Here is a 56,152-nt window from a genome sequence, read left to right on the forward strand (position 1 = left end):
GCCGCCAGCGCCTCCTGCGGGAACCGCGACTCCTCATCCACCTCCGCCGCGAAAGGAGCGATCTTGGCATCGGCCAGCTCACGCACCGTACGCCGCAACAGCTCATGCTCCTCAGACGGCGCGTACGCGGGAAAGTCGCTCATCGGTCCTCCGCGGTGTCCCCGGCCGTGTCGGCGGCCCATTTACTTTGACGACAAATATTTGGGCGCCAAAATAAGCGAGGTCGCCGGACCGAGTCAAGGCGACGCTGATCACAGATGCCGCAGCAGCTTGGCGAGCACAGGGTTGTCGTTGCTTCGCCGCCACGTCAGGCTCAGCTCCACGGGCGCCGGGTCGGCGAGGTCGAGCGGCCGGAACGTCAGCCCCGCGTAGCGGAGCCGGGCCGCGGCGGCGGGCACGAGCGCGACGCCCCAGCCGGAGTTGACCAGCGCCAGGATGCTGTGCACCTGGCTGAGGTACTGCGCGTACACGGGAGTGACGCCGGCCTGCCGGAACAGGCTGATCAGCAGTTCGTGGAAGTAGCGGGCCTCGACCGGCGAGTACATGATGAACCGCTGCCCGTCGAGATCGGTCAGCCGGACGGGTCCGTCCCCGTCCGCCAGGGGATGGCCGTTGGGGATCGCGGCCAGCAGCGGCTCGCGCTCGGCGCTGCGTTCCTCCAGGTCCGGGTCCGTGACCGGCGGGCGGACCAGGCCGAGGTCCAGGCCCCCCTCCGCCAGCGCCCGCACCTGGTCCCTGGTCACCATCTCCCGCAGGACGATCCCGACGTCGGGCAGCGCCGTCCGCGCGACCTCCAGCAGCCGGCCGAGCGTGGTGTAGGCGCTGGCGGCGGTGAACCCGATCGTGATGCTCCCGGCCTCCCCCGCCGATACCTGCCGTACCGACATCGCGGCATGGTCGGCCTGGTGGAGCAGCCGGCGGGCCTCGATCAGGAACGCGCGTCCCGCCGGGGTGAGGCGCACCGAACGGTTCGTCCGGTCGAACAGCCGCACCTTCAGGTCGTTCTCCAGCAGCTGGATCTGGCGGCTCAGCGGCGGCTGCGTCATCCGCAGCCGCTCGGCGGCCCGGCCGAAGTGCAGCTCCTCGGCGACGGCCACGAAGTTCGCGAGCTGGTTGAGCGTGAACATCGATTCCCTGCGGGTATCAGTGAATGCCTTTTTCGTGTTGGACCTGGATCAATCCGTCATCCTAGCCTCGGGTCATGAAGCAGACCGCGCCCGACGAGATCGCCCGCCGGCTCGGCTCCGGCCTCCTGTCGTTCCCGATCACCCACTTCCGCGAGGACCTGTCCTTCGACGAGCCCGCCTACCGCGAGAACATCGCCGGGCTCGGCCGGGAGGGACTCGCGGGACTGTTCGCGGCGGGCGGGACGGGCGAGTTCTTCTCCCTGACGGCCGACGAGGTCCGGCAGGTCGTCCGCGCGGCGGTGCGGGACGCCCCGGACGGCGTCCCGGTGATCGCGCCCGCCGGGTACGGGACGGCGACGGCCGCCGAGATGGCCCGCGACGCCGAACGCGCCGGCGCGGACGGAGTCCTGCTCTTCCCGCCCTACCTGACCGAGGCGTCGCAGGAGGGCCTGGCCGCCCACGTGCGGGCCGTCTGCGCCGCGACGAGCCTCGGCGTGACGATCTACAGCCGCGCGAACGCCGTCTACCAGGACACGACCGTCGCCGGGATCGCCGACGCGTGCCCCAACCTCGTCGGGTTCAAGGACGGCGTCGGGAACCTGGAACTGATGACGCGGATCCGGGCCCGGCTGGGCGAGCGCCTCGTCTACATAGGCGGGCTGCCCACCGCCGAGACGTTCGCGCAGCCCTACCTGGAGATGGGCGTGACGACGTACTCCTCGGCCATCTTCAACTTCGTCCCGGAGTTCGCCCTCGGGTTCTACGACGCCGTCCGCGCCCGCGACCGGGACGAGGTGCGGCGCCGCCTGGAGGGATTCGTCCTGCCGTACTGCGAGATCCGCAACCGCCGTGCCGGATACGCCGTGAGCATCGTGAAGGCCGGCATGAGGGCCGTCGGGCGCCCGGCCGGCCCCGTCCGCCCGCCGCTGACGGACCTGACCGGCGACGAGTTCGACGCGCTGGCCGAACTCGTGAAGAGGGCGACATGACGGGCGCCGCCGGTGAGGCGACCCTCGACCGCGTCGCCCGGATCGAGCTGTCGTCGGTCACGCTGCCGCTCGCCACGCCGGTCAGCGACGCCAAGGTCCTGACGGGACGGCAGCGCCCGATGACCGAGGTCGTCTTCCTGTTCGCCGAGATCGGCACCGAGGACGGCCACGAGGGCATCGGGTTCGGCTACTCCAAACGCGCCGGCGGCCCCGGCCAGTTCGCCCACGCCGCCGAGGTCGCGCCCGCCCTCATCGGCGAGGACCCGAGCGACATCGGCAGGATCTGGACGAAGCTGGCGTGGGCGGGCGCGTCCGCCGGCCGCGGCGGCCTCGCCACCCAGGCCATCGCCGCCATCGACATCGCGCTGTGGGACCTGAAGGCCAGGCGCGCCGGGCTGCCGCTGGCCAAGCTCCTCGGGGCGCACCGCGACTCGGTCCGCTGCTACAACACCTCGGGCGGATTCCTGAACGCGCCCTTGGAGGAGGTGCTGGAGAACGCCGCCGCGTCCGTGGAGGCGGGGATCGGCGGCATCAAGATCAAGGTGGGGCATCCCGACCACGCCGAGGACATGCGCCGCGTCACCGCCGTCCGCGAGAGTCTGGGCGACGCGTTCCCGCTGATGGTCGACGCGAACCAGCAGTGGGACCGTCCGTCCGCGCTGCGCATGGGCCGTGCCCTGGACGCGTTCGGTCTCACCTGGATCGAGGAACCCCTGGACGCCCACGACGCGGAGGGGCACGCGGCGCTCGCCCGCAGGCTCGACACGCCCGTCGCGACCGGCGAGATGCTGACCAGCGTCGCCGAGCACTGCGAACTGATCGACAAGGACGCCGCCGACATCATCCAGCCGGACGCGCCGCGCATCGGCGGGATCACGAACTTCCTCAAGGTCGCCACGCTCGCCGACCACCGTCATCTGCAACTCTCGCCGCATTTCGCGATGGAGATCCACCTGCATTTGGCCGCCGCGTATCCGAGCGAGCCGTGGGTCGAGCATTTCGACTGGCTCGACCCGCTGTTCAATGAACGGCTGACCATCCGGGACGGTCGCATGCGCGTTCCGTCCCGGCCCGGCCTCGGAATCACGCTCAGCGACCAGGCCCGCGCCTGGACGAAGGAACGGGTCGTCATCGGAAAGAACCGTTGACCGGACAGGGTTCGAACCTGCGACCCGCTGTTCGTAAGACAGCCGCTCTGCCGACTGAGCTACCGGTCATCGCCCGGAGAATTGCTCCGGGACGCGCTGCTGGAGCAGGGCTCGAACCTGCATGACGTGATCCAGAATCACGCATCCTTCCCATTGGATGATCCAGCACGGGTGCCCTCCGGCGGGCGGTGGCGTCCGCCCGCCCGGGCACGGGAGAACCAGCCGGGGGTCGTTACTCCCGCCGGTCCAGTCCAGAGCCGCACCCGGGAATTGAACCCGGTTCTCCTGGGTGGAAGCCAGGCACCTCACCATTTCGGCTTGTGCGGCGTGTATCGCGGAGCCCGCGGGCTCCGCGGCACCTCTGCCAGGACTCGAACCTGGGACTTTCGCATTCGTAGTGCGACGCTCTGTTCCACTGAGCTACAGAGGCTTGCGCGGCCTTCCGGCCATGAAAAACCGCCGGGGACGTGTCTCCCTGGCGGTCTCCGGTGGAGCCTTCCGGCCTATCCAGAGGCGCCCACGGGCACGACGGAACCGCCCTTCGGTCGAACCCCGAAAGGTCGCCGCTGCCGCTGGTCGGAAATCCCGGTCATCGCGCGGCTCCCTTCTCTGCCCGTCGGTCCGATGCGTTACTCATATGGTGCGGCACGAGCCATGCATGCGCAATCGTTTTTACGCCGGCCGGACCGGGGCCCTGCGCGGCTCGGCGCGGGCCCCGGTGCGGCGGTCGATCGCGTCAGACGGCCCGGCGGCGGGAACGCGCCGAGCGGCCACGCGTGGGGGTCAGCAGTCGCTGGAGGACCCTGAACGGCAGGGTCACGACGCTGATGATCGTGCCGATGATGGCGCTGAGCGCTGCGCTGATGCGGCGCATGGGATTCACTCCTTCGAGTCGTCCTATAACGCTCAATACCCGCACATAGCGTTTTACACGGGATTTGCCCCGATGACGACGGTGGCGTGCCACTCCTCGGACGCGGTCGCCCTGGCGGCCAGGCCGCCGTGCTCGACCGCCGCGACCGCGTCCGGGACCTGACGTTCGCTCGTTTCGAACAGCAGGTGGCCACCGGGGACGAGCCACCGCGACGCCTCCGCGGTCACGCGGCGCAGGACGTCGAGGCCGTCCGCGCCGCCGTCGAGCGCCACACGCGGCTCGTGCTCGCGCGCCTCCGGCGGCATCAGCCCGACATCGTCCGTCGGGACGTAGGGCACGTTGGCGAGCAGGACGTCGACGCGCCCTCGCAGCGCGTCCGGGAGCGGTTCGAACAGGTCGCCCTCATGGGCCTGCCCGCCGAACGGCGCGATGTTGCGGCGGGCGCAGCGCACCGCCGCCGGTTCGATGTCGGCGGCGTGCAGGGCGAACTCGTCCAGGCCGTGGCGGCGGCCCGCCACGAGCGCGGCCCCCAGCGCGCCGGAACCGCAGCACAGGTCGACGACGACGGGACGCGGCGGGGTGAGGGCGGCCGCCTCCCGGACGAGGAACTCGGTGCGGCGGCGGGGGACGAAGACCCCGGGCTCCACGACGATCCGCAGGCCGCAGAACTCCGCCCAGCCGAGGACGTGTTCGAGGGGCAGCCCGGCGGCGCGCCGCTCCACCATGGCGGACACGTCGTCCGGTGTGCGGGCCGTGGAGAGGATCAGCCGCGCCTCGTCCTCGGCGAAGACGCAGCCTGCGGCGCGCAGCCTGGAGACGATGGCGGACTCGGTGAGGGGTGCTGACATGGGCGACGGCAACACTATCCCAGGCGCGCCGCGAACCGTCCCGAGCACGGGCGGGAGGGCAGGACAATGGTGTGTCGTCCGGACGGGGGGATCAGGGGTTGCCGGAGAAGCTCGACCTCAGGGCCGACTGCGCGAACTGCTTCGGGCTGTGCTGTGTCGCACTGCCTTTCGCCAAGTCGGCCGATTTCGCGGTGGACAAGGACGCGGGCGAGCCATGCCGCAACCTTCTGGCCGACTTCCGCTGCGGCATCCACGCGAACCTCCGCGAGCGGGGCTTCCAGGGCTGCACGGTCTACGACTGCTTCGGGGCCGGGCAGAAGGTGTCGCAGGGAACCTTCGGCGGTCGGGACTGGCGGCGGGGCCCGGACGTCGCGCGTCAGATGTTCCAAGTGTTCCCGGTCATGCGGCAGCTCCACGAACTGCTCTACTACCTCGATGAGGCGCTCACGCTGCCGCCCGCCGAGCCGGTGCGCGACGGCCTTCACGAGGCACGGGACGAGGTCGTCCGCCTCACCGGGGGCGGCCCCGCGGAACTCGCCGACGTGGACGTCCCGGCGGTGCGGGAGAGGGTGAACGCCCTGCTTCTGCGGGTCAGCGAGCTCGTCCGGGCCGGTGTCCCGGGACGCGGGAAGAACCGGCGGGGAGCCGACCTCATCGGGGCGAGGCTGAAGGGCGCGGACCTCCGGGGAGCGGACCTGCGCGGCGCGTACCTGATCGCCGCCGATCTGCGGGGCGCCGACCTGCGGGCGGCGGACCTGATCGGGGCCGACCTGAGGGACGCCGACCTGCGCGGCGCCGATCTCACCGGGGCCGTCTTCGTGACGCGGTCCCAGCTCGATTCGGCCCGGGGTGATGCGACCACGCGGCCGCCGGAGTCGCTGGGACGGCCCGCGCACTGGTGACACCCCCCGGGGGAACGGTCCTTGATCTTGTTTAGGGCCGTCGCCAGGGGGCATTTCCGCAGCGCACGTCATCGGGGGGCTGCGTGACGCGGGTGAGATGGTGGGGCACGGGCGTCGTGGCGCTCGTGCTGCTGATCCTCTGCGCGGGGCTGCCCCTGGTGAACGAGGCGCTGGGAGACCGCGGCGCGCCGCTGGCGCCCGGGACGGTCCTTTCGGCCGGAACGGAACGCGACGGCGCCCGCCCCGTGACGTTCGTCGTCCCGTCCGCCGGCTGGGTCCTCAGCAAGGCGGACACCTCACTGACGAGCAGCGTCGAGCTGTTCAGCGGTGACGTCGTGTTCAACCTGAACGTGGTCGTCCCGCTGGGCCCGCTGGACGCGCGGAGGCTGTGGGACGGCCTCGGGCGGATCGTCGCGGTCGGCGGGCAGACGCGGCTTGGCGCGGGGCCCGCGCCGATCACGACGGCGCACGGGCTGACCGGCCTGACCGGGAGACTCATGGGGCGGGACCGCGCGGGCATGGCCACCGTGTTCGCCACGGACACGCTCGGGGCCACGGTGACGGCCGCCGGACCGCCGCGCGCGTTCCGCGAGGTGGCCGCGGAGGTCGAGGCGATGGCGCGGAGCGTCCGGATCACGGCTCCGTGGCCATGACACGCCGCCCCGCGTTCTGGCTGTGGGCGGCGGCGTGCCTGCTCGGGGCCTGGATCGCGTGGCGGGGCATGGAGGCGGCGGTCCGGGCGTTCCCGGCCGGATCGATCGCCGGTCTCGCGCTGCTGGCGCCAGCGCTGGCGGCGGGGGTATGGGTGCTGCGGCGGCTGCATCCGGTCCGGTCGCGCCCGTCCGGGTACGCGCTGATCGCGGTGGCGTGGGGCGGGCTGGCGGCGTTCGGGCTGGCGCTGCCCACCAACGCGGCGTTCCAGGCGGTCATCGGGAAGACTGCCGGGACGGGGTTCAACTCCGCGTGGGGCGCGTCGATCGCCGCGCCGGTCGACGAGGAGATCCTGAAGCTGCTCGGTGTCGCGACGCTGGCGCTGATGGCGCCGTCCGCGATCCGCGGCCCGCTGGACGGGTGGGGGTACGGCGCGCTGACCGGGCTGGGCTTCCAGGTGTCCGAGAACTTCCTGTACGTCCTCAACACCATCGTTCTGACGGGGGCGACGCAGGACGTGAACGCGGCGCTGTTCTCGTTCGGCAGCCGGGTGGTCGGCGGCGCGTGGTGGAGCCACTGGGCGATGACGGCGGTCGGCGGCGCGGGTCTCGGGTGCCTGCTCGGCAGGGCGTCCCGGACGAGCGTGACCGTCGCGGCCGGCGGTTTCGTCCTGGCGATGGCGCTGCATTCCTGGTGGGATTCGCCTGTTCTTTTCGGTGTGCTGCTGCTGCCGGTGAAGGGCGCGCCGATCCTGCTGGCGGCGGTCGTCACCTACCGGGTCTCCCGGCGCCGCTACCTCTCGCATTTCCGGCGGACGGCGCACGCCGAGACCGCCAGGGGCGTCCTCGTTCCGGGCGAGGGGCACGTCCTCGCCTACCGCAAGTGGCGCAGGAAGGAGCGGTGGGACGTCCCGGCCGGGGAGCCGCGCCGGCTGCTCGCGCGGCTGCGCGCCACCGAGCTCGACCTGATCGAGGACGGTCTCGGCGGCCTGGAACGCGATCCCCGGTCCGCGGACCGGCTGCGGGCCGACGTCCGGGATCTGCGCCGGCACCTCAACGCGTCCGCCGGGCGACCCCGCGTGGCCTGAGAGGAGGACGGCGGCGAAGACGACGGCGGCGAGGACGTGCCGGCCTGCTCGTTCCGGCCGGCCGGTGAACGGCTCCGCGCGGCGGCGCTCAGGCCCCGCCGCGCCGCCGTTTGCCCCATACCGCCTCGGGTACCGCCCCTGCGGAGATCACGGCTCGGCCGGGGGAGATGCGCGATGGCGGGACGGATGGGCAGGTCGACGGCCGAGGGGCTGGAGAAGGTCGCCTGGGGTGTCAACGACAGGCTCGGTTCGACGCAGTTCCTGCACAAGAACATCGGCAAGGCGTTCCCCAAGCACTGGTCGTTCCTGCTCGGCGAGATCGCGCTCTACTCGTTCATCATCCTGCTGATCACCGGCGTCTACCTGACGCTGTTCTTCAAGCCGAGCGGCGCGCACATCGTCTACGACGGCTCGTACACGTCGTTGAACGGCCTCCAGATGAGCGAGGCGTACGCGTCCACGCTGCACATCTCGTTCGATGTGCGCGGCGGCCTGCTGATGCGGCAGATCCACCACTGGGGGGCGATCGTCTTCCTCGCCGCGATCAGCATCCACCTGATGCGCATCTTCTTCACCGGCGCGTTCCGCAAGCCGCGCGAGATCAACTGGCTGATCGGCGTCACGCTGTTCGTGCTGGCGCTGGCCGAGGGGTTCGCCGGCTACTCGCTCCCCGACGACCTGCTGTCCGGCACCGGCCTGCGGATCATGCAGGGCATCGTGATGTCGATCCCCGTCGTCGGCACCTACCTGAGCCTGTGGGTCTTCGGCGGCGAGTTCCCCGCCAGCGAGAGCTTCATCCCGCGGCTGTTCACCGTGCACATCCTGCTCATCCCCGGGCTGCTGCTCGCGCTCATCACCGCGCACCTGATGATCCTCTGGCACCAGACGCACACCATCTGGCCGGGCAAGGGACGGCGGGAGCGGCTGGTCTCCGGGGAGCCGACGTTTCCGCACTTCGCCGCGCAGAGCGCCGCGTACTTCCTGTTCACGTTCGGGGTCCTGGCCGGGATGGGGGCGTTCCTGCAGATCAACCCCGTGTGGCTCTACGGCCCGTACGAGCCGGACCAAATCTCGATCGGCTCGCAGCCCGACTGGTACGTCGGCTTCCTCGAAGGCTCCCTGCGCATCATGCCGCCCCTGGAGACGACCCTGTTCGGGCACAGCATCTCGTGGAACGTGCTGCTGCCCGCGGTCATCCTGCCGGGGGTCTTCTTCACTCTCATCGCGATGTACCCGTTCGCGGAACGCTGGGCCACGGGAGACGAACGTCTCCATCACCTGCTCGACCGCCCGCGCAACGCCGCGACGAGGACCGCGATCGGCATGGCCGCCGTCGCCTGGTACGGCAACCTGTGGGCGGCGGGCGGCAACGACATCATCGCGTTCGTCTTCGGCATCCCCCTGTACTGGACGACCTGGTTCTTCCGTGTGGGGTTCTTCGCCGCGCCGATCCTGGCGTTCATCGTCACGCGGCGGATCTGCCTCAGCCTCCAGCGCCGGGACCTGCAAGAGCGCGAGGAGGGCGTGGAGAGCGGCCTGATCTCGCTGAGCCCGGAAGGCGGATACAGCGAACGGCACGAGCAGCCGTCGGACGATCAGGAGGCGCTCCTGCGGACCCGGCGGCCGGGGGAACTCGTCGCCCCCTACCCCAACCACCTCATCCCGCTGCCGACGCCGGACCGGGCCCGCACCCAGGTACGGACCCGCGCCAACCGCTTCTACATGAACTACCAGGCCGAGTCGTACGGCGGCGGTCAGGGCGACCTGGACCCCGGCTCGCAGGACGACGGCGACTGAGCCCCGGTCGTCGTCCATCGGGGGCGTCCCGCTGTCGGGTGTCGGCTGTTAGGGCAGGTCGCCGGTCGGTCGGGGCGGGTCCCGCCTACCCCTTGTCCTTGGGCTCGGGGAGGGCCGGCTCGGCCTCCTGCGGCGGTTCCAGGGGCGGGTAGTGCAGGTCGAACGCGGGGCGGACGGAACGGATCCGCGGCATCGCCGTGAAGTTGTGCCGCGGCGGGGGGCACGACGTGGCCCACTCCAGCGAACCGCCGGCGCCCCACGGGTCGTCCTTCCCGACCCGTTCGCCGCGCCGGTGCGTCCGCCAGATGTTCCACAGGAACGCGAACGTCGAGGCGCCGAGGATGAACGAGCCGATCGATGACACGAGGTTCAGCGCGGCGAACTCGTCGGGGTAGTCGGCGTACCGGCGGGGCATGCCCTCGGCGCCGAGCCAGTGCTGGACGAGGAACGTCGTGTGGAAGCCGACGAACAGCGACCAGAAGTGGACCTTCCCCCAGGCCTCGTTCAGCTTCTTGCCGGTCATCTTCGGCCACCAGAAGTAGAAGCCGCCGAACATGGCGAACACGACGGTGCCGAAGACGACGTAGTGGAAGTGGCCGACGACGAAGTAGGAGTCGGTGAGGTGGAAGTCCATGGGCGGGGACGCGAGGATCACCCCGGTCAGGCCGCCGAACAGGAACGTGGCGAGGAACCCGAGCGCGAACAGCATCGGGGCCTCGAACGTCAGGTGCCCCTTCCACAGGGTGCCGACCCAGTTGAAGAACTTGATGCCGGTCGGAACGGCGATCATGAAGGAGGTCAGGGAGAAGAACGGCAGCAGGACCTGGCCGGTGGCGAACATGTGGTGCGCCCAGACCGTCATCGACAGCCCGGTGATCGCGATGGTGGCCCCCACCATGCCGAGGTAGCCGAAGATGGGCTTGCGGGCGAACACCGGGATGATCTCGGTGATGATCCCGAAGAACGGGAGCGCGATGATGTAGACCTCGGGGTGGCCGAAGAACCAGAACAGGTGCTGCCAGATCATCGCGCCGCCGTGCGACGGATCGTAGATGTGCGCGCCGAGCTTGCGGTCGGCCTCCAGGGCCAGCAGCGCGGCGGCGAGGACGGGGAAGGCCAGCAGCACCATCACGCTGGTCAGCAGGATGTTCCACGTGAAGATCGGCATCCGGAACATCACCATGCCGGGGGCGCGCATCGCGATGATCGTGGTGATCAGGTTGACCGAGGTGAAGATCGTCCCGAATCCGGACAGCACCAGGCCCATCACCCACAGGTCGCCGCCGAGGCCGGGCGAGTAGGTCGCCGAGGCCAGCGGGGAGTAGGAGAACCAGCCGAAGGCCGCCGCGCCGCCCGGCACGACGAACCCCGCCAGCACCATGAGCGCGCCGAACAGGAACAGCCAGTAGCTGAGCGTGTTGAGGCGCGGGAACGCCACGTCCGGGGCGCCGATCTGCAGCGGGACGATCACGTTGGCGAACCCGGCGAACAGCGGGGTCGCGAACAGCAGCAGCATGATCGTGCCGTGCATGGTGAACATCTGGTTGTACTGCTGGTTGTCCACCACCTGCAGCCCGGGCTCCAGCAGTTCGGCCCGGATGACCATGGCCATCAGCCCGGCGATCAGGAAGAGCGCGAACGAGGTGCTGAGATACAGGTAGCCGACGACCTTGTGGTCCGTCGTCGCCAGCACGTTCCCGATCTTGGTGCCCCGGCGGTGCCGCCCGAGCGCGTCGGCGACACTGGCGTCGTCCCTTCCCTGGACCGCCGTCATCCGGCCTCCCTCCCTCGTCCGAACCCACCGGGGCACTTGCCGCGCAGCCCCGCTTCAAACGCGGGGAACGGCGCATCGTCCGCCCGTCTCCGGGCACGACGGCACCATGGAGCAGATGACGCTGACGAGCCCCGCGTTCACCGGCGACGGCCCGATCCCGGTGACCCATTCGCACGAGTCGGGGGACGTCTCCCCCGAGCTGAGATGGTCCGGTGTACCCGCCGCCTGCCTCGAGCTCCTGCTGACGTGCGAGGACCCGGACGCCCCCGGCGGCACGTTCGTCCACTGGATGCTGGGCGGGATTCCGCCGGAGCGCGACGGGCTCGGCGCCGGGGAGGACCGTCCCCGCATCGCCAAGGGCCGCAACGACTTCGGCGACAACGGCTACGGAGGCCCGCAACCGCCCGTAGGCGACCCGGCGCACCGCTACGTGTTCACCCTGTACGCGCTGCGCAGGCCGTCCGGCCTGACCTCCGGGTTCTCGGTGGACGACCTGCGCGCCGCACTGAAGGACAACGTGCTCGCCACCGCCACCCTCGTCGGCACCTACGCCCGCTGAACCGGGCGGCCGGCCGCCCGCCGGGTCAGAGGTCCTCGTCGTCCTCGCGGCTCAACTCCTCCTCGACGGGGCTCCGCTCGGAGTGCCGCATGTGCTCGGCGAGGCCGGGTTTCTCGTGCCGCCTGCGCTGGTGGTCCTGCTCGGACGGGCTGCGCCCCGGATCCGGGTCGATCGGCAGCGAGCGCACGACCTCGGCCACGCTGTCGTAGGTGCCGAGCGGCAGCGACGCCAGCGCGCGCTCCGCCTGCGTCTCCGGTCTCCTGCCGTGCGCGTGCTCCACGATCTTCTGCTTGCTCGCCGGGAACGCGAGGTCCCCGAGCAGTTCCTCGATCTGCCGGGTGTCGGCGAGTTTCATGATGGCCCCCTGTCGCCTGGCTGCGCGCGTGGCGCCGTCCTGTCGCGGGACTGCCCGCCGCGCCGCGCCCCAAACGGGGTCAGGGGACGGCGCGCAGGTGCACGTCGCGCAGGGTCACGGGGCTGTGTTCGGGAAAGGTGCCCGGGCGGCGGCCCTCGATGAGGGCGTCCAGGCGGTGCAGGAAGAGGCCCTCGCGGAGCGCCCACGGGCAGATGTCGAGCCGGTCGAGGGCGAGGACGTCCATCACCGCCTCGGCCACGATCGCGCCGGCGAGGATCTGGCGGGCCCGTGACGCCTTCACCCCGCGCAGCTCGGCCCGCTCCGCGTCGGACCGCACCGCCAGCCTCGGGATCCAGCGGTGCAGCTCGCGCCGGTCGAGGTGCCGCTCCCGGTAGGGGCCGGCCTTCGCCTTCGGGGCGCCGCACAGCCGGGCGAGCTGGGTGAACGTCTTGGACGTCGCCACGGCGGTGACCGGCGGCGGCAGCTGCGCGATCCCCCGCGTCGCCTCTTCCAGGACGGACCTGACATGGTCGCGCAGCGCCTTGCGGGTGCGTTTCGGGACGGGACGGCGCGGCGGCAGGTGATGGCGGGTGAGGCGGCCCGCGCCGAGCGGCAGCGACAGCGCGATCTCCGGTTCCAGGCCCGCGCCGCAGGCCAGTTCCATGGAGCCGCCGCCGATGTCGGCCAGCAGCATCGGGCCGGCGGACCAGCCGCGCCACCGCCGGGCCGCGAGGAACGTCAGCCGCGCCTCCTGCTCGCCGGTGAGGAACCCGAGGCCGATGCCCGTGGCGGCGCGGACCTCGGCGGCGACGTCGTCGCGGTTGGCGGCGTCCCGCAGCGCGGACGTCGCGAACGGGATCAGCTCGTCGACGTCGAGCGCGGCCGCGGCGGCGACCGACTCCCGCACCGCGCCGATCAGCCGCCCGACGGCGGGCCGGTGGATGACGCCGTGCTTGTCGGTCGCCTCGGCCAGGCGGACCGCGGTCTTCACCGACCGGACGGGCAGGGGCGCGTGCCCGGGGTCGAGGTCGGCGACCAGCAGGTGAGCCGAGTTGGAGCCGATGTCGAGTACGCCGAGACGCAGGGGTGCGACTTCCATGGGCGTGCTTTACCCCGATGGGACGTTCTCAGTCGGCGCGGCGCCGCCCGGCGGGATCTTCGACGTTTCGCCCTGTTCAACGGGGTAGGGCGCCTGCGACGGTCCCCGCCGCTCGTCGCAGGGCGGCCCCTGTGCTTGAAAGGAATCACGATGAAGGCTGTCACCTGGCATGGCAAGCGCGACGTGCGGGTCGAGAACGTGCCCGACCCGGAGATCAAGGAGCCGGACGACGCGATCATCAGGATCACCTCGTCCGGGATCTGCGGGTCCGACCTGCACCTGTACGAGGTGCTCGGCCCGTTCCTCAGTGAGGGCGACGTTCTTGGGCACGAGCCGATGGGCATCGTCGAGGAGACCGGCCCGGACGTCGCGCACATCAAGGCCGGCGACCGTGTCGTCATCCCGTTCAACATCTCCTGCGGCCGCTGCCACATGTGCGACATGCAGCTGTACGCCCAGTGCGAGACCACGCAGGTCCGCGAGCAGGGCATGGGCGCGGCGCTGTTCGGCTACACCAGGCTGTACGGGCAGGTGCCGGGCGGGCAGGCCGAGTACCTGCGGGTGCCGCAGGCGCACTTCGGGCCGATCAAGGTGCCGGACGGCCCGCCGGACGAGCGCTTCGTGTATCTCTCGGACGTGCTGCCCACCGCGCGGCAGGCCGTGGACTGGGCCGCCATCCCGGAGGGCGGGACGGTCACCGTGCTCGGCCTCGGCCCGATCGGGCAGATGTCCGCCCGGATCGCCCGCCACATGGGGCATCGGGTGATCGCCGTGGACTTCGTGCCCGAGCGCCTGGAGATGGCGCGGCGGCACGGCATCGAGGTGATCGACTCCGATGACGCCGACGACGTCCCTGACGCGGTGCGCCAGATCACCGGGGGCCGCGGCACCGACTCGGTGATCGACGCGGTCGGGATGGAGGCGCACGGCTCGCCGGGCGCCAAGTTCGCGCAGACCCTCACCGGGCTGATGCCGGGCAGCACCGCGGCGCCGCTGATGTCGCGCGTCGGGGTGGACCGGCTCGCCGCGCTCGGCACCGCGATCGAGGTCGTCCGGCGGGGCGGGACGATCGCCCTCATCGGCGTGTACGGGGGGATGACGGACCCGCTGCCGATGATGCGGATGTTCGACAAGGGCGTGACGCTGCGGATGGGCCAGGCGCACGTCCGCAGATGGGTGGACGAGCTGATGCCGTTGGTCACCGACGACTCCGACCCGCTCGGCGTGATGGACCTCGCGACGCACCGCTGGCCGCTGGACAAGGCGCCGCGGGCGTACGAGATGTTCCAGAAGAAGGAGGACGGAGCGATCAAGGTGCTGCTGCAGCCGGCCGGCTGACGCGCGCGATGATCGCGGACGGGACCCGCTCCCAATAGGCTTTCCCGCGCCCCGGTGACGCCCGGGGCCGAATCCGAGCCTGGAGGTGGGCCCGATGCACCCGTTCCGCGCGGCCATTGAGAAGGGCGACATCGGTGCCCTCCCGGCGCTGCTGTCCGAGGACGTCACGTTCCTCAGCCCGGTGGCGTTCGCGCCGTACGAGGGGCGCGCGACGGTGTCGGCGATCCTGCGCGCGGTGACCCGGGTGTTCGCGGACTTCCGGTACGTCAACGAGATCAATGACGGCCGCGACCACGCCCTGGTCTTCAAGGCGCGGGTCGGTGACCGGGAGGTGCACGGCTGCGACTTCCTGCACCAGGACGACGACGGGCTCATCGACGAGTTCTGCGTCATGGTCCGGCCGCTGTCGGGGGCGAAGGCGCTGTCGGACGCGATGGCGGTGGAGTTCGAGGCCGTCAAGCGGGACCTGGGCCTGGACTGAGGTCCGTCAGGGACGGCCGGGGGAGGATGCCCGGTCCGGCCAGGCCCCGTGCGGCTGGACGGCGCGGCCGGGTGCGCCGTGCCAGTACTCGTGGAGCGCGCGGCACAGGCCGTCCCCGCCGAACCAGAGGACGGCGCAGCCGGCGGCGGTGCGGGGCGTGCCGTCGGACGGGTCGTGCAGGACGCACCACCATTCGAGGGATGCCCGCCGTCCCGACACGAGCGGCTCACCGAACCAGATGAGCGGGTCGCGCTGCCGCCCGAGCGTCGCCGTCCAGTGCGCGCGGATGGCGGCTCGTCCGACATGCGGCTCGCCGAACGGGCCTTGCCGGTAGCGGGCGTCCTCGGCGAACAGGCCCGCGATCGCGTCGGCGTCGGAGGCGGTCCAGCCCGCCTCCAGCCGGTCGATCCAGTCGTGCACGTCCATGTTCCTCCAGTCATTCCCGCGGTCATCGGGCCAGCCCGAGCACGATGTAGCTCGCGAAGGTCAGCAGCAGGTACAGGGCCGGCGCGGTGCGCGGCCAGCGCCGGTCCCGTTCGCCGTGCCCGCGCCGGAATCTCCACGCGGCGGCCGCCGGCACGGCCGGCGGGAGCAGCGCGATGAGCGTCCACCCGGCCGGGGCCCGCGACCAGGCCATGAGCAGCCCCGCGGACAGCACCGGGACGGCCAGGGCGAGCACGGCCGTCCCCGTCACGCCGAGGGTCGTCACGTAGGTCCGCTCCCCCGCACGCGGCGCTCGCGTGATCTTGCCTGCCAGCTCGGGGTGCCCGGCCGCGAGCACCGCGATGGCGACCGCGACGGCTCCGGACGCGTCGGCGTGCCGCCCGGCCGCGTCGAGGTAGCCCGCGTACAGGTACAGGTGGAGCAGCACCGGTGCGGGCAGGCTCACCAGCAGGCTCGCGAACAGGTTGTCGGCGGACGGGCGCCGCCACCGCCGGTGAACGGCGATCGCCCCGGCCGCGTACGCGAGCTGGGCGAGCAGGACGCCGGCCCGCCACGGCCACGCCGCGTTCAGCAGACCCAGGACCAGGACGCCCGCACCGTAGAGGACGGCCAGGTCACCGGGCCGCACCGCCCCGGCAGCCAGCGGGCGTCCGGGATTGAACCGGCGGTCGTACTCCACGTCGCGGATGTCGTCCAGTGCCCGCATCAGCAGCAGATCCACGAAGAGGGTCACCGCCGCGACCGCCGTCCCCGCCCCCGGCCGCCACCCGGACGACCCTGGATCGAGTGCGGCGAAGAGCCCGGTGACCCCGTACGCCCAGAGCACCGCGAGCAGCAGGGAAGGCAGCGGCGGGTAGCTCCCCCGGACGAACAGCCCCAGCCGGACGACCCGTCCCCTCATCGGGCCGGCCTCGGGGACCAGGTCACCGGAAGCTCCCAGACGCCGCGTATGAACATCCGGTCCCGCCATTCGAGCCGGCCCGGGTCGACCGCCGGGGACAGGTCGCCGAAACGGCGGAGGAGGGCGGCGAGCGCGACCTGGAGTTCGACGCGGGCGTGCGGCGCGCCGAGGCACATGTGGCGGCCGTGGCCGAAGCCCGCGTGCGGGTTCGGGGCGCGTCCGGGGTCGAACTCGTCCGGGTCGGGGAAGGCGGCGGGGTCGCGGTTGGCGGCGTCGGTGAGGGGGACGACGACCTCGCCCCGCGCCAGCTTCGTCCCGGCGAGTTCGGTGTCGTCGAGGACGACGTGCGGCTGGCCCCCGGTGCCGGCGAACCAGACCCAGCGCAGGAACTCCTCGACGGCGGCCGGGATCAGCGACGGGTCGGCGCGCAGCCGCGCGGCGAGGCCCGGCCGCGCGACCAGTTCCAGGACGCAGGCCGCCAGGAAGTTGGACGTGGTCTCGCCGCCCGCCATCAGCAGCCCGTACCCGAAGACGATGATCTCGTCGTCGGACAGCCCGGAGGAGGCCATGAGCGCGCTCAGCAGGTCGGTCCCGGGTTTCGCGCGGCGTTCGGCGAGCCGGTCGGCGAAGTACCCGTGCATGCCCTCGTGGGCGGCGCCGACCTCGCCGGCGGGGAACCGTCCGGCCGACATCATCGCGTTCACCCACGGCAGCAGCAGGCCGAGGTCATGGGTGGGGACGCCCAGCATGTCGCAGATGACCGCGTACGGGAACGGGGTGGCGAACCGGGCGATCAGGTCGGCGGGCGGGCCGGCCGACTCCATCTCGTCCAGCAGCCGTTCGGCGACGGCCTCCACGCGCGGCCGGTCCGCCTCGGCGCGGCGGGCCGTGAAGCGCGCCTGGACGGCCTTCCGGCGGCGCGTGTGCGTCGGCGGGTCACTGGTGACCAGCGCGAGGGACGTCCGCGTCCGCGCGAAGAGGGTGCCGCCGGCCCAGGCCTCGCGGCTGAAGCGGTCGTCGGACAGGACCGTCCGGACGTCGGCGTGCCGGGTGACGAGCAGGGCCCGGTGCCCGCTCGCCAGCACGACCGGCACCAGCGGCCGTTGCCGGAAGCGCCGCAGGTAGCCCTCGTCGAGCGCGACGCCGGGAAGGTTCGGCAGGGGGAAGTCCATGATGGTCCTTCAGGCGCTCAGCGGCGGGGGCAGGGACGTGTCCTCGGCGCGGCCACCGCCGTCGCCGCCGGCACCGCCGTTGCCGCCCTCGCGTTCCAGGGTCGTCAGGCGCGCCGAGGTGAGCGCCGCCCGGAACAGCTGGATGCCGCGCGCCGAACTCGGGTCGATGCCGGACAGGTCCCTGATGCGGTCCAGGCGGTAGTGCAGGGTGCGTCGGTGGATCCACAGCTCCCGCGCGGCGCGCTCCCGGTCGAGGTTGCAGGCGAGCAGGACCTCCAGGGTGCGGCGGAGGTCGGTGCCGGCGTCGAGCGGGGACAGCACGGCGGCGAGCCTGCCGCGGATGCCGGGCTGCCCGAGGATGGCGAGTTCGACCAGCAGCTCGTCCGCCCGGTAGGGGCGGTCCTCGGCGTCGGGGATGGCCTTGACGAGCGTCAGCACCTGCGACGCCTCCTCCAGCGCCGCGGGGATGTCGTCGAGGCCGCCGAGGAGGGACGTGGCGGCGTGCACCGGTCCGCGCGTCCACCCCGCGAGCCCGGCCGTGAACTCGGCGGCCCGGTCCTCGGCGCGCAGCGGGTCGCCGGCCGGGAACAGCGCGACGAGCCTGGACAGGTCGCCGGAGTGCAGGACGCCGTCCCATGCCTCCAGGCGTTCGCTCGCCCGCTCCCGGTGGGCGGCCGACGCGAGGGTCGGGGCCTCGCACAGCAGGACGAGGTAGGCGGGCGCCAGGCGGACCCCGGCCGCGTCGGCGATGACGTCCGCGGGCGCGCCGTCGATCAGCGTCTCGGCCAGGAGGCGCCGCAGCGGCCGGGACCTGTTCCCCTCGCTGGGCGCCTCCGCGTAGCCCTGGATGCAGCCCTCCCGCGCCCGCCCCGCGAGCCGCGCCGCGCACGCCGTCAGCTCGGCCATCTCGGCGAAGCACCCGGCGGGCACGACCGCCCAGCAGCTCCGCGCCGCCGCGGCGAGCGCGAGGTCCCACGCCTCCGACAGCACCGGAAGCGGGATCGCCTGCCGCGCCGCCATGACGCCGAGGTCGCGGAAGCGCGCCAGGTCGTCCTCGGGAAGCGGGTCGCCCGCCAGGACGAGGGCGAGCAGTCGGGCGCAGGTCTCGCCGCGGCGGCCGAACATCGGGCCCGCCGCCCGCCTGATCGGCTGGTAGGCGGGATGGCCTTTCAGGGCCTCGCCGATCGCCGCGTCGAGCAGCGGGCAGTGCGCCGTGAGGATTTCCGGGAGTCCGCAGGAAGGGGTCATCGACGGTCCTCCTACGCCACGGCCAGATGGAACCCGGGCATGTGCCCGACGGTCTCGTCGACCAGCCCGTGCAGTTCCCGGACGCAGTCCGGGTCGCCGCCCAGCAGGTCGAGGCGGCCGTGGGCCTGCTCGACCAGGGGCGCGACGGAGGCCGCGTAGGAGTCGATGACCTCGTCGTCCAGCATCCAGGCGGTCAGCTCGGCGCGCGCGGAGCCGGAGTGGCGGGCCGCGGCGTGCAGGGCGATCGCCTCCCGGCGCCGCCCGGCCGGCAGCGAACCCAGCAGATGGACGAGCAGGTACGTCGCCGTCCCGTTGGCGAGATCCTCGTGCCGTCCGGAGGCGAGGTCGCGCTGGTCGTTCACGAGCTGGCGCAGCACGCCGAGCGCCCGGCCGAACGAGCGCCAGCCGGTGACGCGGCGGCCGTCCGAGCCGGCCAGGCACGCCGCCGACGCCGCCGCCATCGCGTACGGGGAGCCGGTCTTGCCCTCGTAACCGCGCAGGACCGACTCCGGGGTCGCCGCCGACACCGGTTCGGAGAGGTCGCGGAGCTGGCCGTCCACGGCGTCCAGCCAGCACCGCGACAGCTCGTCGCCGAGCGCGGCGCGGACTCCGGCGGTGAGGGGCAGGCCCGCGATGAGCCGGGTGGGCAGATGGCTTCCCACGGCCAGCGCCGTGAGCACCTTCTTGCTGACGGCGACGCTTCCCGGGGACGGCGCGCCGGGGGCGTCGGTGAGGTCGTCGAGATAGCGGGCCGCCGCCCACCAGAGCAGATGGACCACGGCGACGGCCCGGGCCGGCCCTCGTCCGCCGGCATTCCAACGACGAGCTTCGCTCGGAGGCCCGGTTTCGGCGCCGTGCACCAGCAGCGGCAGCGTGATCATGCCGTTCGTCCCGGGGCGCGAACCCTTGGCCTGGACGAGGTCGAAGAACTCCGCGAGGAACTCCGACATGGCACCGCCGACCATCTCCCGGCCCTCGTCCAGGCCCATCGCGAGGCCCTCGGCGAGCAGCTCGCACAACCTCGCCATCTCCGCCTCGACCTCGGCGATCGCCCGTTCCTGGGCGGCCTTGCCGAACACTCCTTCGTCCACGTGCCAACTCCTCTGCTACTGCGGGGTGTGCCGGGCCGTGCCGGTGGCCCGGTGATTCAGGGGTGACGGTCCTCGCGCGTGCCGGTCACCGCGCCGGACGCTCGTCCAGGACCCGCACCGTGCCGGCGCGCCCGTCCAGCTCGATCCAGGCGCCGTCCGGGATGCGGCCGACGGCGCCGCCGACCGCGACGGCGGTGGGCACGCCCAGCAGCCGCCCGGTGACGGCGGTGTGCGAGAGCAGCGTGCCGCGCTCGACGACCAGCCCGGACGCCGCGATCATGAGCGGGAGCCAGCCGGGGTCGGTCTCGCGCGCGACGAGGATCCGGCCGGTGCAGTCGGCGGGGGCGATGCCGGGGTCCAGGACGACCTTGGCCCGGCCCCGGACCGTCCCGCCGCTCGACCCGAGCCCGCGCAGGACCCCCTGCGCGGCATCGGCGCCCTCGTGGCGCTCCGGGGCGCCGGCCGGGCGCGCCTGCGGGAGGGCCGCCGCGACCGGGCGCCCGGCGGGCATCGACAGCAGCGCGGGCGGGGGCGGCGCGGCGCACCGGCGGTCGCGTTCCGCGCGCCGCACCGCCGCGAGGCCCCGCAGGTCCGAGCCGGGGAGCGTACCGTCGAACGCGCCGGTGACCTCCTCGACGGTGAGGTCGTGGACGTCCATGGGGTCGTCCAGCATCCCCGCCTCGGCGAGGTGCTCACCGAGCCGCCACATCACCTCGCGGGACAGCCCGAACAGCTGCGTGCGGAGGAACCGGGTGTCCTCCCGCGTACGGACGAACCATCGCATCATGGCCAGCAGCACGGTCAGCACGGACCGGCGCACCGGGTTGCGGCAGGCCGCCCGCAGCCGCCGCCGGGCGTCCGCCGCGGCCCGCGCCTCACCGGCCCGGTTGCCGGCGACGGTCGTGCCCTGCCGGACGAACGGCGCGATCGTCGCGGCGACCGTCCAGGGCCGCTGGCGCGGGGTCGGCTCGTCGAGCTTCAGGTCGTGCATCGCGCGGTCCCCGTACCGCCGCAGGTACGCGCGGGCGGCCGCGGCCATGGAAGAGCCGTGCCGGCCGGCGGCGATGTCGGACCACACGGCACGCAGGCGTTCCTCGTCGGCCCCGTCCTCCCGCTCGCCGCCGGCGGCCAGCAGCGCCGCCTTCAGGTCCGGTATCCCGGCGGCGCGTTCGGCGAGGTCGATGGCGGCGCGGGCGGCGGCGAGCGAGCGGTTCTCGCGGCCGCCGCACAGCAGGCCGGGGAGCAGTTCGGGTCCGGCGCCCGCCCAGCGGCGCAGCAGCGCGGTCCCGGCCCGCATGACGAGCAGGCCGTAGACGCCGTTGGCGAGCGTGACGCCCCAGCGCCGCGCCACCTCGGCCCACACGCGCCGGTACAGGGCGATCAGCTCGTCCGGGGACCGCTCGGCGAGGGGGCGGGCCGCCGGGTCGTGGATCTCCGCCGCCAGCCCGTCCCACCAGCGCAGCAGCCGCGCCGTCGCCCGCCGGTGCCCGGCCGCGTGCCAGGCGATCACGGGCAGGGCGGCGGCGACGCGGGCGGGCGGCCAGCGCCGGGCGGCGCGCACCTCGCCGGTGATGCCCATGCCCTCCTCCCATCCGGAGCGGATGAGGTCGAACACGGGCAGCTGGCCGTGCAGTTCCTGCCAGTCGTCCAGCCGGTAGTACACGCGGCCGTCGAGGTACCCGACCATGCGCGGCAGCCGGTGCGCGTTCGCGCGCAGCCGCCGGGCCGGCACGCCCATCCGCCGGTACAGGTCGGTGAACGCGAGCTCGTAGAACATGCGCGCCTGCGAGTAGGTGAGCGCGCCGGACACGCCCGGGAAGCTCTCGGTGATGTTGTGGTTGCCCCAGTGCACGCGCGAGCCGCCGCCCGGTGCGGTCCCGGCGAGCGGCCGGGCCTGGACCAGGTGGACGGTGCCGTCCGGTGTGAACGTCCCCTCGATGTCCTGCGGGCGGCCGAACCGCTCCTCGACGCGCGCGGCGAGATCGGCCACCTCCCGCGCCTGGTCCTCGGTGAGGACCGGCACGTCCCGGAGCGGCTCCGGCACCTCGGTCACCTCCGGGTCGGTCGCGCCGTCGGCGGGCGGTCCCACCATGAGCCGCTTGGCGACGACCTCGGCGCGGACGGTGCCCGTCTTGGGATCGACGAAGAAGTGGTCGATGTCGGCCTTCTCCTGGACGACGCCCTCACCGATTCCGTGCGCGGCGGCGATGATGTGATGCCTCGTCCCGTCGCGGGGGTCCCGGGTGAACGCGACGAACGAGCGGGTCCCGGGCACCATCCGCTGGATCCCCACCGCGACCCGGACGCTCGCGGGATCGACGCCCTTCAGGATCCGGTACCGGACGGCCTCGGGCTTGAACGCCGACGCCCAGCAGCGCGCCACCGCCTCCAGCAGCCCCTCACGCCGGACGTAAAGGAAGCTGTCGCTCATCCCGGCGAACGGGTCGTCGTCGGAGTCCTCGCCGACGCCGTCCTCCCCCGGCACGACGCAGGCGCGGACGGCGGCCATGCCCCGCGCGCCGATGCGCTCGTCGAAGGCGTCCAGCAGCCCGGCGGCGCCCTCTCCCGCCGGGACGGCCTTGGACAACGCCGACGCGGCGGAGGCGCACCAGCTCTGCACGGGCACCGACGGCACCGGCGGAAGAGCGTCCTTCACCCCGCCGAGGGCCCGGTCGAACTCCGCGGCGGGCAGGCAGAAGAAGTCCGGGACGGGGAAGCCCGCCGCGTGCAGCGTCTCCAGCCGCGTGAACTTGTGGCCGATCTCGCCCATGGTCACCACACTCCCGGCAGCAGGCGCGGCTTCCCGGCCGCGTACCGCGCGTAACCCGGAACGTCCCGCAGGGCGCGCTCCTCGACCCGGATCCGCCAGGCCACCGCGGCGGCCAGCAGGACCAGCGCCGCGACTCCGGCGGGGTTGAGGAAGAAGCACGCGAAACCGGTGTTCGCGAGCAGCATCCCCGCGTAGGCCGGGTGGCGGACGATCCCGTAGAGCCCGTTCGTGACCACCCGGTGGCCGTCCTGCCGCATGACGTGGTGGGAGTAGAAGCGGCCGAGCGCGCGGATCGCGGCCTGCCGCAACGCCACCCCGGCGGCGAACACGGCGGCCGGCACGAGCAGCCACGGCGACCATCCGTCCCACGGCAGGGGCGCGAGTGCGGCCGACGCGACCAGCAGGATGCGGGCCAGCGCGTACGGCAGGAGCGTCCGCGCGTCGGCGGGCGGCGCGGCGGCGCGGCGGAAGGTCACCGGGGCCTCCAGGAGCAGCCAGCACAGGTAGGCGGCCAGCAGGCCCACCGCGACCGTTTGAGCGGAGCTCATCGATTCAACGGTGGTGGGTGGGGGCTGGAGGACGGTGGCCGGGCCGCCCCCTCCCCCGGCGTGGCGAACGATCCCCACGGTCAGCGCGCCCGCGCCCGCGGCGAACAGCAGGCGCGGCGCGAGCACCAGGAGTCTGTCGGTCATCGTCTCGTCACCGCGCCCTGGTCCGCGCGTACTGCTCCGGGCCCACCGCATACGCCTCGTAGGCCAGCGACCCCAGGTCGGCGCCGGTCACGGCGTCCGCCAGCGTCATTCTGCAGTGGGAGCGGCGCCCCGGGACGCGCGCGACCGGCCAGCGCAGCAGGAGCGGGGCGTCGCGGTCGAGGCGGCAGGGGATGTCCAGCCGCAGAGCCACCCACAGCAGCGTCGCGTCCATGGGCCTGCCGTGCTCCTCGTGCTCCAGCATCGTGGCGAACTGCCGGCCGGCCTCGACGATCTCCACGGGGCCGCGGAACGGCGGTCTCGGCTCCGGTCCGGCGGGCGGCCGCAGGACGGCGGCCTCCACCACCCCGCGCCCGCGCCGCACCGGCTCGCCGACCAGGATGTTCTCGGGGCGGTGCCGGTGGACCAGCTCGGCGGGGGCCCGCCGGGGCGTGGCCGGCGCGCCGGCCGCGCGCGTACCGGCCGGGACCGCGGGGACGTCGTCGGCGAACGCGATGGAACCCGCGCACACCTCCTCGCCCGCCTGGCGCGCGGCGACCGTCCACGCCCGGTTCGGGCCGGGGATCGCGCGGCAGGACAGCGTCGTGGCGCCGCGCAGCTCGCAGAACCGGGTGAAGTCGAGTCCGGCCACCACCCGGCCGGGCGGCCGCCCGCGCGACCGGAGCTCGTCGGCGCGGACGGCCAGGTCGAGCAGGCCGCTGAACAGCAGCATCCCCGGCACGTGGTCGAGCGGGTGGTCGAAGTAGAAGGGATCGGACTCGTCGACGACCAGCTCGCGGAATCGATCGATGACGGACGCGGCCATGCGCCCTCCCCTCATTTACTGACCCCTGGCTTCTCGCCGGCATGCGTCGAAAACGGCACCGGACACCCTTCTCGGTAAGGGCCGGAAAACCGGCGAGACGGCCGTCATCTTGCTACAGAAATGAGCACAGCTGAACTGCACTCCTGGGCAGTCCAGGCGGCGAGAGTCTTCCCAGACCGGCAACCCGGCGTCCCCCGGACACGCTCCGTGCAAGGGCTTCCCGCCCGGAAAGCGCATGTCAGCGTCCACTTGCGGGACATGCCGGGACGGCGGCCCGGCGGCCGCCCGGGCGAAGCGCGCACGTCATCAGGCCACAATGCAGATCGTTAGCCGCGTGTTTGTCCGCGCCCCGCACGGCACTTTAGCCCGCCGGTCGCACAAGATATATTTTCAAAGTATTGTTCAATCACCCCGGAAACGACAAGTGCTGTGACCTTGCCCACAATTAATTGGCAGAATGCGGTCATGCGGCGGGGCCCGGCGCGGCGGCTCGCCGCGCCGGGCCCCGTCCCCCGGTCCGCCCCTCGCCGGGAGGGTCGTCAGGGGTGGTCAGGCGGGCACATGGGACTTCTTGCGCGTCCAGTGCCGGTGCGCCTTGACCGCCTCGATCATCTGTGCCGAGAAGTCGCCGCCGGGGCCCTCGCCGGTGACGACGCCGTTGTCGCTGACCGTGCCGCCGTCCGCGAAGTCCACGCCGGTGATCCCGGCACGTTCCAGCAGGCCGATGCCCGCGTCGAGTGCGCCGACCGCCTTGCAGTGCACGAACGCCTCGGCGACGAAGTGCACGGCGTCACCGTCCTGCGCGAGCGTCTGGACGCTCTCCTCACCGCCCGGCACGAGCACCGCGTCGTAGAGGACGGACGCGACGGTCGGCATCGCGCGGGTGACCTCCACCTGGGCGCCGTTGGCCGCCTGGACGAAGCCGTCCTCGGCGGCGAGCACCTCGCAGACCGCGCCGGCCTCGGTGAGCGCCTCGCCGACCGCGGCGACGGCGGCCGAGTCGACCCCGTCCGCGACCAGGATCGCGATCTGGCGGCCCTCGACCGAATCCGTGGGCGAGTTCGCCTGGCTCAGCGCGGGCGAGCTGCGACCGTGGTTGGCGATCACGGGCGACTTCGGCGGATCCACCCCGACGCCCTCGGCGACCCGGACGGCGAGGTCGTGGTCGATGTGGTTGAGGTGCTCGACGACGCCCTCGCGGACGTGCTTGTGGTCGCACTTGCCCAGCTCGAACCGGAACGCGCCGACGATGTGCTCCTTCTCCCAGTCGGACATGCTGTTCCAGAACAGGGTCGCCTGCGAGTAGTGGTCGGCGAAGCTCTCGCTCCGCTTGCGGATCTTGTCGCCGTCCACCCGTTCCTGGTAGTGGGTGAACGAGCCTTCGCCGCCGACCACCGGGCAGCCGCCCGACAGCGAGTTCTTGTGGTAGCTCGCCCGCCCCTGGTGGATGTCCATCTGGTGGTAGCCGTCGCGGTGGTGGTTGCGCACCTCGGCGACCGGCCGGTTGACCGGGATCTGCGGGAAGTTCGGCCCGCCGAGCCGGATCAGCTGCGTGTCCAGGTAGGAGAACAGCCGCGCCTGCAGCAGCGGGTCGTTGGTGAAGTCGATGCCGGGCACGACGTTGCCGAGGTGGAAGGCGACCTGCTCGGTCTCGGCGAAGAAGTTCTCGGGGTTGCGGTCCAGCGTCAGCGTCCCGACCGGCCGCGCCGGCACCTCCTCCTCCGGGATGATCTTCGTCGGGTCGAGCAGGTCGAAGCCGAACCTGTGCTCGTCCTCGGCGGGGACGAGCTGCACGCAGAACTCGTACTCGGGGAACTGGCCCGCCTCGATCCGGTTCCACAGGTCGGCCCGGTTGAAGTCGGGGTTCTTCCCGGCGATCTTCTGGGTCTCGTCCCAGGCGAGCGAGTGGGTGCCGAGTTTCGGCTTCCAGTGGAACTTCACGAACGTCGCGCGGCCCTCGGCGTTGACGAGCCGGAACGTGTGGACGCCGAACCCCTGCATCATCGCGTAGCTGCGGGGGATCGCCCGGTCCGACATCAGCCACATCATCATGTGCAGGGTCTCGGGCTGAAGCTGCACGAAGTCCCAGAGCGTGTCGTGCGCGGAGGACGCCTGCGGGATCTCGTTCGGCGGCTCGGGTTTCACCGCGTGCACGAAGTCGGGGAACTTGATGCCGTCCTGGATGAAGAAGACCGGCATGTTGTTCCCGACGAGGTCGAAGTTGCCCTGCCGCGTGTAGAACTTCGTCGCGAACCCGCGGACGTCGCGGACGGTGTCGGCCGAGCCGCGCGACCCCGCGACGGTGGAGAACCGCACGAAGACCGGCGTCGTCAGCGACGTGTCGCGCAGGAACTCGGCGGTCGTGTAGTCGGCGAGCGACTCGTGCAACCGGAAATGGCCGTACGCGCCCGATCCGCGCGCGTGCACGACCCGCTCGGGAATCCGCTCATGGTCGAAATGGGTGATCTTCTCGCGCAGATGGAAGTCGTCCATCAGCGACGGGCCGCGCTCGCCCGCCGACAGCGAGTTGTCGGTGTCGTCGACCTTGATTCCCTGGTCGGTGGTGAGCCCGGTCCCTTCCGGGCTCACCCGCCGATGATCCAGCTGCTCCTGCTTGGCGTCGCCGCGGCCGGCGGAGTCGACCATGATTCAGCTCCCTTGAAGTGAACGTGTCCAGTGGTGGCCTGGCGGGTGGTGAGTGGGCACGTGGTGGCGGCTACCCCCCGGAATCCGGGCCATGCCGCCTTTGACCGGAACTTGATTTCCGCCCGGCGCGTCCCCTTCACGGGGCGATCGCGCCGCCCTGGACGCGGTCTTGTCAGGCGGCTGACAAACGCGCCGCCGCGGGATGAACGCCGGTGAGTGTCGCGGATCACGGTGCGTGCCTAGGTTGAGACGACCGGGCTCAGGCCGGTGTCAGGCCGAGGAGGTGCCAACGTGACGACGGCATACGAGGACGCGCACACCGGATCGTCCGTGCTGGACGGCCTGACGGAGGAGCCGTGGCGTGACATACCGCCGGAGGAGGCGCGGTGGATGCGGCCCCATCTCCCGGACCTGCTCGGCCCCATGGTGCAGGGCGTGCTGAGGCACGTCCCCGAGTACGACCGGCCGGGCGACACGGCCTACTCGCGGGTGGCCGAGGCCGCGGTCGCGCACGCCATGGAGCACTTCGTCCACATGATCGCCGACCCGGACGCCTCCTGGAAGGAGGTGTACCAGGTCTTCTTCGACGTGGGCTACGGCGAGGCCGTGGAGGGCCGCAGCCTGGAGCATCTGCAGAACGCGATGCGGGTCGGGTCGCGGCTCGCCTGGCGGCACCTGGCGGTCGAGGCCGAGCGGCTCGGCCGCCCCCGCACGCTGATCAGCCTGCTCGCCGAGGCCAACTTCGCGTATCTGGACGCGCTGGCGTCCGCGGCGGCGCACGGCTACGCGCGGGCCAGGGAGAAGGCGGCCGGGGAGCGCGAGCAGCGCCGCGGCCGGCTGCTGACCCTGCTGCTGTCGGACCCGCCCGCGCCGCCCGAGGTCGCCCGTGAGCAGTCGGCCCGCGCGGGCTGGCCGCTGCCGAAGCGGCTCGCGGTGATCGTGCTGCGGCCGCGTCCGGGCAGCGGCGGCGAGGGCCCCGCCGGGCTGCCGCCGTCGCTGCTGACGGGACTGGACCACGGCCGCCCCTGCCTGGTCATGCCCGACCCCGACGGGCCGGGCCGGATCGAGGAGCTGTCCGCGACGCTCGCGGGCTGGACGGGCGCGATCGGCCCGTCGGTCCCGGTGGACCAGGCGGGGACGTCGCTGCTGTGGGCGCGGCGCGCACTGGACCTGGCGCCCGCCGCGCCCGCCGCGGGCGGGCCCGGCGGCGGCACGGCCCGCGGCGGGGGCGGCGCGGCGGGCCGGGCCGGCGCGAGGGGCGGCGGCCGGGGCGCGCGGCGCGGCGGGGTGCTCGTCCGGGCGGAGGAGCATCTGCCGGAGCTGCTGCTGCGGGAGGGCGGGTCGCTCGCCGCGATCGTGGCGTCCCGGCGGCTGGCCCCGCTGGAGGAGGCCGGGCCGCGGCAGGGCCTGCGGCTCGCCGTGACGCTGCTGGAGTGCATGAAGCACGGATTCAACGCCACGGGCGCCGCAGAGGTCCTGTGCGTGCACCCGCAGACCGTCCGCTACCGGCTGGCGCAGCTGCACGGCATGTTCGGGTTCGACATCGAGGACCCGGCGATCCGGCTGGAGATGATGCTCCTCCTGCACACCTGGATCGAGCGGCACGGCGCCTGATACGTCCGCCATTCCCGCGCCACTTCCACGGGCCACTTCCCCGCCGCGCGCGTCTTGGCGTCATGCCGGGTCCCGGAATCCGCTACGGTCAAGGTCGCCGCGCAGGCCAGGGGAAGGAAGACTGAAGACACATGGCCGAGAAGGTCATTAGGGTGGACGACATCGACGGCTCCGAAGGGGCCGATGTCGCAAAGCGGGACTTCGAAGTCCTTGACCGGACGTTCACGATCGACTTGAGCGATGACAACTTCAAGCGGCTGAACGAGACGCTGGACGCGCTCGCGCCCTTCATCGAGAACGCCGCCGAGGTGAAGCCCGCCGGGAAGGGACGCAAGTCCCGCACCGCGAAGATCAAGGGCTACACGAACGGCGATGTCCGCGAGTGGGCATTGCGAAGTAACATCGAAGTCTCTGAACGTGGCAAGATATCGGATGAGGTCTATGCTGCATTCATCGAGGCACATCCGGACGCCAAGCCGGACGCATAGCTAGAGGGAGTCCCCGCATGGCACAGAAGGTCGAAGTCCTTCTCGTGGACGACATCGACGGCGGAGAGGCTGACGAGACCGTCAGCTTTTCCCTCGATGGCACGACTTACGAGATCGACCTGAGCAAGAAGAACGCCGCCAAGCTGCGCAACGGCCTGGAGCCGTTCGTGGCCGGCGCCCGCAAGGCGCGCAAGCCCACCGGCCGCGGTGGCCGCGCCGCCCGGACCGCGGGCAGCCGTGAGCGCTCCGCTGAGATTCGCGAGTGGGCGAAGAGCGCCGGCATCAAGGTCAATGAGCGGGGCCGTATCCCCGCCAATGTGATCGAGCAGTACGAGGCCGCGCACTAGCGGTCCTCCGCGTGGCCGGCGGCGTTCCGGCACTGCGACAGGGGCCGGGGTGGTGGAATTCTCATCACCCCGGCCTCTTACGTGCGCAACGGTCAAATCGCCTTTGGGTACGGCATTCGCCGGGGGCGGCTGAGAGAACCGTCCCCGCCGCCGAACGATCCCGGATCGCGGAGAATGCCGGGAATGGTGCATGACAACACAATAGGCTGATCCCAGGGGAACGGCCGAGGGGGCAGACCGTTGAGACGCGCGACGCGATGGGACCGTGTGCGGTACTGGTTCGACAGGACGATGTCGAAGGGGACGCCCGCGCTCATCGGCTGGCTCGGTCTCGCCTCGGCCGCGCTGGTGCTCGTGGTGGCGACCGCGGCGGTCGTCGTCACGCCCCGCGACAGCGCCGACAAGGGTCACTGGCTCGGCATGGTCTGGCGCAGCCTGCTGCGCACGCTGGACCCCGGCACGATGGGCGACGACACCGGCACCGGCCCGTTCCTGGCGCTGATGCTGGTCGCCACGGTCGGCGGCATCTTCATCGTCAGCTCGCTGATCGGCGTGATCACCACCGGCCTCGAAGGCAAGATCACCGAGTTGCGCAAGGGCCGGTCGCGGATCGTCGAGCACGGGCACACCGTGCTGCTCGGCTGGTCCGAGCAGGTCTTCACCGTGGTCGCCGAGCTGGTGGAGGCCAACCAGAGCAAGCGCAGGTCGTGCGTGGCGATCCTCGCCAACCGCGACAAGGTGGAGATGGAGGACGCGATCCGGGACCGGGTGGGCGACCTCGGCCGCACCCGCATCGTGTGCCGCACCGGCGACCCGCTGAAGGTCGCCGACGTGGAGCTGGTCAGTCCCGGCACCGCCCGCTCCATCATGATCGTCACACCGGAGGTCGACGACGCCGACACCCGGGTCATCAAGGTGCTGCTGTCGCTGGGCTCGCGGACGTGGGAACGGGGCCGCCCGCACGTGGTCGCCGCCGTGCACGACTCGGCGAACCTGCCCGCCGCCCGGCTCGCGGGCGGCGACTCCGCGCACGTGATCGACGCCGACGACGTCGCGATCCGGCTGATCGTCCAGTCGCACCGGCAGTCGGGCCTGTCGCAGGTCTGCACCGATCTGCTCGACTTCGCCGGCCACGAGTTCTACATGCGGCGCGAGCCGGACCTGGACGGGCGGACGTTCGGCGCGTCGCTTTCGGCCTACGACCTGGGCATCCCGGCGGGGCTGCGGCGCGCGGACGGGACCGTCCTGCTCAACCCGCCGATGGACACCGTGATCCGCGCCGACGACGAGATCATCGTGCTGGCCGAGGACGATCTGCTGATCCGGCTCGCGTCCGCGCCCCCGCCGCCGGTCCGCGAGTCGGCGATCACCACGGCGACCCCGCGCGAGCCGGTGCCCGAGCGGACGCTGATGCTCGGCTGGAACCACCGCGCCCCGAAGATCATCGAGCTGCTGGACGAGTTCCTCGCCCCGTGTTCGGCCCTGATGGTGGCCGCGCCGCGCGAGGATCCGACGGGGCGGCTGCGCCCGTGCGAGGGCCTCAAGATCGACTTCGTCCGGGCCGAGCCGACCGAGCGGCCGTCCCTGGAGTCCCTCGACGTCGGCTCCTACCAGCACGTCATCGTGCTGTCGGAGGAGGGGTTCGACCGCGAGCACGCCGACGCCCGCACGCTGGTCACGCTGCTGCACCTGCGCGACATGGAGGACGCCCTCGGCGACCCGTTCGCCATCGTCAGCGAGATCAACGACGACGCCAACCGGGAGATCGCGCAGGTCACCAAGGCCGACGACTTCGTGGTGAGCGAGAAGCTGATCAGCCTGATGCTGACGCAGCTCAGCGAGAACCGGCACCTGTACGACGTGTTCGTCGACCTGCTCGACCCGGCCGGCTCGGAGATCTACCTCAAGCCCGCCTGCGACTATCTGGCGCCGGGCGAGGAGGCCGACTTCGCGACGCTCATCGAGTCGGCGAGGCGGCGCGGCGAGGTCGCGCTCGGCTACCGGCTGACCGAGCGATTCCACGATCCGCCCGCCTACGGGGTGGTGCTCAACCCGGACAAGACGGCGCCGCTCACGCTGTCGGCCGACGACCGCGTCATCGTGCTGGCCGAGAACTGATCCGGGTCACTCCACGGAGAGCCGCAGCTCGTGACCGGCCCGCAGCGCACCGGCGACGCGGTCGCGCAGCGCCCGCTCGGCCCGGAGCGCGTCGTCGGCCATCCCGCGGATCTCCGCGCCCGCCATCTCGTCCCCGACCGTGCTCGCGATCAGGTCCCGGTAGCGGGCGTTCTGCTCGGGCAGCCCCTGCAGCACCCGCGACTCGTGGTAGGCGTCGTCGGCCTCGCGCGCCCGGTGCGCGTACCCCTCCAGGGCCTCGATCCGCGCCGTGACCGAGCGGACCGACAGTTCCAGGGCGCGGTCCTGGGGTTCGAGGAGGGCCCGGACGCGCGGCGAGAGCCGTTCAGGCTGCTGGCCGCGGCGCTCCCGGCGCAGCCGCGTGTGCTCGGCGAGGGCGCCCGCGATGGCCCATTCCTGCCTCGGCAGGACGACGGTGTTGTTGACGTCGTCCAGAAGCCCGGCTCCATGCGTCTGCGACCCGAGGACGGCGTCGATGGCGCGCTGGGCGCGGACGAGGAGCCGCGCGGCGGGCCGGTCGAAGTCGCCGGGCAGCAGGTAGGAGCCGTGGTGCGCGCGTGCGGCGCGGGCGGCGGCCGGCTCGCGGACGTGGCGCAGGGCGCCGGCGACCCAGCCGGTGAAGCTCACCGCCGCAAGGACGATCGCCGCGTCCGTCTGCCCGAGCAGCAGCAGGAGCACCTGCAGAGCGGGGGTGAGCATCATCGCGAGGACGGGCAGTCTCCCCCAGCGCGTCGCGCCGCCCATCAGGTCGTCCTCGTCGAGCGAGGCGAGGAAGAACACCCGCAGCCACCCGCCGGGCAGCACGCCGTAGAAGAACGCGAACACCGGGATCCACACCAGCCGCGCCGCGACCGTGGCGGGGCGCAGCCGCGGTGGCCCGGGCGCGTCCATGCAGGCCGCGACGAGCCGTCCGGGCGCCGCGGCGAGCAGCGCGCGGTCGTCGCCGGGGATACCGGGATCGAACACCGGACGGGGGCGGCTTTCCTCGTTCATCGGCACTCCCCACCGCGTCAGGGAAACCCTTGTGCCCGCGGGCTGATCCGACGCTGATCACGCGGGCCCGGCTCACTCCAGACTGTCACGAATTCCGGGCACCGGCAGCCCTCGGGTGGACGTTCAGTCCTGCAGTTGTGCCCAGACCTCGCGGTCGCGGTCGGCCGTCCAGATCCGGGGGCGTTCGACGCCGTCCAGCTCGTCCCACAGGCGGGACACGTCGAACGGCAGGCAGTGCTCGAAGATCGGCCACCGGCCGTAGGCGGGCGCCAGCGCGGCGTGCACGGCGGCGAAGGCGTCCTTGAGGGTGCCGCCGCCGTCGCGGACCCGGCCGGTCTCCCGGATCATCGTGTCGAGGAAGTCGCGGGTCTGCCCGACGGCGGCGTGCGCGGCGTCCCGGCCGTGCGCGACGGCGCCGCGCCCGCCGACGAGCGTCTCGGCGCCGAACGAGTTCACGTGGTCGAGCGTGCCCGAGGCCCACTCGCGGTGGAACGCGTCGCCGGTGTAGAGGGCCGCCTGGGTCTCCACGAGGTCGCCGGCGAACAGGATCCGGTGCCGGGGCAGCCACGCCACGATGTCGCCCTCGGTGTGGCCGCGGCCGCAGTACGCCAGGTCGAGGTCGCCGCGGTCGCCGCCGAGGTCGATGGTGAGCGTGCTGGAGAACGTCACGGACGGCCAGGTGAGCCCGGGAATGCCGTCGGGGTCCTTGAACAGCCGGGGCATCCGCCCGTACTCCGACTCCCAGTCCTGCTTGCCGCGTTCGGCGATCAGGGAGCGGGTCAGGTCGTGCGCGATGACCACCGGGGCGCCGAACGCGCTCGCGCCCAGCGTCCGGACGGCGTGGTAGTGCGACAGGACCAGGTAGCGGATCGGCTTGTCGGTGTGCGCGCGCAGGACGGTGAGCCAGTCGCGGGCCGCCGCCGGCGTGGCGAGGGCCTCGAAGCAGACGAGGAAGTCCTCGCCCTCGACGGCGCCGACGTTCGGGTCCCCCTCGGCCGTGAGCGCGTACACCCCGTCGGCCAGGACCTCCAGCGTCGGCGTCTTGTCGCCCAGATCTGCGGACGAGGCGAACGGTCTGGGCATCGGCGCCCCCTCGCATTCGTGGCCGCGGCCTCCGCGCGGGCAGGTTCTGCTCGCCCAGGGTTCATTCCACACAGAGCAGTCGATAACCGTCCCGGGATCGCGGGGAAGTCGGTGCCGACTGGGTAAAGGGATCTTGGACGTGTCGGCAGCGGAGGGAGGGCCGGGTGAACGCCGTGCTCGGGCTGCTCGCCGTCCTGCTGCTGACCGTCGCCACCGGGTACTTCGTGGCGCAGGAGTTCGCGTTCGTCACCGCGGACCGCCCGGTCCTCGACCAGCGCGCGGCGGAGGGCGACCGGGCGGCCGCGCGGGCGCTGCGGGTGATGGGGCGGCTGTCGTTCATGCTGTCGGGCGCCCAGCTCGGCATCACGGTCACCGCACTGGTGGTGGGGTTCATCGCCAAGCCCGCGCTGGCCGACCTGATCGCCCCGGCGCTGCGCGCGGGCGGGGTACCGGACGCGGCGACCGGCACCGTCGCGGTGGCGCTCGGGTTCGCGTTGGCCACCGTGATCCAGATGGTGCTGGGCGAGCTGTTCCCCAAGAACCTGGCGCTGGCCCGGGCGGAGCGGCTGGCGCGCGCGCTCGCGGCGTCCACCGCCGTCTACCTGGTGGTCGCCGGGCCGGTGATCCGGCTGTTCGACGCGGCCGCGAACCGGCTCGTGCGCGCGGTGGGCATCGAGCCGGTGGAGGAACTGCACCACGGCGCGACGCTGGAGGAGCTCGGGCGCATGATCGGTGAGTCCGGCGAGAAGCTCCAGGCGGGCCACGCCGATCTGCTGGAGCGGGCGCTGCTGTTCTCCGACCTGGACGCCGAGGAGGTCATGGTCCCGCGCGTCGACGTGGTGACCGTGCACGCGTCCGCGGCCGCCGCCGAGCTGGACGACGTCATCTCCGCGAGCGGGCACTCCCGCTACCCGGTCGTCGGTGAGAGCGTCGACGACGTCGTCGGGGTCGTCGGGCTGGAGGAGCTGATCATGCTCGGCCCGGAGGACACCGGCCGCACCGAGGTCCGCGACATCGTCAGGGCACCGCTGCTGCTGCCGTCGTCGCTGCCGCTGCCGGACGTGGTGCTCCGGCTGCAGAGCGCCGCCGCGCCGCTGGCCTGCGTGGTCGACGAGTACGGCGGCTTCGCCGGGATCCTCACCTGGGAGGACGTCGCCGAGGAGCTGGTCGGGGAGATCGCCGATGAGAACGAGCCCGGCGACGACCTCGCGATCCGGACCGGCGAATGGTGGACGACCGACGCCGGGCTGCGGATGGACGAGGTCGCCCACGAGACGGGCATCGACCTGCCCGAGGGCGACTACGAGACCGTCGCGGGCCTGCTGCTGAAGCGGCTGGGCCGGGTGGCCGAGCCCGGGGACGTGGTCACCGTGGACCTTCCGCCGACGCGGCTGGACGAGCCGCCCCGCACCGCCGTGGTCGAGGTCCTGACCATCCACCGGCACGTGCCGGAACTGATCCGCATCCGCACCGTCGAGGAGGGCCGGTGAACCTCGCCCTCGGCGCGCTCGTCACGCTGGCGCTGCTGGCCGGCAACGGGTTCTTCGTCGCCACCGAGTTCGCGCTGGTGGCGGCCAGGCGGCCCCGCCTGGAGCGGGCCGCCGCGCGCGGCGGCCGGGCCGCGTCCGCCGCGGTCGCCGGGATCGACGAGCTGTCGCTGACCCTCGCCGGGGCGCAGCTCGGCATCACGATGTGCTCGCTCGGTCTCGGCCTGGTCTCCGAGCCGGTGTTCGCGGCGACCCTGACGCCGCCGATCCACGCCGCGGGCCTGCCGGACGGGGCGGCGCACGCGGTCGCGTTCGTCCTCGCCCTCGCGGTGGTGACGTTCCTGCACATGGTCGTCGGCGAGATGGCGCCGAAGTCGTGGGCGATCACCGACCCGGAGCGCTCCGCGGTCGTGCTGGGCCTGCCGTTCCGCGGGTTCGCCACGGCCGCCCGCCCGGTGCTGGCCGCCCTGAACGGCGCGTCGAACCTGATGCTGCGCGTGGTCGGCATCCGGCCGGCCGATTCGCGGGAGGTGTCGCGGACGCCGGAGCAGCTGCGCAGCATCGCGCAGGACTCGCGGCGGCTCGGGCTGATCGAGGAGACCGAGCTGACGCTGATCACCAACGCGCTGGACGCGCCTCGCGCACCGCTGACCGACCTGGTCGTGCCGGTCTCGGAGATCGTGTCCGTCCCGGCCACGGCGACGCCGCAGGAGGTCGTCGACACCGCCGCCCGGACCGGGTGTCTCCGGATCATGCTGCGGGGCTCGGGGCGGCGGGCCGCCCGCATGGTGCACGTCCGCGACGCCTACCTGGCCCGTGCGCGCGGCCGCGAGACCCCGGCCCGCGACCTGGCGCATCCGGTGCCGGCGGTGCCGGTCGACACGCCGGTCGGCGAGGCCGTCGCCACGCTGAAGGCGCACCACAGCCATCTCGGCCTGGCCGTGGCCCCGGACGGCCGCATCTCCGGCCTGGTCACCCTCGACGACCTCCTCACCACCCTGCTGACGGTCCGCTGACCGCACCCGTCGTCAACGTTGGTTGACATCGACGCGATGTCAACCTACATTGACGGCATGAGCGATGGAGTGAAGCTCGCCCAGGAGGCGAGCAGCCGGGACCCCGCGGTCGGACTGCGGGCCGTGCGCGCGCTGCGCGAACTGGCCGAACGGCTGGAGGCCCTCCAGGTCGCCAGCGCCCGCGACCAGGGCTGGTCCTGGCAGGAGATCGCGGTCTGCCTCGGCGTGAGCAGGCAGGCCGTCCACAAGAAGCACGGCGGCGGGCGCCGCCTTCTCAGGAAGGAGCAGTAACGCGATGTTCGAGCGTTTCACCGAGGACGCGCGGGCGGCCGTCATCGGCGCCCAGTCGGAGGCCCGCGACCTGGGCGACCACCACATCGGCACCGAGCACGTCCTGCTTTCGGTGCTGCGCGGCGACGACGCCGTGGCCCGCGCGCTCCGCGAGCACGGGCTGGCCGCCGACGACCTGCGCACCCGGATCGCCCGCGTCAACGCCACCGGCGGAGACGTGCTCGACTCCGATGCGCTGAAGAGCATCGGCATCGACCTCGACGCCGTCCGGGAGGCCACCGAGGAGACCTTCGGCGAGGGCGCCCTCGACGTCCCCGCCGGGAGGCTCTCACGCCTGCGCGGGGGGCACATCCCCTTCACACCGAAGGCGAAGAAGGCCCTGGAGCTGAGCCTGCGGCACGCGATCAGGCTCAAGCAGAAGGAGATCCGCAAGGGGCACATCCTGCTCGGCATCCTGCACGACGACGGCTTCCTGTCGGTACGGCTCGCGACCGAGGCGGGGGCCGACGTCCGGGAGCTGCGCGCCCACGTCGACCGGCTGATGAGCTCCGCCGCGGCCTGACCCGCCCCGGCGGAGCCGCGTCGAATCACGCCAGCGGCGCGCGGCCTCCCAGCCCCGGACCAGCTCCGCGGTGGCGTCACCGGCCAGGCCGACGTTCAGGCCCCTGCTCGCTCTGCTCGACCTGGACGCCCACCGGCCGCAGGTCGGGGACGCGGTCCCCGGTAGAGGGCGTCGCGCTCCGGCATCCGCTCGTGCTGTGAACCCGCGGGTTCCCGCCGTTCCCGATCAGCTCCCGAACGCGTCGGTGAGGGCCGCGACGCAGGCCGACCTGCGGCGCGGATCGTCCGGGAAGCGGCGCCGGCACTCCGCGACGATCCACGACGGCACCGCGGGCCGCGAGTCGCGCGGGGTGGCCCGGGGACCTGGCCGTGGCCGGGAACGAGGCGGCCGCCGCCCCTGCGCGGGGACCGCGTCCGCTCGGCGGGACGGCCGCTTCCGCGTCGCGGAGAGGCTCTCGGACGACACGTCGCTCGGCTCGGGCGCCGCCCGCCCAGGCGAAGGGATCGTGGAGGACGGCGGCGCCGTACGCGCGGGCGACGGCGTGGCCGCGCCGGGCGTCAGCGTGCGGGCCGGGGACGAACGCATCGCCCCGTGACCGACGGCGACGACCAGCCCGGCGCCCAGCACGAGCACGACGGCGACGGACGGACGCGGCGACCGCAACGGACGCGGGCGGCCGGGGGGACGGGGCTCGGCGCGGGTGAACCCGGCGGGCGGAAGGTCAGAGGAAAGACGCACCATCCGATCGTCACGCTACGCGCCCACTCCGACACGGAGAATCGCGCCGACCGTTGCCGCCTCGATACAACCGCTACTCGGCCGGCGCGACCGTGAAGCGGCGCAGGCCGAGCGCCGGGTTCTTCTCGCGGACGGCGGCGACGCGCTCGGGCGACACCTCCCCCGCCACGACACCGGGGCTCTCCCCCAGCCCGGCCGCGACCACGCCCATCGGGTCCACGATCATGCTGTTGCCGGCGCCGGTCGGGGCGCACTGGCCGGCCGCGGCCACGTAGATCGTGTTCTCGATGGCGCGGGCCCGGGCCAGCGTCCGCCAGTGGTCCTCCTTCAGCGGCCCCGGCACCCAGGCAGCGGGCAGCGCGAGCACGTCGGCGCCCGCGTCCACGATCCGCCGCGTCACCTCCGGGAACCGGACGTCGTAGCAGGTCTGCATGCCGAACGTGACGCCCTCGGCGGTGAACGTCTCCGGGTTCGCGATGTCGCCGTGCCGGACCAGCGCCGACTCCTTGTAGCCGAACGCGTCGTACAGGTGGATCTTGCGGTACTCGGCGACGATGTCCCCGCCGGGGCCGGCGGCGACGAGCGTGTTGGAGATGCGGTCCGGCTCGTCCAGCCGCTCGTTCATCCCCGCGACGACGTGCACGCCGAGCCGCCGGGCCAGCTCCCCGAGCCCGCCGGCGAACGGGCCGTCCAGGGGTTCGGCCGAGTCGACGAACCGCTCGTCCATCTTCGGCGCCGTGAACATGGCGAACTCGGGGAACACCACGACCTTCGCCCCGCGTCCGGCGGCCTCGCCCGCGAGCTTGCCGATCGCCGCCAGGTTCTCGTCCTTGTTGACGCCGGGCGCGAACTGCGCCACCGCGACCTGCACCATCCCTTGCCTCCCTGTGTCACATCCGGTCGACGCCGGTCACGCGGATGACGGCCTCGCCCTCCTGGTCGGAGCCCGCAAGGTCGACCTCGGCGCTGATGCCCCAGTCGTGATGCCCCTCGGGGTCGTCGAACACCTGCCGGACCCGCCACAGCGCGTCCTGCGGGACCTCCTCGATCTGCAGCAGCTTCGGCCCCCGCGCGTCCGGCCCGGTGAACAGCTCGTCGTGCTCGGCGAAATACCCGTCCATGGCCTCGGCCCACGCGTCGGCGCCGAAGTCCGGGTCCATCTCGCCCAGCTCCCGGAACCGCTCCAGCGCGGCCAGCTCCACCCGGCGGAACAGCGCGTTGCGCACCAGCACCCGGAACGCCCGCGTGTTCGCGGTCACCTTCGTGATCCGCTCCTCGATCGGCTCGTCCAGGTCCTCGTCGGCCGGGTTCGCGAGCTGCTCCCACTCGTCCAGCAGGCTGGAGTCGACCTGCCGCACCAGTTCCCCCAGCCACTCGATCAGGTCGATCAGATCATCGGTCTTGATCGACTCCGGGACGGTCTGCTGCAGCGCCTTGTAGGCCCCCGACAGGTACCGCAGGACGAGACCCTCGCCCCTGGCCAGCTCGTAGAACCCGATGTACTCGGTGAACGTCATCGCCCGCTCGTACATGTCCCGCACGACCGACTTGGGGCGCAGCGGATGGTCCCCGACCCACGGATGCCCGGCCCGGTAGATCTCGTACGCGGCGTCGAGCTCCTCCTCCAGCGGCTTCGGATGGTCGACGTCCTGGAGCAGCTCCATCCGCTCCTCGTACTCGATGCCCTCCGCCTTCATCTCCGCGACGGCCTCGCCCCGCGCCTTGTTGACCTGCGCCGCGATGATCTGCCGCGGGTCCTCCAGCGTCGCCTCGATGACCGACAGCACGTCCAGCGCGTACGACGGCGAGGCCGGGTCCAGGATCTCGAACGTGGCGAGCGCGAACGTCGACAGCGCCTGGTTGAGCGCGAAGTCCTCCTGCAGGTCCACGGTGACCCGCGCGTACCTGCCCAGATCGTCGGGCTCGGGCAGGACCTCGACCACACCGCCCGCCAGCAGCGACCGGTAGATCGCGATGGCCCGCGAAATGTGCCTGCGCCGCGCCGCCGGCTCCTCGTGGTTGTCGGTCAGCAGCCGCTTCATCGCCTGGTACGCGTTGCCCGGACGCGCGATCACCGACAGCAGCATCGCGTGGCTGACCTGGAACCGCGACCGGAGCATCTCCGGCTCGGCCTCCTGCAGCTTCTTGAAGACGTCCTCGTCCCACCCGACGAAACCCTCGGGCGCCTTCTTCCGCTGCACCTTGCGCCGCTTCTTCGGGTCGTCCCCCGCCCGAGCCAGTGCTTTCTCGTTCTCCACCACATGCTCGGGCGCCTGCGCGACGACGAACCCGACCGTGTCGAACCCGGCCCGCCCGGCCCGCCCGGCGATCTGGTGGAACTCCCTCGCCCGGAGCCGCCGCACCCGGTGCCCGTCGTACTTGCTCAGCGCGGTGAACACCACCGTCCGGATGGGAACGTTGACGCCCACGCCCAGCGTGTCCGTCCCGCAGATGACCTTCAGCAGCCCCGCCTGCGCGAGCCGCTCCACGAGCCGCCGGTACTTCGGCAGCATCCCCGCGTGATGCACCCCGATCCCGTGCCGCACGAACCGCGACAGGTTCCGCCCGAACTTCGTCGTGAACCGGAAGTTGCCGATCAGCTCCGCGATCCGGGCCTTCTCCGCCTTCGTGCACACGTTGATGCTCATCAGCGACTGCGCCCGCTCGATCGCCGCCGCCTGGGTGAAATGCACCAGATACACCGGCGCCTTCTGCTCGGCCAGCAGCTCCTCGATCGTCTCGTGCAGCGGCGTCACCCGGTAGTCGTAGATCAGCGGGACGGGCCGCTCCGCGGACGTCACCCACGCCGTCTGCCGCCCCGTCCGCCGCGTGATGTCCTTCTGGAAGAACGCGACGTCCCCGAGCGTGGCCGACATCAGCAGGAACTGCGCCTGCGGCAGCTCCAGCAGCGGGATCTGCCACGCCCACCCCCGCTCGGGCTCGGAGTAGAAGTGGAACTCGTCCATCACCACGACACCGATGTCGGCGTCGGCGCCGTCCCTGAGCGCCATGTTGGCCAGCACCTCGGCCGTACAGCACACGATCGGTGCGTCCGCGTTCACACTGGCGTCGCCCGTCATCATCCCGACGTTGTCGCGCCCGAACATCTCGCACAGGTCGAAGAACTTCTCCGACACCAGCGCCTTGATCGGCGCGGTGTAGAACCCCACCTGCCCCCGGCCCAGCGCCGCGAACAACGCCCCGGCCGCCACCAGGCTCTTCCCGGACCCCGTCGGCGTCGACAGGATCACGTTCGCGCCCGACACGACCTCGATGAGCGCCTCCTCCTGCGCGGGATACAACGTGATCCCGCGCCCCGACACCCATCGTTCGAACGCCTCGAACAACGAATCGGCGTCGGCGTCGTTTCCAGAGGGAAGCTCATCGATAAGGCTCACCCCTCCATCCTGCCCCCGCGCACCCACTGCCCGCGTCACCGCCGCCGCTTCCACCCGGTGAACGCCACCGCGGCCCCGATCCCGGCCGCCGCCATGTTGAGCACCCCGCCGATCATCGGCGCCAGCTCCACGACCGTCTGCATGACCACCACTCCCGTCCCGTTTCCCGCGAACGAGAACAGCCTGCGCCGGTCCACCCACCTCCGGGCGTGCGCTGATGTGACGTCCTGCGCGTCCTCCCGAGATCACACCTCTGACCTGGTGTTCCTCACCGAGATACAGCACAGGGGCGCACACCCCGCCTCACGCCACAGCGTGACCGAACCGGGCTGCGAGCGGCGCGAGATCGGGCTCCCCGAACACCTCGCGCATGGCCTTGAACGCCGCGACCTTGTCCTCGCCGTATCGCCGTACATGAACGGCATACGTCTCGGCGCTGACGAAGGACGGCGGACTCGTCTTGCTATGGAACTTGTCCGCGTACATCACCAGCCGCTCCTCGCCGGTTTCGGCCACATAGTCACCGGCCGGCACGGGCAGCCCCTGCCGCTCGACGTCGTCCCGCGTCAGCCCCATCCCGGTGTGACGGGAACAGAACCGGCAGATCTCCTCGGGGAACCCCTCGCCACGAAGCAGCTCATGCCCCAGCACCCCGTGCCGCACGTACCCCTTGTGATCGAGTTGCCCACTCATGTCGTACAGCCGATACACCCCGACGTCATGCAGCAGGCACCCGGCCCGCACAAGGTCCACGTCGACCTCAAGGCCGGCGGTCCCGATGATCTGCTCGGCGATCTCACACACGATCACACAGTGCGTGTAGACGACCTCGAACGCTCCCCGGCTCGGCGCACACCTCTCATGCAACGCCCGGATCTCACCATCCGTAGGAACCCACACCCCGCAACCCTACGGCTCAGGTCACCCGAGGCAGCCTCCGCAGAGCCTCCGCAACACTCTCATCCACATCCGGAACGTCCATCCCCAACCACCGCAACCGCTCCGCCGCCTCCCGCACACTGATCCCCGTCTTCCGCGATACCTTGAGCAGGTGGAGGAGTGACACGGGCTCATCTGCGTCCAGCCATGGAGTGCCGTAGTTCTGGGAGTACCGCAGCAGTACGAGGTCGGCTGGGATGGCCGCCTCCGGAATGTCCCCAGCGGGCAGGAGCATTCCGCATACGGCCAGCCGCTCGGCCGCCGTCCTGGGGCCGATCCCCAACTCGACGGAAGCCCGGACCAGGTGCCCTCGAGGTACAGGCTGCTTCGGGTCCAGCCACCGACCGGTGACGCCGAAGTTACGAGACAACAAGCGCAGGGTCGCTTCATCGGGCTTCGCGGGAAACGGCCCATTGGGAACCCTCAAGCCGTACTCGGCGAGACGCGCCGCCGCATACTCCGGGTCTACCTCCGCCTTGGTGCTGATGACCAGGAGACTCGGGACCGAAATCTCCTCATCGGCTGACCACCAACCGGGGCCCGCGTCGCCGTCCCGGCTGAGCAACGTCAAATCCCGGTCGGCGACCCGATCGGGGAGCCGGTCGGGTACCGGGACACCATAGGCGGCCAAACGCGCGGCGACCTCGGGTACCGGGAGTCCGAGCGCGATCGAAGCCCGAGCCAGGTGCGCCGGAGCGAGCGGAGCCCGAGGGTCGAATTCGTCCCGCTCCACGTCACCGAGTCTCCAGTCGAACAGTTTGCCGTCCTCCTCGGACGGCCTGTTCGGCAACGAGAGGGCTTCGGCACGGAAGTCGAAGGCGGCCAACCGTTCACAAACGTCCGATACCGGCATATCGAGATCTCGTGCACTTCTGACCACATGGCTGGCGGGCAAGGGCTGCGGCCTGCCGTTGATCGGGGTCACTTCACCTGCGTGCCAACTGAGCAGACGCAGATCCCGAGACGTCGGTACATCCATGGTCGGCGCAGCCGATGGAAGGCGATGCCCGTAGCCTTCGAGCCGGTCCCGCAACTCCCGCAATCCGATCCCGAACTGGAGAGCGACCGCCACGACGTGCCCAAGGGGAACCGGATCGGCCAGGTCGAGCCAACGGGGCCTGCCGCTGCGCTCCTCGCTCAGCACCACGAGATCTGTGCTGTCGGCGGACACACCGAACCGTTCTGGTTCGATCTCAACGATGCCCAACTCAAGCGCACGACGTGCCACATCTCTGGGGGTGGCTCCGGTCAACAGTGCCACCCAGAGGATGTGCCCGGGATGACTTCGCACGTCATCCCACGTCCACTCCCAGTCGGTCATGGACAGGGAGATTTCCGGGTGAATGTACTCGTTGAATCCAAGGAGAAAAATATCGGACGGCAACGCGCGCTGGACCGGTCCTGGGGTTTCGGCCTGCTCCGTGAGAACCGATTCCGATCCATGTGCCGCCAATCTCCAAAGCAGCACATGGTCATTCATATAAGGGCCGAAGTCCCAGTGCCAGTAGTTGGCTCCCTCCTCCCTGAACTCCTGCATCGCGTCGTCGCCGTCCTGGACCAGGTGGGAGTCCTGAAGGAAGCATCCGACGCGTGCGATGTCCACGGCCCCGGTTCTGGTGACGAATTCGATGCGCGCGGCGGCGGCAGCTTCACTGATGATGTCGCCGAGCCGCGGGCTGGCCTCTGTGACACCACTCACCCACCGCATGTGCAGCAAGGGCCGGCCCGCCCCGATCAGTTCGCTCATGGCCGACCGCAACAGGTGCTCGGCGTCCTCCGAAGCGTCAGAAAGGACAGACCGCCGATCCACGGAGAGGCGTTCGGGAACGCGTTGCCCGGTGAGGTTGACCACCGCGCCGCGCAGAGTTCCCTTCTCCAGTCCGGCGAAGATGCCGCGTCGGACGGCCGGCTGCACGTAGATGCCGTCCACCAGGATTCCGCCGCCCTTCTCGCACCAGACGACCTGCCCACCGCCATCCGGGGCGGTCCAGGGAACGAGTCTGCCGTGGACGTTGAGGCCGTCGGTTTCCCAAGACGGGCGGACCCGGGGCTTGAGAACAGCCGGCTCCCAGACTTCGCTCTGGGAGCCGTGCTCGGCCACTGTCCGGAACTCCGCGATGCCCAGGAGCCGGCGCAACTCCTCCACACAGGACGGCGCGTCCTCTCCGTCGCGGAGGTAAAGCTTCACCGACGTCCCCGGAGAATGATCAATGGGCAGGTGCTCGATGCGGAACAGGTGGCCGGGGCCGAAGATGGAGACCTTCAAAGTCGGGTGCGGGCGGTGTCCGCGGTCCAGGGGGCGGGTGATGACGTCGATCTCATCGGCGATCATGAAGTAGCTCAGGACGCCGATGCCGAAGCGGCTGTTGGGGTGGAACGGGATGGGCGGGTCGGCGCTCTGCCAGTCGGCGGACTCGACCAGGAACTCGGTGGTGTCGGTGAATCTGGTGCCGGCCTGTGAGAAGACATCGGTGAGGACGGCTTCCGTCATGCCGATTCCGTTGTCGCGGCATTCGAGGTAGTCGCGACCATTCTCATCGACGCCCTGAAGGAAGTGGATACGGCCTTCCCAGTCGTCCAGCCAGTCACCCCGGCCTCGGTAGGCGTGACGGGCCCGGCGATAACGGCAGGCGTCGAGGGCGTTCTGGTACAGCTCGCGGACGGCGAGGCCACGATCCTGGTAGAGCTGCTCCCCCATCAGCAGATCCTGGACGCGGCGTTCGTCGAGGCGGAAGCGGCTCACTCGCTGGAAGAGCAGGCGGCCGTCATCATCGGCACCGGGCCTGACGTCGTCGGCCGTCGCGCGGGAGGGCAGCCGGGTGAGGACCTGCATCGTGGAGTGGTCGCCGCATCCTTGCCGGATCGTGTGCAGAAGCGCATCCACCTGGCTCGCGTATTGATGGAGCCCTTCAAGCTCGGCGGGGTGGTGGCAGTCGGCGCGCAGTATGAGGCAGTCCGATTGGAGCACCCATTTCGCCCGGCTCGTCGCGGTCTCTCGCAGCTCGGCCAGATCGACCGGGTGTGGAATGCCCAGATGCCTGACCACGATGTCCGGAAGCCGGACGAGATCGATCGTCAGGGAATAGGCGGCCGTGAGAATCTGTCCGATCAGAAGTTCCCGTACGCGCTGCTCGTGCGGTTCGCCCGCGAACAGGACGGTCTCGAACTGTGGTGCGTTCTTCCGGTCGGTGTCCCCCAGCTCCGACAGGTCGAGTCGCAGGGCGGCCAGGAAGCGCTGGACGGTCTTAGCGCCGAGCACCTCATCACGCATTCGACGATCGGCGATCTCTAGCTTGCTCAGAACTTCCCGAACGGCTCCGAGCGCGTAGGCCCGCGGGAAGCGAGCCACCCAGCGGTGGAACAGCCACCAGCCGATCTCAGGTCCGGCCGTGTCACGGTCGGGAAGGCTGCGGGCCTTCGCCCGGTCGACCAGCTCCCGCTGTCCGCCGAGGAAGGTCTCGTAATCCCGGCGCGCCCCCTCACCGGCGTCGACGTTGAAGTCGAGCGGGTCGATCTCGCGGAGTCCGGCGAGTGTCCGGACCATGTGAACGTGATGCAGCAGCGGGACCAGCACCAGCAGAGCGGCCTCCGCCGGAGACAGATCGCGCAGGCTCGCTGAGAGCGAGGTTCGCAGCAGCCACTCCGTCCACTTGGTGAAGCGCTCGGCCAGTTCGCCGTCCAGCCAAGGATCGTCGTCCAGGGCGGCCTCGGCCTCGCCGCACAACGCGCTGAGGCGCTCGGCGACGGCGATCGTCGCCTCTCTGAACGTGGAGGCGTCGCGTTGCGGGTCGACCAGCGTCCACGCGATGTGCTCCGAAACCTGACGGACCCACGGATGCGGCGCCGGATCAGGCTGGTGCTTCGGCGTCTTCTCGTACAGCCGGACGGCGTCGCGGGCGTCGTCCTCCCCGCCTCCCAGGGCTCGGACGAGTGACGAGAGCTGCGCGGGATCGAGCGGGAGCCGCAAGCCGCGCAGGAAGTCGTTGATGTAGGAAGCGGATTCGATGTGCATCGCGGCGGCGATGTCACGCCGGCTCTTCTGGCCGTTGTCCTGGTGGATCTTGTCGAGATGTTCCAGGAGCCTGCGGTGCGGGCCTTCCTTGGGCCAGTTGGTCTGGTCGATGGGTTGTCCGCGCCCCACACTGCCTCCCTTGCCGCCCGGGAAAAGTGTCTACACCGCCCATAGGCGGCAGACCACCCGAATCGCGCAACAGGCGCTCGGCGGCGGGTTAAGGGCGGGTGGTCCGGCAAGAAAGGTGCTGGACGGAATGAGCGGTTCACACGCAAGGGGGCGGCAGTGGAGAAGAGAGACGAGGCGGACGACAAGGAGCCCGGGGCGAGTTCGGGGTTGGAGGAGCAGGCGCACGAGCGGGTCGTGCCGGGGAGCGAGAGTGCCGCCGAAGGGTATGAGGGGGACGCCGAGAGCGGCACCCGGGACGGTGATCCGATCGCCGGGGTCGAGAGTGAGCCGGAGGAGCCGTGACGTACGACCGGGTCGCGGTCATCACCGGGGCCGATTCCGGGATCGGGAAGGCGACGGCGGTCGCGCTCGCCCGCAACGGGTTCGATGTCGGGATCACCTACCGTTCCGACCGAGAGGGGGCCGAGGGGACGGCGCGGGAGGTCGCGGAGGCGATCGCGTTCCTGGCCGGCCCGGGGGCGTCCTACGTGACGGGGGCTTCGCTGTTCGTGGACGGCGGCCTCGGGCTCATGGGCCCGCAGGCGGCCGGGGCCCTTGAGTCGGCGGAGTGGCGCACGGGCTGAGGGGCGGTCAGGCGGTCACCTCCGAACGGTCGCCGCCCCAGAGGGTGTGGAAGGAGCCCTCGCGGTCGGTGCGGCGGTAGGTGTGGGCGCCGAAGAAGTCGCGCTGGCCCTGGGTGAGCGCGGCCGGCAGGCGGGCGGCGCGCAGTGAGTCGTAGTAGGCCAGGGCGGTGGAGAGGCCGGGCGCGGGGATGCCGAGGCGCGCGGCGGTGGCGACGACGTCGCGCCAGGCGTCCTGGGCGTCGCCGACGGCCTCGGCGAAGTGGTCGTCGGTGAGCAGGGTGGGGGTGTTCGGGTCGGCCTCGTAGGCGGCGCGGATGCGGTCCAGGAAGCGGGCGCGGATGATGCAGCCGCCGCGCCAGATGGCGGCCGTCGCGCCGAGGTCGATGTTCCAGCCGTACTCGGCGCTGCCCGCCTGGATCTCGTGGAAGCCCTGCGCGTACGCGACGATCTTCGAGGCGTACAGGGCCTTCTCGACGGCGTCGGCGAAGCCGGGGCCGGCGTCGCCGGTGCGGGACGGGCCGGGCAGGTTCTGGGCGGCGTCGCGGAGGGCGGCGTGGCCGGAGACGGAGCGGGCGAAGACGGCCTCGGCGATGCCGCCGACGGGGACGCCGAGGTCGAGGGCGGTCTGCACGGTCCAGCGGCCGGTGCCCTTCTGCTCGGCCTGGTCGAGGACGACGTCGACGAACGGTTTCCCGGTGGACGCGTCGGTGTGCGCGAGGACGTCGGCGGTGATCTCGATGAGGTAGGACTCCAGGCGGCCGGTGTTCCAGGTGCGGAAGACCTCGGCGATCTCGGCGGGGGCGAGGCCGGCGGCGTGCCGGAGCAGGTCGTAGGACTCGGCGATCAGCTGCATGTCGGCGTACTCGATGCCGTTGTGCACCATCTTCACGAAGTGGCCGGCGCCGTCGGGGCCGACGTGGGTGCAGCAGGGCGTCCCGTCCACCTTGGCGGAGATGTCCTCCAGCAGCGGGCCGAGGGCGGCGTAGGACTCGGCGGAGCCGCCCGGCATGATGCTCGGGCCGTGCAGCGCGCCCTCCTCGCCGCCGGAGATGCCGGTGCCGACGAAGTGGATGCCGCGGTCGCGGAGGGCGGCCTCGCGGCGGCGGGTGTCGGTGAAGTTCGCGTTGCCGCCGTCGACGATCATGTCGCCGGGCTCCAGCAGCGGGGCGAACTCGTCGATGACGGCGTCGGTCGGGCCGCCCGCCTTCACCATGATCACCAGGCGGCGGGGACGTTCGAGGGAGGCCACGAACTGCTCGGGCGTCTCGGCCGGCAGGAACGTCCCCTCGTCGCCGAACTCCTCCACCAGAGCCTTCGTCCGGGTGTGGGTGCGGTTGTGCACGGCGACGGGATGCCCGTGCCGGGCGAGGTTGCGGGCCAGGTTCCGGCCCATCACCGCCAGCCCCGTGACGCCTATACGCGCCTTTTGCATTGGCTCTCTCCTCCTCGTGTGCGACCCTGACCAAGGGGTTGTACGCGGATCATGATCGCCCCGTTCGAGGCCGCGCCCCGCATGCCGGTGTCCGGCCTGGGAACGGGGCGCGTTCAGGATCTCTTCAATGGTGTCATTCTCCAGGGGGTATGGATGCTCGGACTGCCGGACGAGTCGGCGGCGTGTCTCTTCGATCTCGACGGGGTGCTGACCCGGACGGCGGCCGTCCACGCCGCCGCCTGGAAGGAGATGTTCGACGGTTACCTGCGTGCGCGGGCGGAGCGGTCCGGTGAGCCGTTCACCGAGTTCGACCCCGTGAAGGACTACGGCCGGTACGTCGACGGCAAGAAGCGCGAGGACGGGACGCGTTCGTTCCTGGAGTCGCGCGGCATCGAGCTGCCGGAGGGCGTCCCGGACGATCCGCCGGAGACGGAGAGCATCCGGGGGCTCGGCAACCGCAAGAACGCGCTGGTGCTCAGGTTCATCGAGGAGAAGGGCGTCGAGACGTTCGACGGCTCGATCGCCTACGTCCGCGCCGCGAGGGCGGCGGGGCTGAAGACGGCGGTGGTGTCGTCCAGCGCGAACACCGTGCAGGTCCTGCGGACGGTCGGCATCACCGACCTGTTCGACGCGCGGGTCGACGGGGTGACCGCCGCGGAGCGGAACCTGCCCGGCAAGCCCGCCCCCGACATGTTCCTCGCGGGGGCGCGGGAGCTCGGCGTCCCGGCCGCGCGGGCGGTGGTGTTCGAGGACGCGCTCGCCGGCGTCCAGGCGGGACGGGCCGGCGGGTTCGCGTACGTGGTGGGCGTCAACCGGGTGGACGGCGCGCACGCCGAGGCGCTGGCCGGGCACGGCGCCGACATCGTCGTCTCCGACCTGTCGGAATTGCTGGAGGTCAAGTGACCGAGAGGGATGGCCAGGCCGCGGCCGACCGGCCCCTGTTCACGGTGGAGCCGTGGTGCGTGCGGGAGCCGGAGCTCCGGCTGGACCGGCTGGCGCAGACCGAGTCGGTGTTCACGCTGTCCAACGGGCATGTCGGCCTCCGCGGCAACCTGGACGAGGGGGAGCCGCACGGCCTGCCGGGCACGTACCTGAACTCCTTTTACGAGCAGCGTCCGCTGCCGCACGCCGAGACCGCCTACGGCTACCCGGAGATGGGCCAGACGGTCATCAACGTCACCAACGGCAAGGTGATCCGGCTGCTGGTGGACGACGAGCCGTTCGACGTGCGCTACGGCCGCGTCCATCATCACGAGCGGGTGCTGGACATGCGGGCGGGCACGCTCACCCGGCATGTGGAGTGGACGTCCCCGGCCGACAAGACGGTCAGGGTGACCTCGGTCCGGATCGTGTCGCTGACGCAGCGGGCCATCGCGGCGATCTGCTACGAGGTCGAGCCGGTGGACGAGGCGGTCCGGGTGGTCGCGCAGTCGGAGCTGGTGGCCAACGAGGCGCTGCCCGGCGGCGGCAAGGACCCGCGGGCGTCGGCGATCCTGGAGAGCCCGCTGGTCAGCGAGGAGCACGTCGCCAACGGCACGAAGGTCCTGCTGCTGCACCGGACGCGGCAGAGCGGGCTGCGGATGGCGGCGGGCATGTCGCACGACATCCAGGGCCCGGAGTCGATGACGATCGACACCGAGAGCTCGAAGGACGTGGGCCGGCTGACGGTCGCGACGCGGCTGGAGCCCGGGCAGCGGCTGCGCGTCGTCAAGTTCATCGCGTACGGGTGGTCGAGCCAGCGGTCCCGTCCGGCGTTGCACGACCAGGTGGTCGGGGCGCTGGCGGGTGCGCGGCGGACCGGCTGGGACGGCCTGCTGACCGAGCAGCGCGAGTATCTGGACGAGTTCTGGGAGGGCGCGGACGTCGAGGTCGACGGCGACGCCGAGATCCAGCAGGCCGTGCGGTTCGGGATGTTCCATGTCCTGCAGGCGGGCGCGCGCGCAGAGCGCCGCATGATCCCGGCCAAGGGCCTGACGGGGCCCGGCTACGACGGCCACACGTTCTGGGACACCGAGACGTTCGTCATGCCCGTGCTGACGTACACCTCACCGGGCGCGGCGGCGGACGCGCTCGCCTGGCGGCACATGACACTGCCGCTGGCGTGCGAGCGTGCCGTCCAGCTCGGCCTGGACGGTGCCGCGTTCCCCTGGCGGACGATCCGGGGCCACGAATGCTCGGGGTACTGGCCCGCCGGGACGGCCGCGTTCCACATCAACGCCGACATCTCCGACGCCGTCGTCCGGTACGTGGACGCCACGGAGGACGAGCAGTTCGAGCGTGAGATCGGCCTGGACATCCTGGTGCAGACCGCGCGGTTGTGGCGGAGCCTCGGCCACCACGACGTCGGCGGCGTGTTCCGCATCGACGGGATCACGGGCCCCGACGAGTACAGCGCGGTCGTGGACAACAACGTCTACACCAACCTCATGGCGCGCCGTAATCTGGAGGAGGCCGCGGAGATGGCGATGCGCCACCCGGACGTGGCCGACCGGCTCGGGGTGGACGCCGAGGAGGCCGCGTCGTGGCGGGACGCGGCGGCGGCCATGCTGATCCCCTACGACGAGCGGCTGGGCGTCCACCCGCAGAGTGAGAGCTTCACCAACCACGCCCGCTGGGACTTCGCGGCCACCAAGCCCGACCACTATCCCCTGCTGCTGAACTACCCGTACTTCGACCTGTACCGCAAGCAGGTCGTCAAGCAGGCGGATCTGGTGCTCGCGCTGCACCTGTGCGGGGACATGTTCACCGAGGAAGAGAAGGCCCGCAACTTCGCCTACTACGAGGGGCTGACCGTCCGGGACTCGTCGCTGTCGGCGCAGACGCAGGCCGTGGTGGCGGCCGAGGTCGGCCAGCTGGAGCTGGCGCACGACTATCTCGTTGAGACGGCGCTGATGGATCTGCACGACCTGAACCGCAACACCCGCGACGGGCTGCACATCGCCTCGATGGCGGGGGCGTGGAGCGGGCTCGTCGCCGGCTTCGGCGGGATGCGGGCGGGCCGCGGCCGGCTGCGGTTCGCGCCGCGGCTGCCGGGCGGCATCAGCCGGCTGGCGTTCCGGATGCGGTACCGGGGCAGCCGGATCAGGGTCACCGTGACCGCGGAGGCGGCCCGCTACGAGCTGATGGACGGCCCGGGCATGAAGCTGTGGCACCACGGGGAGCCGTTCCCCCTCGGTGACAAGCCGGTCGAGCTGCCGATCGGGCAGATACCGGCGCGTCCGGCGCCGACCCAGCCGGCGGGACGGGAGCCGGCCCCGCGCCGCATCGACCCGCACGGCCGCGATCTCCGCGGCCGCTAGTCCACAGGCGCGCGGCCCCTGGTCCGCGGCCCCTGGTCCGCCGGCACGGCCGCCGGTACGTCTAGTGCGCGGGGGTGCAGGGGTCGCCGCCGTCCCCGTCCGGCGCGGCCTCCGGGCCGGCCGGGGCGTCGCCGGTGCCGTGCCCGACGAGGAGCCTGCGCGGTCCCGGCCCTTGGTCGCCGAGCCGGTCGTAGGGGTTGGCGAGGGCGCATCTGCTGATCGACAGGCAGCCGCAGCCGATGCAGTCGGTGAGGTCGTCGCGGAGCCGTTCGAGCTGGCGGATGCGGCCGTCGAGGTCGCTGCGCCACGTCTCCGACAGCCGCGCCCAGTCCGCGACGGTGGGGGTGCGTTCCTCGGGGAGCGTGGCGAGGGCGTCGCGGATGTCAATGAGCGGGATGCCGACCCGCTGCGAGACCTTGATGAACGAGACCCGGCGGAGCGTGTCGCGGCTGAAGCGCCGCTGGTTGCCCGCCGTGCGGCGGCTGCTGATCAGCCCCTTGGACTCGTAGAAGTGCAGCGCCGAGACGGCCACGCCGCTCCGCTCGGCGAGCTGCCCGACGGTCAGTTCGTGTACCCGGTGCTCTAGCCGCGTCATGCCCCGAATCCTATGCGACCTCAACTCCGGTTGAGGTTCCGGACCGGGTGCCGGGTGGCTGCGGCCGGTCGCGGGGGCTAGTGCGGGACGGCCGCGCCCATCCCGCGTTCCCGTCCGGCCGTCCGGCCGAGCCGGCGCAGCCGGAACGCGGCGCCGCCCCTGCTCCCTGCGGGAAGCGTCAAGGCCGGTCGCGGACTCCGCAAAGCCCGCGACCGGCCTCGGCTCACGCCTCGCCGGCCCGGTGTCGACCCGCCGGCCCGGGGTCAGTGCTCCAGTCGGCGGACCAGGCCGTGGTACTCGTCCCACAGCGCCTTCGGCATGTGGTCGCCGAACTTCTCGAAGTGCTCGGGGACCAGGGCGGCCTCCTGCTTCCACACCTCGGTGTCGACCGACAGCAGCGTGTCGAGGTCGGCGTCGGCGATGTCCAGGCCCCCGGTGTCGAGCGCCTGCCGGGTCGGCAGGTGCCCGATCGGGGACTTGACGGCGTCGGCCTGCCCGTTCAGGCGCTCGACGATCCATTTCAGGACGCGGCTGTTCTCGCCGAAGCCGGGCCAGATGAACTTGCCGTCGGCGTTCTTGCGGAACCAGTTGACGTAGTAGATCCGGGGGAGCTTCTCGGCGTCGGTGGCCTTGCCGATCTCCAGCCAGTGGCCGAAGTAGTCGCCCATGTTGTAGCCGCAGAACGGCAGCATGGCGAACGGGTCGCGGCGCAGCTCGCCGACGGCGCCCTCGGCGGCGGCGGTCTTCTCGGACGCGACGTTGGCGCCGAGGAACACGCCCTGCTGCCAGTCGAACGACTCGGTGACCAGCGGGACGGCCGACGCGCGCCGGCCGCCGAACAGGATCGCCGAGATCGGGACGCCCTTCGGGTCCTGCCACTCGTCGGCGATGATCGGGCACTGCCCGGCCGGGGTGGTGAAGCGGGCGTTCGGGTGGGCGGCCGGGGTCTGGGAGTCCGGCGTCCAATCGTCGCCCCTCCAGTCCGTGAGGTGCGCGGGCGGCTCGTCGGTGAGGCCCTCCCACCACACGTCGCCGTCGTCGGTGAGCGCGACGTTGGTGAAGATGCTGTTGCCCCACAGCGTCCTCACGGCGTTGGCGTTGGTGCTCTCGCCGGTGCCGGGCGCGACGCCGAAGAACCCGGCCTCCGGGTTGATCGCGTAGAGGCGGCCGTCGTCGCCGAACCGCATCCAGGCGATGTCGTCGCCGATCGTCTCGACCTTCCAGCCCGGGATGGTCGGCTCCAGCATGGCGAGGTTGGTCTTGCCGCACGCCGACGGGAACGCCGCGGTGACGTAGCGGGTCTCACCGGACGGCGGTGTCAGCTTCAGGATGAGCATGTGCTCGGCCATCCAGCCCTCGTCGCGCGCCATCGTGGACGCGATCCGCAGCGCGTAGCACTTCTTGCCCAGCAGCGCGTTGCCGCCGTACCCGGACCCGTAGGACCAGATCTCCCGGGTCTCGGGGAAGTGGGTGATGTACTTGGTGGAGTTGCAAGGCCACTTGGCGTCCTTCTGGCCGGGCTCAAGCGGGGCGCCGACGGAGTGGACGGCCTTGACGAACGACCCGCGCTCCTCGATGAGCCGCAGCGCGCCCTCGCCCATCCGCGTCATGATCCGCATCGACACGGCGACGTAGGCGGAGTCGGTGATCTCAACGCCCAGCTGCGAGATCTTGCCGCCGAGGGGTCCCATGCAGAACGGCACCACGTACATGGTGCGGCCCTTCATGCAGCCGTCGAAGAGACCGTCGAGGGTCTGCTTCATCTCGGCGGGCGCGACCCAGTTGTTCGTGGGGCCGGCGTCCTCCTCCTTCTCGGAGCAGATGAACGTCCGGTCCTCGACGCGCGCCACGTCCGTCGGGTCGGAGGCCGCGTGGAAGCTGTTCGGCCGCTTGGCCGGGTCGAGCCGTGTGAGGGTGCCCTGCTCGACGAGGAGGCCGGTCAGGCGCTCCCACTCGTCGTCCGAGCCATCGCACCACTCGACGCGGTCCGGCTTGGTCAGCTCGGCGATCCCGCGCACCCACTCGATCAGTTCGGTGTGGCCGGTTGGGGCCTGGTCGAGGCCGGAGACCTGGTTGGACACGGGCAACTCCTTCAGCTGTTCGCAGGATGTTTGCATGATGAACAAGACCCGCCGTTTTTGCCATTTGGTCTGGACCAATCCGGTCCGCTATTGGCCCTTCCCTGCCCCTTTTGTGGCTGATATCACTTACGTACGGGCGCCGAGGGCCGCGTGCCACCATGCCCGGGTCTGGATACGGTCAAGCTGGGTAAACGTGAGTCTCGGTGGCCTTCACGGCCGCCCATATGAGGCTGCCCTCGGACAATTGGAGCTCCGCGACGGCCGCCGGAGTCACCTCCGCGACGGCGTCGAAAGGCGGCCCGGACAGCCGTACCCTGACGCGGTCCCCCTGCCGCTCGATCGCGGCGACGCGGGTGCGCCAGAGGTTGCGGGGGCTGCCGTCGGGACGGGTCCGGTACAGCGCCACCGAGGATGGCGCGAAGGCTAGGAAGACCTCACCTTCGAGTGAGTCCACAGTGTCGATCGTCCCGGCGCCGGCTCCGATCACCCCGTCACCGACCACCCCGTCACCGATCAGCACGGTCCCGCCCGCCGCGCGACCCCGGTACAGGTTCAGCCCGACCAGGCGCGCGACGTAGTCGGTGCGGGGCCGGCGGGCGACGTCGGCGGGCGTCCCCTCCTGGACGAGACGTCCGCCCTCGACGACGACGATGCGGTCGGCCAGCACCATCGCGTCCAGGGGGTCGTGCGTGACCAGCACCGCCGCGCCCGCGAACCCGGCGAGATGGCGGCGGAGCGCGGCCCGGATCTCCAGCCGCGTGTGGGCGTCGAGGGCGGCGAGCGGCTCGTCCAGCAGGAGCAGGCCCGGCTCGACGGCCAGCGCCCGGGCGAGCGCGACACGCTGCGCCTGACCGCCCGACAGCGCCCGGGGCCGGACGGCCGCGAACTCCGCGAGCCCGACCCGGTCCAGCCAGTCCGCGGCGCGGCGGCGGGCGGCGCGGCGGCCCGCGCCCTGGCAGCGCGGCCCGAAGGCGATGTTCTCCAGCGTGGTGAGGTGCGGGAAGAGCAGGTAGTCCTGGAACACCATGCCGATGCCGCGGCGGTCGGGCGGCAGCGGACGCAGATCGGCCCCGTCCAGCCGGATATGGCCGCCGGCCATCGGGACGAGCCCGGCGAGAGCGCGCAGCGCGGTGCTCTTGCCCGCCCCGTTCGGGCCGAGCAGCGCAACGACCTCGCCGGGCTCGGCGGTGAGCGCGAGGTCGAGCTCGAACGCGGCGCGCCGCACGACGAGCCGCGCGTCCAGCCCCCGGCCCCCTGCCCCGTGTGCCGGGACGACCCCCCGCGCTTCCCGGTTCGCCTCGCTCATGCGGAGGCGTCCATCCAGCGGCCCCGGAGGGCGGCGAGGACGACGACCGACACGGCCAGCAGGACGAGGCTCAGCACGATCGCGGCCTGCGGGTCGGTCTCCAGCGCCAGGTAGACGGCCAGCGGCATCGTCTGCGTCCGGCCGGGGAAGTTGCCCGCGAACGTGATCGTCGCCCCGAACTCGCCGAGCGCCCGCGCCCAGCACAGCACGGCCCCCGCCGCGACCCCGGGCGCCACGAGCGGCAGCGTCACCCGCCGGAAGACCGTCCAGCGGCCCGCGCCGAGGGTGGCGGCGGCCTCCTCGTAGCGCAGGTCGGCGCCGCGCAGCGCGCCCTCCACGCTGATCACCAGGAACGGCATCGCCACGAACGTCTCGGCCAGCACGACCCCGGCGGTGGTGAACGGGAACGTGATCCCGAACGTGGAGTCCAGCCATCCGCCGATCAGCCCGCGCCGCCCGAGCACGAGAAGCAGCGCGACACCGCCGACCACCGGCGGCAGCACCAGCGGCACGGTCACCAGGGCCCGGACGAGCCGGACGCCCGGAAACCGGACCCGCGCCAGCGTCCAGGCCAGCGGGACGCCGAGCAGCAGGCACAGGCCGGTGGCGAGGGTGGCGCTGACCAGCGACAGGCGCAGTGCCTCCAGCACCTGCGGCTGCATGAGGCGGGTGCCGAGCGTGGACCACGGGGCGCGGACGAGCAGCCCGACCATGGGCAGCACCAGGAAGGCGAGCCCCGCCAGCGCGGGCAGCAGCAGGATCCACGG

General features: G+C 71.9%; 50 protein-coding genes and 4 tRNA genes (1 of these 54 cut by a window edge). 22 read left to right on the forward strand and 32 right to left on the reverse strand.

What is annotated here, in order from left to right; genetic code table 11:
- Both ACTWPP_RS16425 and ACTWPP_RS16430 read right to left on the reverse strand, forming a co-directional pair.
- Positions 1-182: acyl-CoA dehydrogenase family protein (locus ACTWPP_RS16425; protein ID WP_443105127.1), on the reverse strand; the 182-nt coding region annotated here is incomplete at its 3' end.
- Positions 183-251: 69 nt separating this feature from the next.
- Entirely contained in the window at positions 252-1,127 is an 876-nt protein-coding gene (locus ACTWPP_RS16430) for a LysR substrate-binding domain-containing protein (protein ID WP_443105128.1), read from the reverse strand.
- 74 nt (positions 1,128-1,201) lie between these two features.
- On the opposite strand from ACTWPP_RS16430, the gene kdgD reads away from it, so the two are divergent.
- Positions 1,202-2,116: a 5-dehydro-4-deoxyglucarate dehydratase gene (kdgD, locus tag ACTWPP_RS16435; protein ID WP_443105129.1), complete on the forward strand. Its 915-nt coding sequence runs from the start codon at positions 1,202-1,204 to the stop codon at positions 2,114-2,116.
- Positions 2,113-3,264 (forward strand): L-talarate/galactarate dehydratase, encoded by a 1,152-nt coding sequence (locus tag ACTWPP_RS16440; RefSeq protein ID WP_443105130.1) that lies wholly within the window; start codon positions 2,113-2,115, stop codon positions 3,262-3,264. The genes kdgD and ACTWPP_RS16440 overlap by 4 nt, the downstream gene beginning before the upstream one ends.
- Here the strand turns inward: ACTWPP_RS16440 and ACTWPP_RS16445 are convergent.
- The 6 genes from ACTWPP_RS16445 to ACTWPP_RS16470 form a co-directional block, all read right to left on the reverse strand.
- Positions 3,261-3,333, reverse strand: a tRNA-Val gene (locus ACTWPP_RS16445). The genes ACTWPP_RS16440 and ACTWPP_RS16445 overlap by 4 nt on opposite strands.
- A 27-nt stretch (positions 3,334-3,360) precedes the next feature.
- Positions 3,361-3,432, reverse strand: a tRNA-Gln gene (locus ACTWPP_RS16450).
- 87 nt (positions 3,433-3,519) lie between these two features.
- Positions 3,520-3,591, reverse strand: a tRNA-Gly gene (locus ACTWPP_RS16455).
- A 29-nt stretch (positions 3,592-3,620) separates the two neighbouring features.
- Positions 3,621-3,694 (reverse strand) — tRNA-Arg (locus ACTWPP_RS16460).
- A 306-nt stretch (positions 3,695-4,000) separates the two neighbouring features.
- A complete protein-coding gene (locus ACTWPP_RS16465; protein WP_443105131.1) occupies positions 4,001-4,138 on the reverse strand; it encodes an LPFR motif small protein in 138 nt (45 codons plus the stop codon).
- 53 nt (positions 4,139-4,191) lie between these two features.
- Positions 4,192-4,986: a putative protein N(5)-glutamine methyltransferase gene (locus tag ACTWPP_RS16470; protein WP_443105132.1), complete on the reverse strand. Its 795-nt coding sequence runs from the start codon at positions 4,984-4,986 to the stop codon at positions 4,192-4,194.
- 98 nt (positions 4,987-5,084) lie between these two features.
- Here ACTWPP_RS16470 and ACTWPP_RS16475 point away from each other — a divergent pair, with 98 nt between their 5' ends.
- From ACTWPP_RS16475 to qcrB, 4 genes are all read left to right on the forward strand, one after another.
- Entirely contained in the window at positions 5,085-5,888 is an 804-nt protein-coding gene (locus ACTWPP_RS16475; RefSeq protein WP_443105133.1) for a pentapeptide repeat-containing protein, read from the forward strand.
- An 83-nt stretch (positions 5,889-5,971) separates the two neighbouring features.
- Complete coding sequence (locus ACTWPP_RS16480) at positions 5,972-6,541, forward strand: hypothetical protein (RefSeq protein ID WP_443105134.1); 570 nt, start codon at positions 5,972-5,974, stop codon at positions 6,539-6,541.
- Entirely contained in the window at positions 6,538-7,626 is a 1,089-nt protein-coding gene (locus ACTWPP_RS16485) for a PrsW family intramembrane metalloprotease (RefSeq protein ID WP_443105569.1), read from the forward strand. Before ACTWPP_RS16480 ends, ACTWPP_RS16485 begins: the two co-directional genes overlap by 4 nt.
- A 174-nt stretch (positions 7,627-7,800) precedes the next feature.
- The gene (gene qcrB / locus ACTWPP_RS16490) at positions 7,801-9,423 is read left to right on the forward strand and encodes a cytochrome bc1 complex cytochrome b subunit (protein ID WP_443105135.1); all 1,623 of its coding nucleotides are present in this window, start codon (positions 7,801-7,803) and stop codon (positions 9,421-9,423) included.
- A gap of 85 nt (positions 9,424-9,508) precedes the next feature.
- On the opposite strand, the gene ctaD is transcribed toward qcrB, so the two are convergent.
- On the reverse strand, positions 9,509-11,197 hold the full coding sequence (gene ctaD / locus ACTWPP_RS16495) for an aa3-type cytochrome oxidase subunit I (protein ID WP_443105136.1): 1,689 nt from the start codon (positions 11,195-11,197) through the stop codon (positions 9,509-9,511).
- A gap of 115 nt (positions 11,198-11,312) precedes the next feature.
- On the opposite strand from ctaD, the gene ACTWPP_RS16500 reads away from it, so the two are divergent.
- Complete coding sequence (locus ACTWPP_RS16500; RefSeq protein ID WP_443105137.1) at positions 11,313-11,756, forward strand: YbhB/YbcL family Raf kinase inhibitor-like protein; 444 nt, start codon at positions 11,313-11,315, stop codon at positions 11,754-11,756.
- 25 nt (positions 11,757-11,781) lie between these two features.
- Here ACTWPP_RS16500 and ACTWPP_RS16505 read toward each other — a convergent pair whose 3' ends face one another.
- Both ACTWPP_RS16505 and ACTWPP_RS16510 read right to left on the reverse strand, forming a co-directional pair.
- A complete protein-coding gene (locus tag ACTWPP_RS16505; RefSeq protein ID WP_443105138.1) occupies positions 11,782-12,111 on the reverse strand; it encodes a DUF2795 domain-containing protein in 330 nt (109 codons plus the stop codon).
- Between the two features lie 79 nt (positions 12,112-12,190).
- Positions 12,191-13,210 (reverse strand): Ppx/GppA phosphatase family protein, encoded by a 1,020-nt coding sequence (locus tag ACTWPP_RS16510; protein ID WP_443105139.1) that lies wholly within the window; start codon positions 13,208-13,210, stop codon positions 12,191-12,193.
- Positions 13,211-13,360: 150 nt separating this feature from the next.
- Here ACTWPP_RS16510 and ACTWPP_RS16515 point away from each other — a divergent pair, with 150 nt between their 5' ends.
- Both ACTWPP_RS16515 and ACTWPP_RS16520 read left to right on the forward strand, forming a co-directional pair.
- Positions 13,361-14,548, forward strand: a complete 1,188-nt coding sequence (locus ACTWPP_RS16515) for a zinc-dependent alcohol dehydrogenase (RefSeq protein WP_443105140.1) — start codon at positions 13,361-13,363, stop codon at positions 14,546-14,548.
- A gap of 94 nt (positions 14,549-14,642) precedes the next feature.
- The gene (locus tag ACTWPP_RS16520) at positions 14,643-15,029 is read left to right on the forward strand and encodes a nuclear transport factor 2 family protein (protein ID WP_443105141.1); all 387 of its coding nucleotides are present in this window, start codon (positions 14,643-14,645) and stop codon (positions 15,027-15,029) included.
- Between the two features lie 6 nt (positions 15,030-15,035).
- Here ACTWPP_RS16520 and ACTWPP_RS16525 read toward each other — a convergent pair whose 3' ends face one another.
- From ACTWPP_RS16525 to ACTWPP_RS16565, 9 genes are all read right to left on the reverse strand, one after another.
- On the reverse strand, positions 15,036-15,455 hold the full coding sequence (locus tag ACTWPP_RS16525; protein ID WP_443105142.1) for a nuclear transport factor 2 family protein: 420 nt from the start codon (positions 15,453-15,455) through the stop codon (positions 15,036-15,038).
- Between the two features lie 22 nt (positions 15,456-15,477).
- A complete protein-coding gene (locus ACTWPP_RS16530; protein ID WP_443105143.1) occupies positions 15,478-16,374 on the reverse strand; it encodes a hypothetical protein in 897 nt (298 codons plus the stop codon).
- The gene (locus ACTWPP_RS16535) at positions 16,371-17,546 is read right to left on the reverse strand and encodes a cytochrome P450 (RefSeq protein ID WP_443105144.1); all 1,176 of its coding nucleotides are present in this window, start codon (positions 17,544-17,546) and stop codon (positions 16,371-16,373) included. The genes ACTWPP_RS16530 and ACTWPP_RS16535 overlap by 4 nt, the downstream gene beginning before the upstream one ends.
- A gap of 9 nt (positions 17,547-17,555) precedes the next feature.
- Entirely contained in the window at positions 17,556-18,794 is a 1,239-nt protein-coding gene (locus ACTWPP_RS16540; protein ID WP_443105145.1) for a PucR family transcriptional regulator, read from the reverse strand.
- Between the two features lie 11 nt (positions 18,795-18,805).
- On the reverse strand, positions 18,806-19,885 hold the full coding sequence (locus ACTWPP_RS16545; RefSeq protein ID WP_443105146.1) for a polyprenyl synthetase family protein: 1,080 nt from the start codon (positions 19,883-19,885) through the stop codon (positions 18,806-18,808).
- Positions 19,886-19,970: 85 nt separating this feature from the next.
- Complete coding sequence (locus ACTWPP_RS16550; protein WP_443105147.1) at positions 19,971-22,655, reverse strand: PEP/pyruvate-binding domain-containing protein; 2,685 nt, start codon at positions 22,653-22,655, stop codon at positions 19,971-19,973.
- Between the two features lie 2 nt (positions 22,656-22,657).
- Positions 22,658-23,347 (reverse strand): methyltransferase family protein, encoded by a 690-nt coding sequence (locus ACTWPP_RS16555; RefSeq protein WP_443105148.1) that lies wholly within the window; start codon positions 23,345-23,347, stop codon positions 22,658-22,660.
- 7 nt (positions 23,348-23,354) lie between these two features.
- The gene (locus tag ACTWPP_RS16560; RefSeq protein ID WP_443105149.1) at positions 23,355-24,170 is read right to left on the reverse strand and encodes an AfsA-related hotdog domain-containing protein; all 816 of its coding nucleotides are present in this window, start codon (positions 24,168-24,170) and stop codon (positions 23,355-23,357) included.
- A 549-nt stretch (positions 24,171-24,719) separates the two neighbouring features.
- Positions 24,720-26,816 (reverse strand): catalase, encoded by a 2,097-nt coding sequence (locus ACTWPP_RS16565; RefSeq protein WP_443105150.1) that lies wholly within the window; start codon positions 26,814-26,816, stop codon positions 24,720-24,722.
- A gap of 291 nt (positions 26,817-27,107) precedes the next feature.
- Between ACTWPP_RS16565 and ACTWPP_RS16570 the strand changes: the two genes are divergently transcribed.
- The 4 genes from ACTWPP_RS16570 to ACTWPP_RS16585 all read left to right on the forward strand — a co-directional run bounded on the left by ACTWPP_RS16570 (position 27,108) and on the right by ACTWPP_RS16585 (position 31,383).
- Positions 27,108-28,430 carry a helix-turn-helix domain-containing protein gene (locus tag ACTWPP_RS16570; protein WP_443105151.1) on the forward strand — a complete coding sequence of 441 codons (1,323 nt, stop codon included), beginning with the start codon at positions 27,108-27,110 and terminating at the stop codon, positions 28,428-28,430.
- A 131-nt stretch (positions 28,431-28,561) separates the two neighbouring features.
- Positions 28,562-28,918, forward strand: a complete 357-nt coding sequence (locus tag ACTWPP_RS16575) for a histone-like nucleoid-structuring protein Lsr2 (RefSeq protein ID WP_358457744.1) — start codon at positions 28,562-28,564, stop codon at positions 28,916-28,918.
- Positions 28,919-28,935: 17 nt separating this feature from the next.
- Positions 28,936-29,265, forward strand: coding sequence for a histone-like nucleoid-structuring protein Lsr2 (locus ACTWPP_RS16580; RefSeq protein ID WP_443105152.1), 330 nt, complete (start codon positions 28,936-28,938; stop codon positions 29,263-29,265).
- 291 nt (positions 29,266-29,556) lie between these two features.
- Positions 29,557-31,383 carry a CASTOR/POLLUX-related putative ion channel gene (locus tag ACTWPP_RS16585; protein ID WP_443105570.1) on the forward strand — a complete coding sequence of 609 codons (1,827 nt, stop codon included), beginning with the start codon at positions 29,557-29,559 and terminating at the stop codon, positions 31,381-31,383.
- Positions 31,384-31,389: 6 nt separating this feature from the next.
- Here the strand turns inward: ACTWPP_RS16585 and ACTWPP_RS16590 are convergent, their stop codons facing one another.
- On the reverse strand, positions 31,390-32,394 hold the full coding sequence (locus ACTWPP_RS16590) for a hypothetical protein (protein WP_443105153.1): 1,005 nt from the start codon (positions 32,392-32,394) through the stop codon (positions 31,390-31,392).
- Positions 32,395-32,517: 123 nt separating this feature from the next.
- Entirely contained in the window at positions 32,518-33,477 is a 960-nt protein-coding gene (locus ACTWPP_RS16595; RefSeq protein ID WP_443105154.1) for an MBL fold metallo-hydrolase, read from the reverse strand.
- A gap of 164 nt (positions 33,478-33,641) precedes the next feature.
- On the opposite strand from ACTWPP_RS16595, the gene ACTWPP_RS16600 reads away from it, so the two are divergent.
- The 5 genes from ACTWPP_RS16600 (at position 33,642) to ACTWPP_RS16620 (ending at position 37,428) form a co-directional block, all read left to right on the forward strand.
- A complete protein-coding gene (locus tag ACTWPP_RS16600) occupies positions 33,642-34,967 on the forward strand; it encodes a hemolysin family protein (RefSeq protein WP_443105155.1) in 1,326 nt (441 codons plus the stop codon).
- The gene (locus ACTWPP_RS16605; protein WP_443105156.1) at positions 34,964-35,980 is read left to right on the forward strand and encodes a hemolysin family protein; all 1,017 of its coding nucleotides are present in this window, start codon (positions 34,964-34,966) and stop codon (positions 35,978-35,980) included. Before ACTWPP_RS16600 ends, ACTWPP_RS16605 begins: the two co-directional genes overlap by 4 nt.
- A gap of 57 nt (positions 35,981-36,037) precedes the next feature.
- Entirely contained in the window at positions 36,038-36,271 is a 234-nt protein-coding gene (locus tag ACTWPP_RS16610) for a helix-turn-helix domain-containing protein (protein WP_443105157.1), read from the forward strand.
- A gap of 4 nt (positions 36,272-36,275) precedes the next feature.
- Entirely contained in the window at positions 36,276-36,833 is a 558-nt protein-coding gene (locus ACTWPP_RS16615; RefSeq protein ID WP_443105158.1) for a Clp protease N-terminal domain-containing protein, read from the forward strand.
- A gap of 196 nt (positions 36,834-37,029) precedes the next feature.
- On the forward strand, positions 37,030-37,428 hold the full coding sequence (locus tag ACTWPP_RS16620; RefSeq protein ID WP_443105159.1) for a hypothetical protein: 399 nt from the start codon (positions 37,030-37,032) through the stop codon (positions 37,426-37,428).
- A gap of 216 nt (positions 37,429-37,644) precedes the next feature.
- Here the strand turns inward: ACTWPP_RS16620 and ACTWPP_RS16625 are convergent, their stop codons facing one another.
- The 5 genes from ACTWPP_RS16625 to ACTWPP_RS16645 form a co-directional block, all read right to left on the reverse strand.
- Positions 37,645-38,445, reverse strand: a complete 801-nt coding sequence (locus tag ACTWPP_RS16625) for a carbon-nitrogen hydrolase family protein (protein WP_443105160.1) — start codon at positions 38,443-38,445, stop codon at positions 37,645-37,647.
- Between the two features lie 16 nt (positions 38,446-38,461).
- The gene (locus ACTWPP_RS16630; RefSeq protein WP_443105161.1) at positions 38,462-40,969 is read right to left on the reverse strand and encodes a DEAD/DEAH box helicase; all 2,508 of its coding nucleotides are present in this window, start codon (positions 40,967-40,969) and stop codon (positions 38,462-38,464) included.
- Between the two features lie 35 nt (positions 40,970-41,004).
- Positions 41,005-41,166 (reverse strand): hypothetical protein, encoded by a 162-nt coding sequence (locus tag ACTWPP_RS16635; RefSeq protein WP_443105162.1) that lies wholly within the window; start codon positions 41,164-41,166, stop codon positions 41,005-41,007.
- A gap of 106 nt (positions 41,167-41,272) precedes the next feature.
- Positions 41,273-41,869: an HD domain-containing protein gene (locus ACTWPP_RS16640; RefSeq protein WP_443105163.1), complete on the reverse strand. Its 597-nt coding sequence runs from the start codon at positions 41,867-41,869 to the stop codon at positions 41,273-41,275.
- A 16-nt stretch (positions 41,870-41,885) separates the two neighbouring features.
- Positions 41,886-46,049, reverse strand: a complete 4,164-nt coding sequence (locus tag ACTWPP_RS16645; RefSeq protein ID WP_443105164.1) for a wHTH domain-containing protein — start codon at positions 46,047-46,049, stop codon at positions 41,886-41,888.
- A 156-nt stretch (positions 46,050-46,205) separates the two neighbouring features.
- Between ACTWPP_RS16645 and ACTWPP_RS16650 the strand changes: the two genes are divergently transcribed.
- Together ACTWPP_RS16650 and ACTWPP_RS16655 are read left to right on the forward strand one after the other, a co-directional pair.
- Positions 46,206-46,391: a hypothetical protein gene (locus ACTWPP_RS16650; protein ID WP_443105165.1), complete on the forward strand. Its 186-nt coding sequence runs from the start codon at positions 46,206-46,208 to the stop codon at positions 46,389-46,391.
- A complete protein-coding gene (locus ACTWPP_RS16655; protein WP_443105166.1) occupies positions 46,388-46,672 on the forward strand; it encodes an SDR family oxidoreductase in 285 nt (94 codons plus the stop codon). The genes ACTWPP_RS16650 and ACTWPP_RS16655 overlap by 4 nt, the downstream gene beginning before the upstream one ends.
- A gap of 7 nt (positions 46,673-46,679) precedes the next feature.
- On the opposite strand, the gene gndA is transcribed toward ACTWPP_RS16655, so the two are convergent.
- Positions 46,680-48,104 carry an NADP-dependent phosphogluconate dehydrogenase gene (gene gndA, locus ACTWPP_RS16660; protein ID WP_443105167.1) on the reverse strand — a complete coding sequence of 475 codons (1,425 nt, stop codon included), beginning with the start codon at positions 48,102-48,104 and terminating at the stop codon, positions 46,680-46,682.
- Positions 48,105-48,257: 153 nt separating this feature from the next.
- Here gndA and ACTWPP_RS16665 point away from each other — a divergent pair, with 153 nt between their 5' ends.
- Positions 48,258-49,007: an HAD family hydrolase gene (locus tag ACTWPP_RS16665; RefSeq protein ID WP_443105168.1), complete on the forward strand. Its 750-nt coding sequence runs from the start codon at positions 48,258-48,260 to the stop codon at positions 49,005-49,007.
- Positions 49,004-51,403: a glycoside hydrolase family 65 protein gene (locus ACTWPP_RS16670; protein ID WP_443105169.1), complete on the forward strand. Its 2,400-nt coding sequence runs from the start codon at positions 49,004-49,006 to the stop codon at positions 51,401-51,403. Before ACTWPP_RS16665 ends, ACTWPP_RS16670 begins: the two co-directional genes overlap by 4 nt.
- A 61-nt stretch (positions 51,404-51,464) precedes the next feature.
- Here the strand turns inward: ACTWPP_RS16670 and soxR are convergent, their stop codons facing one another.
- The 4 genes from soxR to ACTWPP_RS16690 form a co-directional block, all read right to left on the reverse strand.
- Positions 51,465-51,998: a redox-sensitive transcriptional activator SoxR gene (soxR, locus tag ACTWPP_RS16675; RefSeq protein WP_443105170.1), complete on the reverse strand. Its 534-nt coding sequence runs from the start codon at positions 51,996-51,998 to the stop codon at positions 51,465-51,467.
- A 263-nt stretch (positions 51,999-52,261) separates the two neighbouring features.
- The gene (locus ACTWPP_RS16680; RefSeq protein WP_443105171.1) at positions 52,262-54,079 is read right to left on the reverse strand and encodes a phosphoenolpyruvate carboxykinase (GTP); all 1,818 of its coding nucleotides are present in this window, start codon (positions 54,077-54,079) and stop codon (positions 52,262-52,264) included.
- Positions 54,080-54,257: 178 nt separating this feature from the next.
- Positions 54,258-55,385: an ABC transporter ATP-binding protein gene (locus ACTWPP_RS16685; protein ID WP_443105172.1), complete on the reverse strand. Its 1,128-nt coding sequence runs from the start codon at positions 55,383-55,385 to the stop codon at positions 54,258-54,260.
- A protein-coding gene (locus ACTWPP_RS16690; protein WP_443105173.1) for an ABC transporter permease crosses the window boundary here: on the reverse strand, positions 55,382-56,152 show its 3' portion. Its footprint extends 33 nt past the window's final position; 771 of the gene's 804 nt are visible here — the last part of the coding sequence; its start codon lies off the right edge, out of view; it ends in the stop codon at positions 55,382-55,384. The genes ACTWPP_RS16685 and ACTWPP_RS16690 overlap by 4 nt, the downstream gene beginning before the upstream one ends.

This window comes from Actinomadura sp. 3N407 (assembly GCF_052245875.1).
GTDB lineage: Bacteria > Actinomycetota > Actinomycetes > Streptosporangiales > Streptosporangiaceae > Spirillospora.

Excerpts from the sequence above, each read along its gene's own strand:
- ACTWPP_RS16585 (WP_443105570.1), top strand. The coding sequence starts at position 29,557 with ATGTCGAAGGGGACGCCCGCGCTCATCGGCTGGCTCGGTCTCGCCTCG.
- ACTWPP_RS16535 (WP_443105144.1), bottom strand. The coding sequence starts at position 17,546 with ATGGACTTCCCCCTGCCGAACCTTCCCGGCGTCGCGCTCGACGAGGGC.
- soxR (WP_443105170.1), bottom strand. The coding sequence starts at position 51,998 with ATGACGCGGCTAGAGCACCGGGTACACGAACTGACCGTCGGGCAGCTC.
- ACTWPP_RS16575 (WP_358457744.1), top strand. The coding sequence starts at position 28,562 with ATGGCCGAGAAGGTCATTAGGGTGGACGACATCGACGGCTCCGAAGGG.
- ACTWPP_RS16505 (WP_443105138.1), bottom strand. The coding sequence starts at position 12,111 with ATGAAACTCGCCGACACCCGGCAGATCGAGGAACTGCTCGGGGACCTC.
- ACTWPP_RS16440 (WP_443105130.1), top strand. The coding sequence starts at position 2,113 with ATGACGGGCGCCGCCGGTGAGGCGACCCTCGACCGCGTCGCCCGGATC.
- gndA (WP_443105167.1), bottom strand. The coding sequence starts at position 48,104 with ATGCAAAAGGCGCGTATAGGCGTCACGGGGCTGGCGGTGATGGGCCGG.
- ACTWPP_RS16520 (WP_443105141.1), top strand. The coding sequence starts at position 14,643 with ATGCACCCGTTCCGCGCGGCCATTGAGAAGGGCGACATCGGTGCCCTC.
- ACTWPP_RS16625 (WP_443105160.1), bottom strand. The coding sequence starts at position 38,445 with ATGGTGCAGGTCGCGGTGGCGCAGTTCGCGCCCGGCGTCAACAAGGAC.
- ACTWPP_RS16530 (WP_443105143.1), bottom strand. The coding sequence starts at position 16,374 with ATGAGGGGACGGGTCGTCCGGCTGGGGCTGTTCGTCCGGGGGAGCTAC.
- ACTWPP_RS16685 (WP_443105172.1), bottom strand. The coding sequence starts at position 55,385 with ATGAGCGAGGCGAACCGGGAAGCGCGGGGGGTCGTCCCGGCACACGGG.
- ACTWPP_RS16430 (WP_443105128.1), bottom strand. The coding sequence starts at position 1,127 with ATGTTCACGCTCAACCAGCTCGCGAACTTCGTGGCCGTCGCCGAGGAG.
- ACTWPP_RS16540 (WP_443105145.1), bottom strand. The coding sequence starts at position 18,794 with ATGACCCCTTCCTGCGGACTCCCGGAAATCCTCACGGCGCACTGCCCG.
- ACTWPP_RS16610 (WP_443105157.1), top strand. The coding sequence starts at position 36,038 with ATGAGCGATGGAGTGAAGCTCGCCCAGGAGGCGAGCAGCCGGGACCCC.
- ACTWPP_RS16565 (WP_443105150.1), bottom strand. The coding sequence starts at position 26,816 with ATGGTCGACTCCGCCGGCCGCGGCGACGCCAAGCAGGAGCAGCTGGAT.
- ACTWPP_RS16590 (WP_443105153.1), bottom strand. The coding sequence starts at position 32,394 with ATGAACGAGGAAAGCCGCCCCCGTCCGGTGTTCGATCCCGGTATCCCC.
- ACTWPP_RS16470 (WP_443105132.1), bottom strand. The coding sequence starts at position 4,986 with ATGTCAGCACCCCTCACCGAGTCCGCCATCGTCTCCAGGCTGCGCGCC.
- ACTWPP_RS16555 (WP_443105148.1), bottom strand. The coding sequence starts at position 23,347 with ATGACCGACAGACTCCTGGTGCTCGCGCCGCGCCTGCTGTTCGCCGCG.
- ACTWPP_RS16580 (WP_443105152.1), top strand. The coding sequence starts at position 28,936 with ATGGCACAGAAGGTCGAAGTCCTTCTCGTGGACGACATCGACGGCGGA.
- ctaD (WP_443105136.1), bottom strand. The coding sequence starts at position 11,197 with ATGACGGCGGTCCAGGGAAGGGACGACGCCAGTGTCGCCGACGCGCTC.
- qcrB (WP_443105135.1), top strand. The coding sequence starts at position 7,801 with ATGGCGGGACGGATGGGCAGGTCGACGGCCGAGGGGCTGGAGAAGGTC.
- ACTWPP_RS16485 (WP_443105569.1), top strand. The coding sequence starts at position 6,538 with ATGACACGCCGCCCCGCGTTCTGGCTGTGGGCGGCGGCGTGCCTGCTC.
- ACTWPP_RS16550 (WP_443105147.1), bottom strand. The coding sequence starts at position 22,655 with ATGGGCGAGATCGGCCACAAGTTCACGCGGCTGGAGACGCTGCACGCG.
- kdgD (WP_443105129.1), top strand. The coding sequence starts at position 1,202 with ATGAAGCAGACCGCGCCCGACGAGATCGCCCGCCGGCTCGGCTCCGGC.
- ACTWPP_RS16560 (WP_443105149.1), bottom strand. The coding sequence starts at position 24,170 with ATGGCCGCGTCCGTCATCGATCGATTCCGCGAGCTGGTCGTCGACGAG.
- ACTWPP_RS16615 (WP_443105158.1), top strand. The coding sequence starts at position 36,276 with ATGTTCGAGCGTTTCACCGAGGACGCGCGGGCGGCCGTCATCGGCGCC.
- ACTWPP_RS16510 (WP_443105139.1), bottom strand. The coding sequence starts at position 13,210 with ATGGAAGTCGCACCCCTGCGTCTCGGCGTACTCGACATCGGCTCCAAC.
- ACTWPP_RS16515 (WP_443105140.1), top strand. The coding sequence starts at position 13,361 with ATGAAGGCTGTCACCTGGCATGGCAAGCGCGACGTGCGGGTCGAGAAC.
- ACTWPP_RS16595 (WP_443105154.1), bottom strand. The coding sequence starts at position 33,477 with ATGCCCAGACCGTTCGCCTCGTCCGCAGATCTGGGCGACAAGACGCCG.
- ACTWPP_RS16465 (WP_443105131.1), bottom strand. The coding sequence starts at position 4,138 with ATGCGCCGCATCAGCGCAGCGCTCAGCGCCATCATCGGCACGATCATC.
- ACTWPP_RS16665 (WP_443105168.1), top strand. The coding sequence starts at position 48,258 with ATGCTCGGACTGCCGGACGAGTCGGCGGCGTGTCTCTTCGATCTCGAC.
- ACTWPP_RS16525 (WP_443105142.1), bottom strand. The coding sequence starts at position 15,455 with ATGGACGTGCACGACTGGATCGACCGGCTGGAGGCGGGCTGGACCGCC.
- ACTWPP_RS16500 (WP_443105137.1), top strand. The coding sequence starts at position 11,313 with ATGACGCTGACGAGCCCCGCGTTCACCGGCGACGGCCCGATCCCGGTG.